The sequence below is a fragment of the Flavobacterium sp. GQ95 genome, assembly GCF_059758655.1.
Genome location: NZ_JCAXEB010000020.1, coordinates 1 through 48483, shown reverse-complemented (window position 1 = coordinate 48483; position 48483 = coordinate 1). Strand labels below are relative to the sequence as shown.

At 35.0% G+C, this 48483-nt stretch carries 32 protein-coding genes; 14 read left to right on the top strand and 18 right to left on the bottom strand.

Annotated elements, in window-relative coordinates; translation table 11 throughout:
- Positions 1 to 376: 376 nt before the first annotated feature.
- The 5 genes from AC6CH4_RS24510 to AC6CH4_RS24490 all read right to left on the bottom strand — a co-directional run bounded on the left by AC6CH4_RS24510 (position 377) and on the right by AC6CH4_RS24490 (position 11502).
- Positions 377 to 2770: a glycoside hydrolase family 31 protein gene (locus AC6CH4_RS24510; RefSeq protein WP_498107703.1), complete on the bottom strand. Its 2394-nt coding sequence runs from the start codon at positions 2768 to 2770 to the stop codon at positions 377 to 379.
- Between the two features lie 21 nt (positions 2771 to 2791).
- Positions 2792 to 5281 carry a glycoside hydrolase family 2 TIM barrel-domain containing protein gene (locus AC6CH4_RS24505; protein ID WP_498107701.1) on the bottom strand — a complete coding sequence of 830 codons (2490 nt, stop codon included), beginning with the start codon at positions 5279 to 5281 and terminating at the stop codon, positions 2792 to 2794.
- A gap of 128 nt (positions 5282 to 5409) precedes the next feature.
- A complete protein-coding gene (locus tag AC6CH4_RS24500) occupies positions 5410 to 6780 on the bottom strand; it encodes a hypothetical protein (RefSeq protein WP_498107699.1) in 1371 nt (456 codons plus the stop codon).
- A gap of 22 nt (positions 6781 to 6802) precedes the next feature.
- Entirely contained in the window at positions 6803 to 8377 is a 1575-nt protein-coding gene (locus AC6CH4_RS24495; protein ID WP_498107697.1) for a RagB/SusD family nutrient uptake outer membrane protein, read from the bottom strand.
- 11 nt (positions 8378 to 8388) lie between these two features.
- Complete coding sequence (locus AC6CH4_RS24490) at positions 8389 to 11502, bottom strand: SusC/RagA family TonB-linked outer membrane protein (RefSeq protein ID WP_498107695.1); 3114 nt, start codon at positions 11500 to 11502, stop codon at positions 8389 to 8391.
- 504 nt (positions 11503 to 12006) lie between these two features.
- Here AC6CH4_RS24490 and AC6CH4_RS24485 point away from each other — a divergent pair.
- From AC6CH4_RS24485 to lepA, 3 genes are all read left to right on the top strand, one after another.
- A complete protein-coding gene (locus AC6CH4_RS24485; RefSeq protein WP_498107693.1) occupies positions 12007 to 12723 on the top strand; it encodes an NUDIX hydrolase in 717 nt (238 codons plus the stop codon).
- Positions 12724 to 12743: 20 nt separating this feature from the next.
- Entirely contained in the window at positions 12744 to 13481 is a 738-nt protein-coding gene (locus tag AC6CH4_RS24480) for an NUDIX hydrolase (protein ID WP_498107691.1), read from the top strand.
- 163 nt (positions 13482 to 13644) lie between these two features.
- Positions 13645 to 15441, top strand: a complete 1797-nt coding sequence (gene lepA, locus AC6CH4_RS24475; RefSeq protein ID WP_310300617.1) for a translation elongation factor 4 — start codon at positions 13645 to 13647, stop codon at positions 15439 to 15441.
- A gap of 74 nt (positions 15442 to 15515) precedes the next feature.
- Here the strand turns inward: lepA and AC6CH4_RS24470 are convergent, their stop codons facing one another.
- Together AC6CH4_RS24470 and AC6CH4_RS24465 are read right to left on the bottom strand one after the other, a co-directional pair.
- Entirely contained in the window at positions 15516 to 16010 is a 495-nt protein-coding gene (locus AC6CH4_RS24470; protein WP_498107689.1) for a hypothetical protein, read from the bottom strand.
- Positions 16011 to 16036: 26 nt separating this feature from the next.
- Positions 16037 to 16558, bottom strand: coding sequence for a hypothetical protein (locus tag AC6CH4_RS24465; RefSeq protein ID WP_498107687.1), 522 nt, complete (start codon positions 16556 to 16558; stop codon positions 16037 to 16039).
- 279 nt (positions 16559 to 16837) lie between these two features.
- Between AC6CH4_RS24465 and AC6CH4_RS24460 the strand changes: the two genes are divergently transcribed.
- Together AC6CH4_RS24460 and AC6CH4_RS24455 are read left to right on the top strand one after the other, a co-directional pair.
- Positions 16838 to 17470 carry an outer membrane beta-barrel protein gene (locus AC6CH4_RS24460; RefSeq protein WP_498107685.1) on the top strand — a complete coding sequence of 211 codons (633 nt, stop codon included), beginning with the start codon at positions 16838 to 16840 and terminating at the stop codon, positions 17468 to 17470.
- Positions 17471 to 17641: 171 nt separating this feature from the next.
- A complete protein-coding gene (locus AC6CH4_RS24455; RefSeq protein ID WP_498107683.1) occupies positions 17642 to 18601 on the top strand; it encodes a helix-turn-helix transcriptional regulator in 960 nt (319 codons plus the stop codon).
- Between the two features lie 53 nt (positions 18602 to 18654).
- On the opposite strand, the gene AC6CH4_RS24450 is transcribed toward AC6CH4_RS24455, so the two are convergent.
- Together AC6CH4_RS24450 and AC6CH4_RS24445 are read right to left on the bottom strand one after the other, a co-directional pair.
- Positions 18655 to 19152 (bottom strand): DinB family protein, encoded by a 498-nt coding sequence (locus AC6CH4_RS24450; RefSeq protein ID WP_498107681.1) that lies wholly within the window; start codon positions 19150 to 19152, stop codon positions 18655 to 18657.
- Between the two features lie 64 nt (positions 19153 to 19216).
- Positions 19217 to 19696 (bottom strand): DinB family protein, encoded by a 480-nt coding sequence (locus tag AC6CH4_RS24445; protein ID WP_498107679.1) that lies wholly within the window; start codon positions 19694 to 19696, stop codon positions 19217 to 19219.
- 222 nt (positions 19697 to 19918) lie between these two features.
- On the opposite strand from AC6CH4_RS24445, the gene AC6CH4_RS24440 reads away from it, so the two are divergent.
- From AC6CH4_RS24440 to thiL, 4 genes are all read left to right on the top strand, one after another.
- Positions 19919 to 23980 carry a T9SS type B sorting domain-containing protein gene (locus AC6CH4_RS24440; protein ID WP_498107677.1) on the top strand — a complete coding sequence of 1354 codons (4062 nt, stop codon included), beginning with the start codon at positions 19919 to 19921 and terminating at the stop codon, positions 23978 to 23980.
- A gap of 223 nt (positions 23981 to 24203) precedes the next feature.
- Positions 24204 to 24578 carry a nucleotidyltransferase family protein gene (locus AC6CH4_RS24435; protein ID WP_498107675.1) on the top strand — a complete coding sequence of 125 codons (375 nt, stop codon included), beginning with the start codon at positions 24204 to 24206 and terminating at the stop codon, positions 24576 to 24578.
- Positions 24571 to 24933: a HepT-like ribonuclease domain-containing protein gene (locus AC6CH4_RS24430; RefSeq protein ID WP_498107673.1), complete on the top strand. Its 363-nt coding sequence runs from the start codon at positions 24571 to 24573 to the stop codon at positions 24931 to 24933. The genes AC6CH4_RS24435 and AC6CH4_RS24430 overlap by 8 nt, the downstream gene beginning before the upstream one ends.
- A 115-nt stretch (positions 24934 to 25048) precedes the next feature.
- Complete coding sequence (gene thiL / locus AC6CH4_RS24425) at positions 25049 to 26095, top strand: thiamine-phosphate kinase (protein WP_498107671.1); 1047 nt, start codon at positions 25049 to 25051, stop codon at positions 26093 to 26095.
- 105 nt (positions 26096 to 26200) lie between these two features.
- Here thiL and AC6CH4_RS24420 read toward each other — a convergent pair whose 3' ends face one another.
- The 5 genes from AC6CH4_RS24420 to AC6CH4_RS24400 form a co-directional block, all read right to left on the bottom strand.
- A complete protein-coding gene (locus AC6CH4_RS24420) occupies positions 26201 to 26896 on the bottom strand; it encodes a response regulator (RefSeq protein ID WP_498107669.1) in 696 nt (231 codons plus the stop codon).
- A complete protein-coding gene (locus AC6CH4_RS24415; RefSeq protein WP_498107667.1) occupies positions 26886 to 28949 on the bottom strand; it encodes an ATP-binding protein in 2064 nt (687 codons plus the stop codon). The genes AC6CH4_RS24420 and AC6CH4_RS24415 overlap by 11 nt, the downstream gene beginning before the upstream one ends.
- 94 nt (positions 28950 to 29043) lie before the next feature.
- Complete coding sequence (locus tag AC6CH4_RS24410) at positions 29044 to 29304, bottom strand: hypothetical protein (RefSeq protein ID WP_498107665.1); 261 nt, start codon at positions 29302 to 29304, stop codon at positions 29044 to 29046.
- 173 nt (positions 29305 to 29477) lie between these two features.
- The gene (locus tag AC6CH4_RS24405) at positions 29478 to 30287 is read right to left on the bottom strand and encodes a LytR/AlgR family response regulator transcription factor (RefSeq protein WP_498107663.1); all 810 of its coding nucleotides are present in this window, start codon (positions 30285 to 30287) and stop codon (positions 29478 to 29480) included.
- Between the two features lie 201 nt (positions 30288 to 30488).
- Complete coding sequence (locus AC6CH4_RS24400) at positions 30489 to 32027, bottom strand: glycine--tRNA ligase (RefSeq protein ID WP_498107661.1); 1539 nt, start codon at positions 32025 to 32027, stop codon at positions 30489 to 30491.
- 98 nt (positions 32028 to 32125) lie between these two features.
- Between AC6CH4_RS24400 and AC6CH4_RS24395 the strand changes: the two genes are divergently transcribed.
- Positions 32126 to 32809, top strand: a complete 684-nt coding sequence (locus AC6CH4_RS24395; protein ID WP_498107659.1) for a ComF family protein — start codon at positions 32126 to 32128, stop codon at positions 32807 to 32809.
- Between the two features lie 105 nt (positions 32810 to 32914).
- On the opposite strand, the gene AC6CH4_RS24390 is transcribed toward AC6CH4_RS24395, so the two are convergent.
- On the bottom strand, positions 32915 to 35590 hold the full coding sequence (locus tag AC6CH4_RS24390; protein WP_498107657.1) for a zinc-dependent metalloprotease: 2676 nt from the start codon (positions 35588 to 35590) through the stop codon (positions 32915 to 32917).
- A 195-nt stretch (positions 35591 to 35785) separates the two neighbouring features.
- Between AC6CH4_RS24390 and AC6CH4_RS24385 the strand changes: the two genes are divergently transcribed.
- From AC6CH4_RS24385 to AC6CH4_RS24370, 4 genes are all read left to right on the top strand, one after another.
- Positions 35786 to 36715, top strand: a complete 930-nt coding sequence (locus AC6CH4_RS24385) for a bifunctional riboflavin kinase/FAD synthetase (RefSeq protein WP_498107655.1) — start codon at positions 35786 to 35788, stop codon at positions 36713 to 36715.
- A 115-nt stretch (positions 36716 to 36830) separates the two neighbouring features.
- Positions 36831 to 37268 (top strand): hypothetical protein, encoded by a 438-nt coding sequence (locus AC6CH4_RS24380; protein WP_194657583.1) that lies wholly within the window; start codon positions 36831 to 36833, stop codon positions 37266 to 37268.
- A 171-nt stretch (positions 37269 to 37439) separates the two neighbouring features.
- Positions 37440 to 38528 (top strand): biotin synthase BioB, encoded by a 1089-nt coding sequence (gene bioB, locus AC6CH4_RS24375; RefSeq protein ID WP_498107653.1) that lies wholly within the window; start codon positions 37440 to 37442, stop codon positions 38526 to 38528.
- Positions 38529 to 38609: 81 nt separating this feature from the next.
- The gene (locus AC6CH4_RS24370) at positions 38610 to 39476 is read left to right on the top strand and encodes a cupin-like domain-containing protein (protein WP_498107651.1); all 867 of its coding nucleotides are present in this window, start codon (positions 38610 to 38612) and stop codon (positions 39474 to 39476) included.
- A gap of 61 nt (positions 39477 to 39537) precedes the next feature.
- Here the strand turns inward: AC6CH4_RS24370 and AC6CH4_RS24365 are convergent, their stop codons facing one another.
- The 3 genes from AC6CH4_RS24365 to AC6CH4_RS24355 all read right to left on the bottom strand — a co-directional run.
- A complete protein-coding gene (locus AC6CH4_RS24365; protein WP_498107649.1) occupies positions 39538 to 43062 on the bottom strand; it encodes a DUF8693 domain-containing protein in 3525 nt (1174 codons plus the stop codon).
- 1132 nt (positions 43063 to 44194) lie between these two features.
- Positions 44195 to 48046, bottom strand: coding sequence for a DUF8693 domain-containing protein (locus AC6CH4_RS24360; protein ID WP_498107647.1), 3852 nt, complete (start codon positions 48044 to 48046; stop codon positions 44195 to 44197).
- A gap of 184 nt (positions 48047 to 48230) precedes the next feature.
- The coding region (locus AC6CH4_RS24355) for a DUF8694 domain-containing protein (protein ID WP_498107645.1) at positions 48231 to 48483 on the bottom strand (253 nt) is incomplete at its 5' end.

Sequence of the window (48483 nt, the reverse complement as noted above, 5' to 3'; positions counted from 1 at the left end):
GTAAGCATTTTTATTTTTCTGACTGTATCCAATCGAAACGGAAAGGATTAAAGCGGGAAGAATCAGGTAATTTTTCATGATATTTTTTCTTAATTCATTTTTAATAAATCGGGCGTCGGCAAAGCTTTCACCCGATTTAAAAACTCAAACAAAACTTATTTTTTATCCTTTTGGGATGTTATTTTAAACACATAGAGACATAGATTTTGTAAACTTAAATAGGCGTTTCACTTGCATCAAAACACATAGCTATGTGTGAAAGCTTGCTTTTTTGTTTACTTTTTGAAGTCCACAAAAACTATGTTTCTATGTGTTTAATTTTTTTTTGCCACGAATTTAATTAGTGTAAATTCGTGCAATTCGTGGCAACCTTTTTTTATTTAACCCACTCTGTTTTAAAAGTGGTCTTTCCGTTTAATGGATTTGGTGCAACTTCAAAATTGTTTCCGTTTTTGCTTACTTTAATTTCTTGTACAGCATCGCCGTCCGGTAAAAAGACTTTGGCTGTCGCCGAAGTTGTTTTATCACTTGCATATACTTTCAGCGTTAATTTGCTCCAGTCCATATCTTTGGTTGATTGTGCCAAAGCGATATGAGGCAATGCCGTTCCGTCTTTTACTAAAACTACAATTGGCACTTCACCCGCTTTGATTTTATGCCAGCCTGATTGGTATACTTTTTTAGTTTGGTAATCAATCCAGGTTCCTTCCGGAAGATAAACATCTCTTTCTGTCACTTCTTCAAAAAGTGGGGCAACCAACATGCTTGATCCGAATAAATATTCATTGTCCACTAACCATGCTCCTGGATCATTTGGATATTCTACAAATAACGCACGCATCATTGGCAATCCTTTTTGAGAGCTCTCTTTGGCCTGAGCGTAGATATAAGGCATCAATTCGTAACGCATATTATCTGCTTTTCTAAATCCTTCCAGAAAATCTTTGCTGTACAACCAAGGTTCGCGTGGAGGTTCACCGTGGCTTCTTACATGTGAAGTAAACATTCCGAACGGTGCCCATCTTCTGTATAAATTCTCAGGAGATTTTGTTGCAAATCCACCCACATCATGACTCCAGAAACTGAATCCGCTTAATCCTAATGAAAGTCCGCCTCTTAATTCAGCTGACATTGCACCGTTTGAAGTTTCAGCATCTCCACCCCAATGTAAAGGATAACGCTGAGATCCTGCCCACGTACTTCTTGCCCAGATTAAAGTATAACCTTTCTCTTTCTGTGTAATTTCAGCAACTGCCTTATTGTATCGTAATGGGTATAAATTGTGTTCGTAGAAACCTGTTCTTCCCGAATGGTAAATTCCGTCAGGCGGAGCCGCTTCTCCAAAATCAACTTTGAAAACAGAAACACCCTGATCGAATAATTTCTTCAATTTTGCCTGATACCAGGTAACAGTTTCAGGATTTGAGAAATCTAAAACGGCATCTTCATAAGGAAGGTTTCCTTTACGATCTCTTACTGCTAAGTTTTTTTCCATGATTTCAGGAAACAAGGTATTCTTTGGCGTGAAATACGGCAATTGCCATAAACACACATGGAAACCATCATCTTTTAAATCCGACATCATTTTTTGAGCATCCGGGAAACGTGCTTTTGCAAATTCATAGTTGTTTCTCCAGTCTACATCAAACCAACCGGTATCAAAGTGAATTACATCAGTTGGAATTTTATATTTACGTAAATCTTTAGCAACTTCGCGTCCTTCTTTTTCAGTAAAGTAAGTGATTCGGCTCATCCAGAAACCAAATGACCAAAGTGGTGGCATAGCAGCTTTTCCGGTCAAATCTGTGTATTGGTCTAAAATGTCTTTTGGTTCTCCGATGAAGAAAAACAAATCAGCTTCGTCATCTCCAATGTACATTTCGTTGGCACTTCCAAAGTATTTTCCAAAATCAACCGTAATTGGTGTTGAATGGTGCATGAAAACACCGTAACCGCGGCTGCTCATGTAAAACGGAACCGGTTTGTACATGGTTTCGTTCTGGATTCCGTTAGCGTCATCCGTCCATAAAACTACTTTTTGTCCGCGTTTGTTGAATTGGGTGAAAGATTCTCCACAACCAAATATTTTTTCGTCCGGTTCTAAGCTGAAAGCCGCGCCCATACTTCTGGAGTAATCGCTGTTTCTTCGAACATATGAAAACGGAAGTGTTGGTGTATAGGTATTTTTGAAATCAGAATCATGAAGTGTACTGGTCAATAATTTTCCTGTTTCATCATAAATTTTTACGTGCCACGGTTTTGATAAAATCTCGACAACACCATGTTTGCTGGTGTATTTATGACCGCCTTCGATTTTAGAATATTTCCATAATTCCGGATGATTTGGCGCAACCCCATTAATCAACATTAGAGACTCTTTTTCAGGATGAAATTGTGGTCCCGAAGTCGTTTTGATTCGGATTGTTCTGTCTGAAACAAACTGAATCTGGAAAGGCAATTCAGGTGAAACGTCGTATTCTGTTGTTGGGAATTCGTTTGGTTTCTCGGTATCAGGTTTCATCATCATGTTGTTGAAAGCCTGACGCGTTTTGTAATTGTATCTTAAATATTTTATAGTTCCTTTTCCGGTTGCCGGATCAAAACCAGTTAATTCATCAGCAAAATAAAAAGTGTTCAGGTAATTCTGAAAATCTTTACTGATATCTATTGGAGCGTTCAAAACATCTGCGTTTTGAATTTGTGCCGATGCTTTTGGCGTCGCTAACAATCCCAGAAATAGAGATAAAGAAGCTATTTGGATTTTTTTCATCGTGTATCTTTTACTTATATTTTATTCTGCTGTAATTACAATTGTTGCGGGTTTTAATCCGTTTGCTTTAGCGGTTAATTCTAATCTCCCTGTTTTATCAGAAGATTGAACTATTACTAGACATTTTCCATTTAAGGCTGTGTGCTTAGATCCTTTGTACGGTTCATGACTTACCGGATCACCACTGCAAATACCCACTATTTTTCCATTTCCTTTTAAAGAGAAATTAATTTCATTGTTGGCATTTGGTGCCAAAACACCTTTTGCATCTAAAATATCTACGGTTACAAATGATAAATCATTTCCATCTGCCTTGATATTACTTTTGTCTGCCGTTAATTTTAAATTGGCTGGATTTCCTGCAGTTTTGATTTCGGTTTCTAAAACTGTTTTTCCGTTTTTACGGGAAATTGCTTTTAGAGTTCCTGGCTGATAAGGAATTCTCCACATTACGTGAAGATCATCTCCTTTTTTACTTCTGATTCCGACTGATTTTCCGTTTAAGAAAAGCTCAACCTCATCGGCTTTATTGTAATAGGCCCAAACATCAACAGTTTGTCCGGCTTTCCAATTCCAGTGTGGAAAAATATGAAGAACAGTTTTGTCCGTCCATTCACTTTGGTACATATAATAAACATCTTTTGGAAAACCGGCTAAATCTACAATTCCGAAGTACGAACTAATTGATGGCCATTCGTACGGAGTTGGTTCTCCTATATAATCGAAACCGGTCCAGATATACATTCCGGAAAGGAAATCGTATTTTTTAATGACTTTCCACGTTGCTTCGTGTGTAGAACCCCAAGGCGCCTGCACCTGATCATAAGCAGAAACGGTATTACCAGGATTTCCTCCTGTAAATTTAAGATCCCATCTTACCGGCCATTTTTTTATAGTGTCTGAAACGGCATCGTAATACCCTCTTGTTTGTAAACCTGAAGTAGTTTCGGTGGCAATGAAAGGGGTTTTTGGAAAGTTTTTTTGATGGTGTTCGTAAGTCTGATGCGCATAATTATATCCAATAAGATCTAAAACTCCTGATGCGGCAAGTGGATTAATTTGCACATTATTCTTTTCGAATTGTAACGTTACGTCATCGATATTCATATTCACCGGCGGATTCATTGCTGCCGTAAGTGGACGCGTTTTATCATATTGACGTGTAATGGCTGCTAGTTCTTTTGCGATTGTTACACCGCTTTCATTCCATTGTTCCGGAATTTCATTCCCGATACTCCAAACAAAAATACTTGGGTGGTTACGGTCACGAAGCAACTGATCGATTAAATCTTTCTTATGCCATTTGTCCCAGTCATTTCCGTAATCGTATTTGGTTTTGCTTTGTTTCCACATGTCAAAAGCTTCATCCATAACAATGAAACCCATTTTATCACAAAGGTCTAAAAGTTCCGGAGCGGGCGGATTATGCGAAGTTCTTATTCCGTTTACACCCATTTCTTTCAGGATTTCTAACTGGCGTTCGATTGCACGAGTATTGATTGCTGAACCCAATGCTCCTAAATCATGATGCATGCAAACTCCTTTGATTTTAACCTGTTTTCCATTTAAAAGGAAACCTTTGTCTAAATCAAATTTAAAATCTCTAATTCCGAAATTGGTTTTGTATTGATCTACAATTTGATCATCAACTGAGATTTCAGTAACGGCTGTGTATAATTCCGGTTTTTCAACCGACCATAAAATTGGCGTTTCAACCTCTGCAGATTGTTTGATAGTTTGATTGGCGTTTGCCCCAATCGTTATATTTTGAGTAACAGCTGTTACTTTAGTATCTTCTTTAAAAATAGTGGTTGTTACTGTTGCTTTTTTTGAAGCTGAGTTTTGATTCTGAATCGTTGTTTCAAAGTTTATTGAAGCTTTTTCAGCAGTAACTTTTGGAGTGGTAACATAAGTTCCCCATTGACCAACATGCAATTTATCAGTAGTTTCGATCCAGACATTTCTAAAAATTCCTGATCCGGAATACCAGCGTGAATTGGGTTGTTTTGAATTGTCAACCTTTACAATTATTTCGTTGTTTTTATCCCCATAGTTTAAGTAAGGAGAAATTTCATATTGAAAACCAATATATCCGTTTGGACGTTTTCCTAAATAATGACCGTTGACCCAGACTTCACTGTTTCTGTAAACACCATCAAAAATGACTGAAGTTACTTTACTAGTATCAGCTGTGACAACTTTAAATGTTTTTTTATACCAGCCTAAACCTCCGTTTAATGCTCCTCCGCCATAACCTGCCGGGCTTTTTTCATCAAATTTCCCTTCAATACTCCAATCATGAGGAACATTTAAAGTTCTCCATTTGGTAGAAGTTCCAATAGTATCTTTATCGACGATACTATCATTTAGATGAAAACTCCAATCAGAATTAAAAGAAATTTTTCGGTTACTGAAAATCTCTTCTTTTTTATTGCAGGAACTAAATAAGACAATTCCGGCCAATAGTAATACTGACAAGCCACTACTTAAATATTTTTTTTTATTCTTCATTTAGATGCTATTATAGTTTTGAAAAACAAATATAAACATACCGATAAGTGACTGTGTTAATCACCTACCGGTTGTTTTATATTTTTAAGTAATTATGGTTTCATTTTACAACATTAAACTATTGTAAATTAAGGAATTATGTAATGAAAAGCAAACCATTCATCCTTACCTGCATCATATGATGTTCCAAGCCAGATACCTTTTTGCAGATAACTGGTATTGTACGCTTTAACTACTTTAAGCACATTAGTTGTTGGACTCATCCAGCTGGTTGAATTTTGAATCAGTGTATTAGTGCCTAAATTAATTTCATTGGTTTCACTGTTTATAGTAAATAGCCCGGTTGTAACTACACCATTTTGGCTTCTTGTATAGTTTAATTTACCGCCCCATTGATCAAAACGAATCCATGAATTATCGGCTAATGCTGCCCAATCGTCATTCCAGCCCCAGTTGTATGAGCTTGAAGCGCCTGTTGTCCAACCTTTTCCTTTTGCAATCCAGTCTATAGGATTTCCTTTTCCATCTAGATTCCAAACTCTTCCTGCACCTACACCTCCAGTAACCATGGTTAATAATTCTCCCGGAGCAAATTTTGGATTAAAACCTTCATCAACAACAGGAACCGTAACCGGAGGAACATAGCTGTCTGCATAATCTTTAGCTACATAATTCCAGATATACCACCATGTACCTTCATTATTGGTTCTCAGTATAGCAATTCTCAACTGATTATCAGTAAGTTTTAATACTTTAATATTGTTATTCCAGTTACTTGCATTTGCAATATAATTGTCTGGTCTTAGGATTGTTGCTCCCGTAGTCGTTAACGTATGAGCGTTAATGTCTAAGAAATAAGTTCCACTTTCTTTAACAGTTCCGTCTTTTTCATGAACCGTCATAAAAGGTCCACCATCAAGGCTAAAGGTCATGTATCTTCCCCAATGCATATCAGCATCTGTACTTGAATTAGCATTTCCTTCCGGTTCCCAGTTTGGACTAAAGTTACCCCACTCGATTGTTCCACTAGGATCAGCAAAAGACATGGCACCTGGAGCTAAACCATATTTACCATTATCCATTACCCATGATTTTTTCTTGCCCACACCACCAGATAAGGCAGTCCAAAGAGGGTCATTTACATAATTTAAATTGTCTTTGGTAACCGTTATCGTTACAGGATCTAACTGAACAATACCTGCATCTGTGACAGCAGAAATTTTTATAGTATAATTACCTTTGAAGGCGTACTTTACAGTTTCTGTTGCTTTGTTTGATTTTCCTGTAACATAATCCCAGGTTAATATAACGCCCGGAGTTGTGTTTTTCAGGATTACCGTATTTCCACCCGGATCTACAACAAAATCCTGAGTAATTTCAAATTTAATATCTGATTTATCCGTAACAGCATCTAACGAGTAAGACTCTGGCGAACAAGATGATACTAGCATCGCTGCTAACATCAAAAATGAGGAGATTACTATTTTAATATTTTTCATTTTGTTACTTTTTAGTTTAAAATTACCAACCGGCATTTTGTTTTAAAACCCCATTTGACAATGTAATTTGGGTATTTGGAATTTGTTGCAAACCTTTTGTTGCCTGAATTTTAGCAGCCGAAATTGTTTTTGTTCCGGCAACTCCACCACTTAACAAAGTAGTAGTTTCAGCAATTGTTGAGGAAGCAGTTCCAATTCCCTGACGTAATAAATCCCAATATCTAACACCTTCAAGAGCAAACTCTAAATGTCTTTCTTTCAAAATATTATCAGCATTTACTGGTAAAGTTGTAAAATTATCTTTGTAAGCTCTTTTTCTTACCTCATCAAAATAAGCCTGAGCATTTCCACTTCCAAGTTCAGCTGCCATTAATAAAACATCTGCGTATCTCAATACTACATAATCCTGAAATTGGCTAATATCCCAAAACTGACTACCCATAGTTAACGGAAGATCTTTTCCGTCTTTATCTACCATTGGCGCGTATTTTTTGTTGTAGTAACCTGTATATTCTCTTTGATTGTTTTTCTTATCAAATGCAATTTTTTCTTCATCAATTCCAATCACTGTGGCTACTCGTCTTGTATCGTTAGCTGTATAAACATTCCACAATTTAGAATTTACCGTAACTCCCCAGCCACGGCCATAAGGATAAGAAGAGAATTCTCTCATACCAAACATTACCAACCAATGGTTACCATCAGTATTTCCGTTATAATCACTGGTGTAAGTATATTTTACAGAAAACACGATCTCTTTATTGCTTTCACCTGCATATTTATCAACTGAAGCCGCTGGCCATAAAGTTGAGAAATCAGCCACTAAACCATGTCCGCTATTCGCAATAACATTTTCCAGGTGTCCCAAAGCCTGAGCTTTAGTAACCACTCCAACTAAATCAGCTTTTCCGTAGTAACCAGTGTAATATAAATAAACACGGCCAAGTAAAGATTTCGCCGCCCATTTCGTAATACGTCCGCTAGTTGTGGCGTTGTATGCTGTTGCAGGTAAATTCTCTGAAGCAAAAACCAAATCTTCAGCTATCACTTTATAAACCTCATCCGGATTCGCCTGAGGAACATTTTCAGAAGAAGGAGCAGTTAGTAATGGAATATTTCCCCACAAACGCACCATTTCAAAATAAAGATAAGCTCTGATAAATTTAGTTTCAGATTCGTAAGTATTTCTCAAAGCAGTGTTTCCTTGCCAGTCAATCTGATCCATTTTAGACAAGAAAACATTACAACGGTAAAGTGCTTTATAATACCCAATCCAGTTGCCATTCAGTAAATCTACATCTGAAGGAGAGCGACTAATATCAAATTCATCAATAGCTGCATAACCGTAACCATCAGAATTACCGGTTCCTCCAAAACAGTCATCAGACATTACTTCGCTTATTACCGGAACACCCATGCCCGATGCCCCGGTAGCAACTTGTAAACCATCATAACAACCTACAAGCGCTGTATAAGCATCGTCTGTTGTTTTGTAAAAATTTGTATCTGTTAGTTGTGTCAATGGCTCTGTGTCTAAACTGCAAGAACCCAGAGACAATAAACTAAAACAGAAAATATATAGATATGTATTTTTCATTTTTTTATTTATTAAAGTTTAACATTTAATCCCAACATGAATGTTCTTGGTCTTGGGTAATACCCAACATCAACACCTGATGAAAATTTCTGGTCATCATTTGAGGAACCAAATCCGATTTCAGGATCCATTCCATCATACTTCGTAAAAGTGTAAAGATTTAGTATCGAGAAGTAAAGTCTGAACTGGCTTGCAAAAAATGGTTTTGATTGTTTCATTTTAGCAAGATCAAATCCTAAAGTAACCGTATTAATTCTCAGGAAATCACCTTTCTGAATGTATAAGTCTGAAAACTGAGTAAAATTTCTGTTATCTTCAGTTACCCTTGGTACAGTGTTTGAAGAACCTTCACCATGCCAACGATCTAATATTGCAGAAGTATAATTTCCGTAAGCACCTGATTGGTTTCTATAAGATTGTACAATTTCATTTCCTGCAACACCATTGGCATTAAGTGAAAAATCAAAAGCTTTGTAGCTTGCTGACACAGAGAAGCCATAAGTAAAATCCGGATTTGGTTTTCCGATATTCGTTTTATCAGAAGAATCTATTTTATCATCTCCGTTTACATTCGTATAAATAAGATCTCCCGGAGCTGCTGTTGGCTGTAATACTACACCATTTGCCGATTTGTAATTATCGATTTGCGCCTGATTTTGAAAAACACCTCCTGTTTTATATCCCCAAAAGTAACCTAAAGGGTATCCGTTTTGCGCTCTGTAGAATTCTCCGGCATTATCATAAAGTTCATTACTCAATCCGTGAATAATACCATCAGCGTTAGGAATTTGTCCTACTGTATTTTTATTATAAGCACCGTTTGCACTAACGCTATAATTAAAATCACCTATTTTATTTTGGTAGTTTAAGCTTAACTCAACTCCTTCGTTCACAACATCTCCTCCGTTAATAAATGGAGCATCAGCACCGGCAGTTGCCAATATTGGAGCCAGAATCAACCAGTCTTTACTTTTCTTGTTGTAATAATCAAAAGTTACACTTAAAGCATTATCTAAAAATCTGGCATCAAAACCAAAGTCAATCTGTTCTGAAGTTTCCCATTTTAAGTCCAGATTTGATAATCTGTTAGGATAAGCTCCAGGCGTAAGAACACCTTCAGTATCTCCAAAAATATAATTGGTATTATTTGATTTTATTGTTGAAAGATATTGGAAAGCTCTTGCGTTTTGATTTCCAACTTGTCCCCAGCTCGCTCTTAATTTAAGAAAATTGATCACTTTTGAATCTTTCAAAAATTCTTCATTTGATGCAATCCATCCCGCAGAAACTGATGGAAAATAACCCCATTGATTTTCGTCAGAAAAAATAGAAGATCCATCCATTCTAAAAGTTGCATTTAATAAATACGTTTCTTTAAAGTTATAATTTAACCTTCCGAAATAAGACATTCTTTTTGTTTGTTCTTTTTCTCCCTTTATTGTAGTTCTTGCACCGTCTTTGTTGGTTGTATTATCTATCCAGGCATGCTCAAGATCATTAAAAACTGAATCTGCATTTGTAGCATCAACTGAAGTTCCATCATAATTAATAGAGGAAGTTCCTAACATGGCTTCAAAATGGTGATTCTCGGCAGCATTAAATTTATATGTCAACAGGTTATCCCATGTGATGGTTTTCCCTTTGTTCATATTTTGATTCACTTTATCGAAAGCAGTGTTTGCATAAATCGATAATCGATAAATAGGCGTGTAAGAATGTCCCTCACCAGCATAATAATCAAGACCTATAGTAGTTCTGAAGGTTAGGTTTTTTATTGGCTCAATCTGCAAATAAACATTTCCTAATAATTTCTGGTTGTTCCCTTCATTTTGATTGTTGTAAACCATTAATGCATAAGGATTCGCTGCACCAGCCAACCAAGGCTCACTATTATTTGTAGTGTCATAATAATTACCATTAGCATCATACATTGGTAATAATGGTGTTGTCTGAAAAGCACTTCTTAAGGAATTATTGTATTGATTTCCAACACCAATTCCGTTTTTATTAATATAAGCAAAACTAAAATTTTCACCTAAAGTAACCACGTCTTTATACAGTTTATGTTCTGAGTTGAATCTGAAATTATAACGCTCATAGTTAGATAAATCCTTCCCTCCAACAACACCTTCCTGCCCTAAATAAGACAATGAGGTTGAATAAACAGAAGTATCAGAACCGCCTGAAGCACCAAAAGAGAAGTTTTTAGTAGCGGCATTGTCTGTAAGCATGTGGTCCATCCAGTTTGTTCCTGATCCTAATGCTGCAATTTGATCATTAGTAAAATAGGGAGCTTTACCTGAATTTACAGCGGCTTCGTTTAACATAACACCATATTCTGTTGCGTTAAGCAAATCTACTTTTCTGGCTACAGATTGCACGCCATAATATTGATCAAATGTGATTTGTCCGGCTGCACCGCGCTTTCCTTTTTTGGTTGTCACCAAAATAACTCCGTTTGAAGCCTGAGAACCATAGATTGCTGCTGATGCGGCATCTTTTAAAACAGAAATTGATTCAATATCTGAATTGTTCAAATAAGAAATATCCCCTGTCAATATCCCGTCGACTACATAAAGCGGACTTGTACCGCCTGTAGAACCAGCACCTCTAATCACGACATTCAAACCCTCTCCCGGTTGTCCTGAAGTTGAAGTAACCTGAAGTCCGGCCGCCTGTCCCTGAAGTGCCTGAAGTGCATTTGTAGTATTGGTTTTCGTAAGATTTTCACCGCTTACCTGCGAAACAGCAGTTGTTACCAGTGTTTTTCTTTGTGAACCGTACCCAATAACAACAACTTCTTTAAGTTCTGAAGTTTCTTCCGCAAGCGTAACATTAATAGTTTGTTGTGTTCCTACGGTTACCTTTTGGCTTTTGAATCCAATAAAAGAAAATACCAGGACATCTCCTGCTTTTGCTTCTATTTTGTAGTTTCCATCAAAATCGGTTGTGGCACCAATTTTAGTTCCCTGCACAGCGATGCTTGCTCCCGGAATTCCCATTCCGTCAACCGTCGATGTTACATTTCCACTTACAGATCGGGATTGTGCCTGCGCAAAACCCGACTGTATCATAAATAAGCTAAACAACAGTGCCGTACAAAACGAGGACAGTGTTGTTTTCATACAATATTTGCTTTTCATAATAAATAAAAGTTGGTTAAATTAAGTTAGTTATGTTATATATAAAGTGTAAGTTTCATTGAGATGACGCCAAAAAAGGCTAATTGGTACAGCCTGTTTTCAGCTAATTTTTTTACTTTAAAAATGGTTCTTTTAAAACTTATAGTCATTTTGAACTTATCTTATGGTAAATTTGACTACAAGTGTAAAACTTTTTTTCTATTTTAGCAAAATATTAAGGATATTTTTTTCTAATTCTGATTTATACAGATTCAATTTTATTGATCTGATAAGTTTAAAGGATAAAACGAAATAAAAAATATCAAAAAAATATCGAAGTAGCATTTTGACAATCAATCATTTAAAGAATTCTGATTTTCGAATCCATTTTTTTTTAAATTTCAAATAACTGATTATCACATTTTTACTTTGTTAAAAAAATATTAAGTAATTAACAGTGACACTTATGCATTTTATTTGTTTAATTTGTCAAAATTTCTATCGCACATGGATATAAAAGTAGATGCCGATTCAGTCCTAAAAAGTGAACAAAACGCAATGAATGCGATCACGATTGACTGTGTCATATTTGGTTTTGATGAAGGAAGTTTAGAAGTACTTTTAGTGCAACATGGCGAAGGAATCAGTAAAGGAAAATGGGGACTCCCCGGAGGATGGATTTATAAAAAAGAAAGTACAGACAACGCAGCACATCGGTTATTGAATGAGCTTACCGGTCTTGACAATATTTATCTGGAGCAGTTAAAAGCATTTGGAGATCCGGATCGTTTTCCGCTTCGACGTGTTATCACTATTGGATATTATGCTTTGGTAAAAAGAGAAGATTATAATATTAAAGCGGGTTTTACGGCAGCTGATGCCAAATGGTATAAGATAGATACGATTCCGGATTTAATATATGATCACAACGAAATTCTGTCTTACAGTTTAAAACATCTTCAAAACCGGGTGCGTCAGGCGCCGATTGGATTCAATCTTCTGCCTGAAAAATTTACTTTACTGCAATTAATGCATTTGTATGAAGAGGTTTTAGGAATCGAAATGGATAAATCGAACTTCAGACGAAAAATTCTGCATATGAAATTGTTGGTTGCTTTAGATGAAAAACAACAAGATGTCTCGCACAGAGCGGCGAAATTATATAAATTTGACGAAGCTATTTACAATAAACTGACCGAAAAAGGATTTAATTTTGAATTTTAACCCAAGCTTATAAGGCATCCATGACAATTTTACCTAATAAAAATAACACCGACGCGAATAGCAACGCAACGACAGAAATCATAAAACCAGCTATTGAAGGTATTACGGTTGACTGCGTTATATTTGGATTTAACAAGGCAAGCCTTGAAGTGCTTTTAGTGCAACATGCCGAAGGAGAAAGCGTTGGGAAATGGGGGCTTCTTGGGGGATGGATAAAAAAAGAAGAAAGTGCTGACGATGCCGCACAACGTGTTTTATACGAATTAACAAGCCTTGACAATATTTATCTGGAACAGCTAAAAGCTTTTACAGATCCAAAACGTGTTCTTGACAGAAGAGTTGTAACTATTGGCTATTATACTTTGGTCAATCGCGAAGACTATAATATTAAGGCCGGTTTTACGCTGCGAGAGGCCAAATGGTATAAGATCAACGACATTCCGGATTTGATTTTTGACCACAATGAAATCCTCGAATTTAGCTTAATGCAACTTCGTAACAGAGTTCGTCAGGCGCCAATTGGATTCAATCTTTTGCCTGAAAAATTCACTTTATTGCAATTAATGCATTTGTATGAAGAGATATTAGGAATTGAATTGGAAAAATCGAATTTCCGAAGAAAAATTCTGCATATGAAATTGTTGGTTGCCTTAGATGAAAAACAACAAGATGTCTCGCACAGAGCAGCAAAATTGTACAAATTTGATCCGGATATTTACAAGAAACTGACCGAAAAAGGATTTAATTTTGAGTTCTAAAGCCCTTTTTAAATTTCAGAATCCAACAATCGGACAACTACATTCCAGAATCCAAAACTTTCCGCTATCTTTGCGCCTTAATAACATGCTCAAAAGCAGTTGCTACAGGGCAAAATTATACCCGAAAATACTTAAACTCGCATAAGAGAATTGATATATTAAAATGAAGAAGATACGTAACTTTTGCATTATTGCACACATTGACCACGGTAAAAGTACATTGGCAGACCGATTATTGGGCGCTACACAAACCGTTACAGCTCGTGAAGAAAAAGCACAATTGCTTGACAACATGGACCTGGAGCGCGAGCGTGGAATCACCATTAAAAGTCACGCCATACAAATGGAATATACTTATAAAGGCGAGGAATATATTTTAAATTTAATTGACACTCCTGGTCACGTTGACTTTTCATACGAAGTTTCACGATCTATTGCGGCTTGTGAAGGTGCGCTTTTGATTGTTGATGCTGCCCAAAGTATTCAGGCACAAACGATTTCAAACTTATATTTAGCTTTAGAAAATGACCTGGAAATTATTCCGGTTTTGAATAAAGTTGATTTACCAAGTGCTAATCCTGAAGAAGTTAGTGATGATATTATCGATTTATTAGGTTGTAAATTAGAAGATATTATTCATGCCTCCGGAAAAACAGGTTTTGGTGTTGAGAATATCTTAGCGGCCATTATCGAAAAAATCCCTGCTCCAAAAGGAAATGTTGACGAACCATTACAGGCATTGATTTTCGATTCACATTATAATCCGTTTCGTGGAATTGAGGTAATCTTCAGAGTTATGAATGGAGAAATTCGTAAAGGGCAAAAAATTAAATTCATGGCTACAGGCAATGAATATTTTGCTGATGAAGTAGGTACTTTAAAGTTGAATCAGGTTCCAAAAAATGTGATTTCTACTGGAGATGTTGGTTATTTAATTTCAGGAATTAAAGAAGCCAAAGAGGTAAAAGTTGGAGATACTCTAACTGATGCCAAAACACCAACAACCAATATGATTACTGGTTTTGAGGATGTAAAACCAATGGTTTTCGCCGGAATTTATCCAGTTGACACTGAGGATTATGAAGATTTGCGTTCTTCTATGGAAAAACTGCAATTGAATGATGCATCGTTAGTATTTACTCCGGAAAGTTCTGCTGCTTTAGGATTTGGTTTCCGTTGCGGATTCTTAGGAATGTTGCACATGGAAATTATCCAGGAACGTCTAGAGCGTGAGTTTGATATGACTGTAATTACCACAGTTCCTAACGTTTCGTATTTGGCTTACACCAAAAAAGATCCTGAAACTCCTTTTGTAGTTAACAATCCTTCAGATTTACCTGAACCTTCTCGTTTAGACCGAGTTGAAGAACCTTATATTAAAGCAACCATCATTACAAAATCCGATTTCGTTGGAAACGTAATGAGTTTGTGTATCGAAAAACGTGGTCAAATTACCAATCAAACGTATTTGACTACAGAAAGAGTGGAACTAAATTTTGATATGCCTTTGGCCGAAATTGTATTTGACTTTTACGATCGTTTAAAAACAGTTTCTAAAGGTTATGCTTCTTTTGACTACTCTCCAATCGGAATGAGAACTTCGAAATTGGTAAAACTGGATGTACTTTTGAACGCACAAACTGTTGATGCCCTTTCAGCCTTGATTCACGAAGATAACGCTTATAACATCGGTAAAAAAATGACCGAGAAATTACGCGAATTGATTCCGAGACAGCAATTTGACATTCCGATTCAGGCGGCAATTGGAGCGAAAATTATCGCTCGTGAAACGATTAAAGCACTTCGTAAAGACGTTACCGCAAAATGTTACGGTGGAGATATTTCGCGTAAGCGTAAATTGCTTGAAAAACAGAAAAAAGGTAAAAAACGTATGAGACAAGTAGGAAACGTTGAAATTCCGCAAGAAGCTTTTATGGCTGTTTTAAAACTTAACGATTAAAGATTTTAGAGAATAGGTGCAAGAGCAAAGAATATAGATTTAACCCGATAACTTCGTTATCGGGTTTTTTGTTTTTATGCTGTTGGCATGGTGAACGACCAGCCTGCTATAACCAAATCCTGAACGACTTCGTTTGTTTCAGCTCCGTCTTGTAAGGTATAAATTCCTTTATTAGCAATATATCTTTCTGCCAGTTTTGCTGATCCGTAGATACCTCCGAAGATGGTAGCAAAAATCCCAAGAATAAATACAAATGCGTTTAAATTCATAAAATTATAAAGCAAAAGACCTAATAATATGATAACGGAAACAACCGAAATTGTAACGGCCTTATTCTTTGCATCGTAATGAATGTCTTTGCAGGACCGACATCTCGGAATTCCGATTAAAACTTTGGAATATTTTACGGATCTGTAAACGACAATATTGGTTCTGTCGCTCTCAACAAAAAGCGGTACAAAATAACAGTCATTCATGTTTTCCATTTCAGCTTCTCCACAGTAGGTGCATTTGTGATCATGAGGCTCAAATCTCTTATAAGCCTCGTCAAAGGTGTAATTTCTAATCATTTTATTTGGGGTTTAAAATTTAAAAATTAATCATTTGCCGGTATCAATTTGGACAAAATATACTTTATTAAAAAAGCGGGGGCAAAAGCCATTATCATCGGAATAAAAAGTTCCAGGTTCAAAAAAGTATCACGTCCTCTAAGATAAAAACCCACCGCAAAAGGCATAAGCAGAGCACCTACCGCAAAACCAACCACCGCTGGAATTGGATTTTTCGGAAAACCGTAGAATCCTGCTAAACAAGCCACCAATAAAGAAACTAAAATCATGATTCCGCTTTGTCCACCAAACATGGCAATCAATAAAGAAGAAAAGATAACAGCAAAAACGGCCATATTCCCTTTTTCCTCATTTTCTTTTGCTTCTTTAGCTTCATAAAAAAGATCTTCTTTGTAGCTTTTTATTACTTTCAACAATTCTTCCTTCGCTTTTTGCTCTTCAAATCCTGATTCGATTAAATTATTGATTTCAGTTTCTGCATCAAAACCACCTTTTCTGATCTTATTTTTCAATTCTTCTTGCTGAGAATATGACAATTCATTATCCATTTTCCAAATTTTTTATGGATTTAAAAATAACAAAATATTAAATTAACAATCTAAATAGTATGAATAATTTTTCATAAAAAGGGTTATTTAATGCTCTGTTTCAAAAAGTCCAGTATTTGCTTACTGTTTATAATTTTCATTTTTTAAACTATAAGTAAATACTTATAAAAAATAAAAAAATAAAATAATCATCTGGTTTTTAGTGCATTTAGTCGAGATTAAAATAAATTTTAACATAAAAAATATAACTTTAATCTTACAACTTTAAAACTAAATATTATGAAAACGAGATTTTTAATTATGGCAACCCTGTTAACTTTTTCATTTGCTAATGCGCAACAACAAGAAGCTGAAGAAGAAATGCACTCAGCAAAAGGTGTACGATTTCAAAAAGGAAATATGTTTCTTGAAGGTGGAATTTCGATTAGCACAAGTGACGATGCCAACGCTTATTCAATCAATCCAAAATTTGGATATCTAATTGCAGATAATTTTGCTGTTGGAGGAGATTTAGATTTTGGAGGGGGCAAAACTGATGTAAATGATGGTAAAACAAGCTTTTTTGGTATTGGAGCGTTTGCCAGATATTACTTTTTTGAAGCTGATGCAAGACGTTTCAAAGCTTTTGCTGACGTAGGTCTTGGGTATTCTCACGCAAGAGCGGAATACAATATTGTAGGTGATCCGGTTCGTTACGACAATACTACCAACGGAATCAAAGCTAATGTTACTGTAGGACTAAACTATTTCTTCAGCCAAAAATTTGCGGCAACCTTTGTTCTGGCTGACATTTTAACCTACAACAACGCAAATCCGGAAAATGGCGCCTCATCAAACAGTTTTGAATTAAATATTAATTTGTTCAATAACATTTTTGCACAACCTAAATTTGGATTGTTGTACAAGTTTTAATTGTTTCAAGTTTCAGGTTGCTTTACATTGAGAGTTTAACCGCAAAGTTCGCAAAGCAATTATAACCCGATAACTTTTGTTATCGGGTTTATTGTTTCTATCAACCTTTGTATCTTTGAATCTTAAAATCTTAGAACCTCAGCAACTCAGAACCTTAGTAACTTCAAAAACATGCTTGACGAATCTCCAAAACGTTTTGACCGAATTGTCGCTATCCTCATTCAATTACAGTCTAAAAAAATTGTAAAAGCGCAGGAATTGGCCAATCGCTTTGAAGTTAGTTTACGAACTATTTACAGGGATATTCGAACTCTGGAAGCATCCGGAGTTCCTATTTACAGTGAGGCCGGAGTAGGTTATGCTTTAATGGATGGTTACAGATTGCCTCCCGTAATGTTTACGCGGGAAGAAGTAAGCAGTTTTATTGCTGCAGAAAAACTGATGCAGAAATTTACAGATCCGTCATTGGGAAATCATTATGCATCGGCGATGTTCAAATTGAAATCGGTTTTGCGAAGTACCGACAAAGACTGGCTCTCCAATATTGAATCGAAAGTGGTTATGCAAACAGCAGAGCCCATGTTTAACGATAACTCTCCTAATACTTTGGCTGTTCTTTTTGAAAGTATTGCAGAGAAAAAGCAAATTTTACTTTCTTATAAAACAGTTGAAAAAGACGAAACGACAAAAAGAAATATCGAACCTGTTGGTGTTTTTCATGATCATAATAACTGGTACTTTTTAGGATATTGTCATTTGAGAAAAGATTACCGACAATTCAGAACCGACAGAATTCATGGAATTCAGAAAACCGAATGCGATTTTACAATCGAGCATGATTCTTTAGAAACCTATTTAACGAAAACAGAAACAATTCCAACTACAAAAGTTAGGCTTTTAATCGAAAAGAAAATAGCCCGATATTTGGAAACAGAGCGAAAATACCACGGTTATATCTCACAAAAAGAAGTTGATGGCCAAATAGAAATGACCTTTATGTGTCGTGACATCGAAAGTGGTTTTCCGCGTTGGTTTTTAATGTTTGGAGATTATGCCACAATTTTAGAACCAGAACGACTTAAAGTTAGAGCCTTAGAATTATTAGAAATTAATAGAAAAAGACTTTTATAAAAAAACTCCAAAAGATGAATTGTTATTTCAACTTTTGGAGTTTTTTCAGGTAGTTATTGTGCTTTTACAACATTGTAAAAATTGTAATCCGTATTGGAAGCATCGGTTATACCAATATTTCGACCCATAGTAACTATTTGTCCTCTGTGGTAAGTGCCATGATTCACCGCTTGTAATAAATAATCACTAACTGGTAATTCGCATTGAAACCAGGGATTTTCAATTTTAATAGCTTTGAATAATTGTTCCTCTGATAAAGATGCAATAAATGTTACCAATTTTGTAGAGGTATCTATCAAACCTTCAAATATTTCATTCTTATCTAAATCAATGCTTTCTTTTCTATCAGGCTGGGCAATTTCCGCAATTATTGAATACCAATATTGCTCTGTTTCCCAAATATGATTAAGCGTTTTCATAATGCTTGTATAGCTTGAAATCACTTCTTTATTCAGTAATTCATCTGATTTTGTCGAAAGCCAGTTTACAAAATGTTGATTAACCCATAAATTGTAAGCTGCATAATTGGTCATTATTTTTTTTAGACTCATAACTTGTGATTTTATATGATACTTCGAATGGAATAATTTAAGTTTGAAATAGTTTTGCCGGAATTTATCTTTCCCAGAAGAAAGGCGGCTCAATATTTAAAGCTCTTAAATACACATAACCTTGTCCGCGATGATGCACTTCATTATCAATAAAATATAAAATATTCTGTATAACCGGAAATTCGTACTGACCAAAAAGATTAAAAGATTCATTGAAATCTTCTATCGATAATTTTTCCCAATACTGATTAATTTCTGCCGTTGCTTCATCCCATTTTTCAAGGTATTGTGCTTTAAAAATTAATTTCTCTGAATCCTCTGCAAAAGGTTTGGTTTCTTTAGTTACGATTCCTTTAAGACCAGGAACTGCAATAGCCAAAAGTTCATCTGCTAATTTTGCGAAAGGACGCATTCCTGCGATTGAAAATTCAAAGAAATCTTTTTCAGGAAAAGCTTCGATTACACGTCTTGTAAGGGCGCGATGTCCTTGCCAGTGTTTCAATAAATCTTCAGGAGTAATTACTTGGGCTGCTAATGTTTTCATGATTTTAAAGTTTTAATTATTTAATACTTCAAAATTATTGAGGGTCGGTGACAACAGTTTGTCAGCAGGAAAAATTATTTTTTAATTTATAATAAAATTTACAATTATCCTTTCAAAATAATATATCCACAATGAATTAAAAATGCTAAAATACTGAAATTCATTGTATTAAAATAAAATAATTCGTACATTTAAACATATCAACTAATAAAAACCAGAATAATGAGAGCCCCTCTTCTTCTTCTACTTTTATTATTTTATTCGACCATATCTTTTTCACAGGGAATCATTGTCGACACCACAACCTTGACTATACCTGAACTAATTCGCGAAGAATTAATGCAAAATGCCTGTTCTAATGAAAGTAATTTCAAATTTTCATCGCATCAGGGTATTGGAAAATTCACCAATACTAATCCAAACTTCCCTATTTCAAACGGAATTATTATTCGAAACGGTATCGCAAAATATACCGAAGGAATATATACCGGAGCCAATGAAAGCAGCCAGTTGAACACGGCTAGTGACAGCGATTTGCAAACTATAAGCAATGAAAACGGGCAAATTGTTAACATTACCGATGTTAGTTTTATCCAGTTTGATTTTACTCCCCTCTCAAGTAATTTTAGTTTTGATTTTCTTTTTGCTTCTAATGAATATGGAGAGTTTCAATGTGGATTTAGTGATGTTTTTGCCTTTATATTAACCGATTTAACCACTGGAGTTATTACAAATCTTGCTGTACTCCCCGGAACAACAACACCGGTTTCAGTTAAAAATATTCGGGATCAACAATATAATTCTTCTTGTTTATCGGCCAATGCCAATTTGTTTGGCCGTTACAATGTAAGTAATCCGGGGGCATCTGCCATAAATATGCGAGGGGAAACCAAAGTTTTAACCGCTTCGTCGACCGTCATTCCCAATAGAACTTATAGCATTAAACTGGCCATTGGAGATTATCACGACAGCAATTATGATGCAGCGGTTTTTATAAAAGGCGGCAGTTTTATGACTACTATGGATTTAGGACCGGACAGAACTATTTGCGAAGGTGAAAGCATTACGCTTCAATCGGGACTTACAGGCAATTATACTTATGTCTGGACTCGTGATGGTGTTGTAATTCCAGGCGAATCAGGCAGTTCTTTAACCCTTACGAATTCCGGAACTTACAGCCTGACGGCAACACTTTCCGGTTGTGTTATTAAAGATGAAGTAGTCATTTCAGATTTAGTCATTACATCTCCCCAGAATTTAACCGCTTGTTATAACGGCACTCCAAATTATCAATACGACTTAACAAAAAATAATTTGGCTGTATTGAACCTTAATCCGGCCGAATATACACTTCAATATTTTGATTCTTTGGCTGCAGCCAATTCAAACGGACCAGCAATACCTGAAAATCAATTGACCACTTATTCAAGTACAGGAAACCAGACGATCTATATAAAAGCCGTACATACTTCTAACGGAAATACCTTTTGCAATAATTTACTTTCTTTCGATTTATTGGTAACAAACCCTATAACTGCTGTAAAACCTCCCGATTTAAATGTATGCGATACTAATTCGGGAAGAGTATTAGTTGACTTAACTGCTCAGGAAACTGCTATTCTAAACGGATCAAATCCTTCTGATTATAGAATTAGCTATTACACCAGCCAAACAGAAGCAGGCAGTGCTACTAATCGAATTCAAAACCCGGCAGAATTCATCACTGCTTTATCTCAATCACCACAAACGATCTGGGTGCGAATAGAAAATAGTTCAAGCTCGATTTGTTATACGACTGTCAATTTCATTATAACTATTAATGCACTTCCGCCGGTTGATGATATTCCGGATGTTATCGTGTGCAACAGCTATACATTGCCACCAATAACCTTTGGGAATTATTACACAGCTCCAGGCGGAACAGGGACTAAACTAAATGCCGGAGATGTCATTACCAAGGGAGGAGCCTACTACATTTATAGCGGTCCAACTGCTACAAACAAATGTACCAATGAAAGTTTCTTTAACGTAATCCTGATTTATGAATTGAGTTTTCGTAAAGAAGCCTGTGGTAAATACACAATTCCCAGAGTACCAACTGGTGGTTTCTTTACGGCTGCCGGAGGAGGCGGAAATGAAATTCCGTCAGGCACTACATTTACAACAGATCAAACTGTTTATTACTATGCCGTAATCAATGGGACGGTTTGTCGCGATGAAGCAGTACCATTTATCGTTCATCCTTTGCCTTTAGTAGACACACCGGCTAATGTAGTGACTTGCGATTCTTATATTCTGCCGCCTTTGGCAAATGGCAATTATTATACTTTGGCCGGTGGTTTGGGAACTCGTTTAAATGCCGGACATAACATCACTTCAAGCCAAACCGTTTTTGTCTTTGCAAACGATGGAAGATGTACCAATGAGCATTCCTTCAAAATTGACATTGTAGATTCTCAGGTTTTTGTCCCTATTTCTAAATGCGGAAGCTATACTTTGCCTGCAGTTGAAATAGGTGGTTATTTTGACAGTCCGAAAGGTCAGGGTACAAATATTCCTGCAGGAACCGTTTTTACAACTTCACAAACCGTGTATTATTATGCCACCACAACAACGGCTCCGAATTGTACTGATAACACCAAATACGAAATCACCATAAAACCATTACCATTGGTAGATACTCCTGCCAATAGACTCGAATGTCAAAGTTATGTATTGCCACCTCTGGTCAATGGTAATTATTTCACCAAAACCAATGGTGGCGGACTCTCATTAAAAGCCGGCGACGTCATTACTAAGACACAGACCATTTATGTTTATTCCGTTGGGACAGAGTGTACGAATGAACATAGTTTTATTGTTGAAATCAGGCCACTCCCTCCTGTCGATAGTTTTACCGATGTGGTCACCTGCTCCGATTTCAAACTGCCTAAATTAAAAAACGGAAAATATTACACCGCCACCGGAGGCCCTCATGGTTCGGGAAACATAATTCCTGAAGGCACTATTATAAACAGCAATCAAACTATTTATATCTATAATGAATGGGCAGATTTTACAGACTGCCGAAATGAAACTTTTTTCAGGATTAATTACAATGGAATAGATGTGGGCACCTTTAATAATGTAAATGTTTGCGATAGCTACACTTTACCGCCATTAAAATTAGGAAACTATTATTCACAGCCTCAGGGAAAAGGTCCAGTTATCTCCGTCGGAACAATTTTGAAAACCTCACAAACCATTTATGTCTATGCCATTGTTGGAAATAGACAGACTTGTTCAAGCGAAAAGAGTTTTTCGGTTACGATTTCCCCAACTCCTATAGTAGTCAGCACCCCGGATGTTGCCATTTGTCAAAGCTATACATTGCCTCCCTTATCAGTTGGAAATTATTACAGCGGGCCAAATGGCACCGGAACATCTTATTCAGCCGGGCAACAAATTAACGCAAGCCAAAAAATGTATGTCTATGCTGCAGCTCCAACAAATTCTGCCTGCACTTCGCAAGATGATTTTGATATTACCATTTATCCGCTGAAAGATCTAACCTTAAGAAATGAAATTATTTGTGTCGATTTCCAAACAGGAACCCTACTCCGTTCAGCACAATTGACATCAGGACTAAATCCGGATATTTACACGATTGACTGGTTTTTAAATGGAAACAAAATAAGCACAGGGCCTAATTATAACGCAACTCAGGAAGGCGCTTATACTATTGTCAGTACCAAAAAAACGCCCAATATTGGTAACGATTGCGGTTACAATCCGGCTACAGTTACCATCGAAAAATCAAGCCCGGCAATAGCAACCGTTACAGTAACTGATTCTTTTGAAGATACCATCGACATTATCGTAACACTTACTAATGGTTTTGGAACTTATGAATATCAATTGGACGGCGGAAATTTTCAATCCAACAATGTCTTTTCAAATGTTGATTCTGGAGAGCATGTTATTACCGTAAAAGACATCAAAGGAAACTGCGACGACCAGATTCTAATTGCCAAAGTACTCAAATATCCCAAATTTTTCACTCCAAACGCTGATGGATACAATGATACCTGGAATATTCCTGATCTTGCTTTTCAGCCCAATGCCGTTATAAATATCTTTGATCGTTATGGTAAACTCCTAAAACGAATAAGTCCTGCAGGTGCTGGTTGGGATGGCAATTACAATGGCGATCCGCTTCCTTCGACTGATTATTGGTTTCAGGTTTTCTATACCCAGGATGGAGTAGCGCAGGTTTTCAAATCACATTTTAGTATGAAAAGATAATTTGGGCGTGCCACCACAAAGAAAAGGCGCCAACTTACTCTGCTGGTTATTCGGCCCCTTTCCTTTATGCTGTCAGGCTATCCGGTCCGCCGCGGTGGATTACTCCTATCCTTCACGCGCTTACAAGAACTTTAGGATAACCTGGTGGAATGTTTCTGCTTTAAATTACTAATCAAAGTTAGAGATTAAAAGCATCATTGTTAAAGCTGCTAAACAACTTTATTTGTGGGATAAAACAATAAAAGCAATTATTTTTAAATCTGCACAAAAGAGTTTTTTTTTGCCTAAATTTGCAATAATGGGAATAGTTGATAAAAATAGTAAAGACTTAAAAAATCTTTGTACAATCTACAATGTGGAAAAGATGTATCTATTTGGTTCAGCTTTAAATTCCAACTTTAATAAAGAAAGCGATATTGACCTTCTGGTAAAATTTAAAAACATTGAGTTATCTAAGTATTTTGACAACTACATTGATTTCAAAGAAAAATTAGAGCTTTTATTTGGACGCGAAGTTGATTTAGTTGAAGAACAAACGCTGAAAAACCCAATCCTAATCAACTCAATCAATAAATCAAAAGAGCTTATTTATGGATGAAAGAATTCTTAAATGGCTTTTCGATATTAAAATATGTATTGACGAAATTGATATTTTTTTCAAAGATGAAGAAAAAGACTTTTTCAAATACAGAAGCAACCTAATGCTTAAAAGAGCAGTCGAAAGAAATCTTGAGATTGTTGGTGAAGCTGTAAACAGAATTATAACTCGCGACAATTCATTTACTGAAAAAATTACCAATGCAAAAGCAATCATTGGATTGAGAAATCAGGTTATTCATGCTTATGATAATATTTCTGATGAAAACATTTGGTCAATTCTTACAAATCATCTACCGAAATTAAAACTTGAAGTAGATAAATTAATTGAAGAAAACGTAGATAACTACTTGTAACATCCTATTTTTTCCTACTTCAAATTAATAATCAACTCCCGCTATAGTTATTAAATCATCAACTTCGTACCTTTGCAACCTTGGTAAAAAACCAAAAAAGCAATAAACAGACAAAATGATTGAAGATAAAAACCCACAACGTACCAGTATAGCGCAATTAGGCGAGTTTGGTTTAATAGAACATTTAACCAAAAATTTTGATGTTACACAGGAGTCGACTTTAAAAAGTATTGGCGATGATGCTGCTGTTCTTGATTTTAAGGATAAAAAAGTGGTCGTTTCGACAGATTTATTGATCGAAGGCGTACATTTTGATTTGGCTTATATGCCATTAAAACATCTAGGATACAAATCAGTAGTTGTAAATATATCTGACATTTGTGCTATGAATGCCAGACCAACTCAAATTACGGTTTCTGTAGCCGTTTCTAACCGTTTTCCACTAGAAGCCTTAGAAGAATTATTTGAAGGCATTACACACGCTGCAAAAGAATATAAAGTTGATGTTATCGGCGGAGATACAACCTCATCGCAAAAAGGATTAATTATTAGCATTACTGCGATTGGTGAAGCCAATGAAGAGGAGATCGTTTATAGAAACGGTGCCAAACAAACCGATTTACTTGTGGTAACCGGCGATATTGGTGCTGCCTATATGGGATTGCAGGTATTAGAACGTGAGAAACAGGTTTTTCAGGTTAACCCAAACAGTCAGCCTGATTTAGACATGTACAGTTATTTGATCGAGCGTCAGTTAAAACCGGAAGCACGAAAAGATGTTCGTACTTTATTGCACGCTCTTGAAATAAAACCAACTTCGATGATCGATATTTCTGACGGATTATCTTCAGAAATCATTCATTTGTGTAAGCAATCAAAAGTGGGTTGTAATTTATATGAAGATAAATTGCCACTGGATCCTCAGTTTATTTCAACTTGTGAAGAATTCAATATTGACAGCACAACAGTTGCCATTAACGGCGGAGAAGATTACGAACTGTTATTTACAATTGACATTAACGACTTCGACAAAATAAAAGGAAATCCAAACTTTTCGATTATAGGTCATATGGCCGATGAAAGTGAAGGAATAAATCTCGTTACGCGTGCGAATACTCAGATTCCTTTGAAAGCAAGAGGCTGGGATGCGCTAACAGAATAGTTAGCAGTTTTCAGTCACAGTTTACAATATCCTAACAGTTTTAAAACCTGTTAGGATTTTTTTATAATCAAAAGATTTCTTTTCTAATCTAAAATCTAAAATGTCTTAAAAAAGCCCTTTACTTTTGGCTTCTTTAAGTAGTTCTTCATCAGAACCCGATTTTATTTTCAGCAATTCTTTTAAATTCACTTTTCGTCTTTCAATCGCATTCAAAGAAATTGGAATGTATTGCGGCATTTGGTCCATTGGAGTTTGTTTTGAAAGATGAAAGAGAATCTGTTTATCGAATTCATCAATTTCAATTGAATTATGTGCTGACTGATTTACCATTTTTACAACAGACTGGCTGTAATATTTATCATTTTTCATGACTTTATCAAAGGCAAAAAGCAACTCGTCAAAAGTAAGGTCATTTTTAATGATCAAACCATTTGGATTTATGGTTCTGATAATTGTTTTTATTTTTAGCAATTCAGTATACATTGTCAGCAAGATGATCTTGCAATGAGGCATTTTTTTCAGGAGCAATTTAGCCAGATCTTCGCCTGAAAAAATTTCCTTCTCTTCATAGGCCGGCATACTTATATCTAAAAAAGCCACATCAAAATATGGAGTAACCTCGTCTTCAATTAAATCATAAGCCGATCTGCAATCATGGGCCTGCAAAATAGTAAAATCATATTCCTTAGGATTATAACGTGTAATCGCATTTTTATATCCCTCGATTATAAAAGGATGATCATCTACAATTAGGATATTTCGACTGATTAAAGGGGGAATCGGAGTTAGGTTAAGTGTCATTCTTTTGCAGGTTTATTTTTTGATCGATTGGGACTTTAATAATGAGAACGGTTCCTTCTCCTTTGGCAGATTTTATAGTAACTGTACCCTTACACTCTTTGGCGCGGTATTGAATATTATGTAATCCTATTCCGTTTTTCGTTCTTTTGGTATTAAAACCATTTCCGTCATCTGAAATCGATAAAACCAAATAATCAATTTCACTTTTAAATTCTACCGTAATAATATCAGCATCAGCATATTTATTACAGTTTTGAAGAGCCTCCTGAATAATTCTGTATAAATTGATCTTAACAATATTACTCACTAACTCCCATTTTATATGAGGATCGAAAGAGGTTATTAATTTAGAATTATATGTGTTTTGTTGATTTTCAAACAATTTGTTTAAAATCGCGATAAAATTATTAATTAATTCTGATTTTTCCCTATTTAAATCATGCGAAATTTCACGAATGTCTTCTTCTATATGTTTTAACTCAGTTAAGTATTTTTTTCTTTTTTCTGCTGCCTGCACCTCATCTATCTTGTCCAGACTGTCCAGACTAATTCGCACACCAAACATTCTCCCTAAAACACCATCGTGAAGTTCCTGGGCAACCTTCTTCTTTTCTTTAATTCGGGTCAGCTCAATATCATTTTGCTGAGAGATCATCAAATTATATATATCTTCATTTGCAATTTGCTGTTGCTGCTTAAAAAGTAGCTCTCTGTTCTTTGCTTGTTGGGTCTTGTAAACATAGAAAAACAGGCCTATTAGGGTACAAATACTAAAAACGTATACTAAAGCTCTGTTCTTTTCCTGTAAGTTCGAATTTTGGTCTTTTATTTCTTTGGTTTCATACTGGATACGGGAGAACTTTTCCCCCATGTTTCGTTCTGTTTTTACCATCTTCTCATTCAATCGAATATATTCTTTTGAATAAACCGAAGCATTTTTAGGATCTATAACTGCAATTTGTTTGAGTGCGTCTAATGTATTTCTCGATTTATTTGAACTTCTTGATAAAATTAATGCTTGTTTTGAAAATTGAATCGCTTTAAATGTATCTTTTTTAAATGCGTAATATTCAGATAAATGAATTTTATTTAAAATAATTCCCGATTCAAGTTTCAGACTGTCTCTAATTTTAAGCGCATCATAGAATTGTTGTGGCAAATCGGTAAAATTTTCTGATTTAAAGTTTGCATATGCAAGATTATCTAAAAGCATAGCATATAAACTAGTCTTACCATTAAATAAATCTTTTTCTTCAAGACCTTTTTGAAAATAGAGTTTTGCTTTATTATAATTTCGCGTGCTTAAATAAACAAATCCTATATTATTTAATGAAGTTGCTTTCAGGTGAAGTTGTGATGGAATTGATCTATCTTCTAGTGTACTTAATGCTTTATTATGATAATCCAGTGCTTTTTCATATTCTTCACGTTCATTGTACAAAATACCTAATAAATTATAACAATCATAAAGATCGCTACTCACATTTTTTTTGTCTTTTAAAATTTTAAGAGCTTTAAAAATCGTTATTTCACTTTCAAAAAAATCGCCTTCGCTTAATTGTAAATCTGCCTTTGCCAGAAAAGTTTTAACCAAATTGAAATCATCATTAATTCCAAGATAAATTTTTTCTGCTTTGAAATAATTCAAAAACGCACTATCTGCAATGGTTTGTGATCGATAATAATCTCCCAGATAGATGTATGCCTTACCCATATTGATAGAATCATTACTTTCAATAGAGGCTTCCAGAACCAGCTTTGCTATCTTTTGATATGATTTCCAGTCACTCATATTATAATAGCGATTGGCAATTTTAAAAAGGTTTACTTTTTTAAGGGAGTCGTTTTTTTGGTCTTTAACAATATCAAATGCTCTTTGATTATATTTTTGTTTGTATTGAAATGGGAGGTTTACATCATTAGCTAACGAAAAATAGATAGAAAGACTATCATCATAAGATTTTAAATTTACATCTTTATTTTCTTTCTTTTTGCTGTTACAGCCAAATAGCACAAGAAATAAAAACAATAATATCTGAGATTTTTTTTTCAATGTATTTTTTGATTTTTATCAAAAATACTAAAATATATACACAAAAAAAGGTTGCCAAAAAACTGGCAACCTTTTTTATCTCTATTTATGATTTTTAGTCCACTTTCACTGTAGATCTCGATGATTGGCTAGCAACCGAAAGACTATTAAATTCATTTCCAGCTGAATTTAATGATGAATTATAAACATCAAGTTTTTTAGTACCATCTCTACCCGATTGTCCACCTGTACCATCTGTATCAAAATTTATATTAATACTATTTGTATTCGATGAATTAGTTATTACTGGATTAGCAAATGAAGTTGCTACCATTACTAAAGAAAATAGTCCGAATGTTAAAGCTGTCTTTTTCATAATCTTTGAGGTATTTTATTGATTGTTTGTTTTTGGAGTCGATTCTTTTGGGTGGAATCGATGATGTAAAACTAGGTACGGAATCAAAAAAAAGTATATGAAAAATGTAGTTTATGGTAAAACATGCCCAAATGATAGTCAATGAGCGTTAATTCAGTGTAAATGTCTAGTTTTTAGACTTCTATATAATTTCCTGCAGCAAAATTGGCGATAATTATATCGACATTTGATTTATAAGTTTTAGAAAAAGGAATCTTTTTGGGAGAGTTTTTTATGTAACAAACTGAGTTTCCGTTATGAATTCTTGCTATGTAATTTTGGTTAATGATATAGCTGTTGTGAATTCGAATAAAAGGAAAGTCCAAAATACTCTCAAAATGCTTTAAAGTTTTAAAAGCAGTGATCATTTCGCCGGAATTAAGATAAATATCTGTCGAATTATTATCAGCCTGAAAATATGCGATGTCAGCCGCATTCAAATAACGATAATCGCCATAGGATTTAATACATATAATTAAAGGCTTTTCCAGTTTGTGTAATGATTTTGTTTGAGGAACAATAACTGAGACAACTTCATTTCTGTTTTCTTTGGTTACAGGCTCTAAAATACCTTTTTCGATTTTCAAAACCGTCTTGAGTAAATCAATAGCCATCAGAGGTTTTAATAAATAATCAAAAACACCATATTGAATGGCCTCAAAAGCTAGCTCCTTTTTTGTTGTGTTGACTATAATTTTAGGGATCACAGTTAAATACCTGTACAATTCGTTGATGAAGGCAAGTGATAAATTGCTGGACAAATCTTTTGGATCGATTTCTAAAAAAACGAAAGAAGGTTTATATTCTAAAACTAAGTGTAAACCATTTTGATAATTCGTTGCCGATGCCACAAAAGTTAATTCCGAAAAACCTTCTGCAATTGTTTTGGTTCTCAAAATACTTTCAGCATCATCATCTATAATAATATACGAATACCTTTTCAAGTTTAAATTTGTGTTTTTAAGGGTCAATTAAATTTACGCATTTCAATTATATAAACATTTCATTGTTAACACATTACAATGAAATGTTAATATATAACGATGAAATGCAAAAAAGTTCGATGAAATGCACTTTTCAAAAGTAAAAAAATCCCAAACTCCACCTAAGGAATTTGGGATTTATATAGTGTTAAATGAGGAAAATTACATTTTCATCAACCAGTTTTTCATTGAAACTTCGTCTTCAATAATAGCTTTTAATTCAGAGATTTTTACACGATCTTGTTTCATTGTATCTCTATGACGAATGGTTACTGTTTCGTCTTCGATCGTTTGGTGGTCTACTGTAACACAAAATGGAGTTCCAAGAGCATCTTGTCTTCTGTAACGACGTCCAACAGCATCTTTTTCATCATAAGCCACATTGAAATCCCATTTTAAATCATCAATGATTTTTTTAGCGATATCCGGCAATCCATCTTTCTTAACCAAAGGTAAAACAGCCACTTTTGTTGGTGCTAAAACTGATGGTAACTTTAAGACTGTTCTTGTTGAACCGTCTTCTAAAACTTCTTCTTGCAACGATGTTGCAAAAACAGCTAAAAACATACGATCCAATCCTACAGAGGTCTCTACAACATACGGAACGTAGTTTTCATTCAATTCCGGATCAAAATATTGTAGTTTTCTGCCAGAGTATTGTTCGTGTGCTTTTAAGTCAAAATCGGTACGAGAGTGAATTCCTTCTAATTCTTTGAAACCGAATGGGAAGTTGAATTCAATATCTGCAGCAGCGTTTGCATAATGTGCTAATTTTTCGTGATCATGAAAACGATAATTTTCTTTCCCTAATCCTAAAGATAAGTGCCATTTTAAACGTGTTTCTTTCCAGTGGTGGTACCATTGCATTTCTTCACCCGGACGCACAAAAAACTGCATTTCCATTTGTTCGAATTCACGCATACGGAAAATGAATTGTCTTGCAACAATTTCGTTTCTGAAAGCCTTACCCGTTTGAGCAATTCCAAAAGGAACTTTCATACGACCTGATTTCTGTACGTTCAGGAAATTCACAAAAATACCCTGAGCCGTTTCCGGACGTAAATATAAATCCATTGCAGAATCTGCAGAAGCTCCCAATTTAGTTCCGAACATCAAGTTGAATTGCTTTACGTCTGTCCAGTTTTTTGAACCTGTTTCAGGATCAGCAATTTCTAATTCTTCGATTAAAGCTTTTACATCGGGAAGATTATCAGTCATACCTTTTGCGAGCCTTGATAAAATTTCTTTGTATTTCGAAAGATACTCTACAACGCGGGCATTTGTGGTAACAAATTCTTCTTCATTAAAAGCATCACCAAAACGGGCTCTTGCTTTTTCAATTTCTTTTTGAGCTTTTTGATTGATCTTTTCAGCGAAATCTTCTACTAAAACATCTGCTCTATATCTTTTCTTCGAATCTTTATTATCAATTAACGGATCATTGAAAGCATCAACGTGGCCTGAAGCTTTCCAGGTTGTTGGATGCATTAATATTGCAGCATCTAAACCAACAATATTATCATTCATCTGAACCATTGATTTCCACCAATATTCACGGATATTCTTTTTTAACTCGACACCATTTTGTGCATAATCATACACTGCACTCAATCCATCGTATACTTCGCTTGACGGAAAAATAAATCCGTACTCTTTTGCGTGCGAAACCACATTCTTAAATATATCTTCTTGTTTTGCCATAGTGGTGCAAAAATATAAAAAGTACATTTAAAAAAAAGAAAAAATATAAAGATTGAGTATCTGATTTTTATATTTTTGTAACCAAATTCCTTCTATTTGTGATTAATTATCTTATTAACCTGTTTTTCCCTAAAGTTTGTGCCGCATGTCATACACTTTTAATGTCAAATGAAGCTGTGATTTGTACACATTGCCGTCACGAAATGCCTCTTACTCAATATTATTTGGACACCAAAAATGAAGCTGTAAAGAAATTTTATGGCAAAATTGAGATTCAACATGCTTCTGCATTTTTATATTTCAATAAAAAAGGAATGGTTCAGGAACTCATACATAACCTAAAATACAAGGGCCATCAAGAAATTGGTCTTATTTTGGGACACTGGTATGTAGAAGATTTAAAAGAATTGAATTTGGAAACTCCTTTTGATATTGTGATTCCGGTTCCGCTACATAAAAGAAAATTCAGGGAACGCGGTTATAATCAGGTAACCACTTTTGGGAAAGCTTTAGCTGAAGGTCTGAATATTGCTTTTGATGATACCGTTTTATATCGAAAGAAATATTCTAAAACACAGTCTAAAAAGAATCTTTTAGGAAGATCTGAAAATATCGAAAATATATTTGATGTCCATTTTTCTGAAAAAAATCAAAATAAACATTTTCTTATTGTCGATGATGTGCTGACAACTGGAGCCACACTTGAAGCCTGTTCACGCGCTTTGCTAAAAATTCCGGGAGCGAAAATTAGTATTGTTTGTATGGCAATGGCAAACTCTTAAAATTAAAATTTCAAAAAAAGAAATTCCAAATTCCAATCTTTGTCTGAAAACAAATTAGTCTCAAAAGATATAACTTGGAATTTGGAATTTTAAAAGATTGGAATTTTAATTCACTACAATTTTCTTAACTGTTCTTCTATCTCCGTCAATAACCGTTACCAAATAGATTCCGGCAGAAACATTTTGCAATTGAATGTTCTGATTGAAATTTGATGTGCTTTCAAAAATATTTTCATACACTTTCTTTCCTAAAATATCGTGCACAAAAATTTTAACTCCATCATTAGATTTACTTTCAAATTGAATGGTGAAACTTCCTTTGTTTGGATTTGGATACAATACAAAATCGATATTTTCAAAATCAGGTGCTTCTAAAGTATAGCTTTGATCGCAAATATTTATGGAAGCTGAATTTAATGTCCCGAAATTCCCGGCAACAGCATCCCGAACTCTTAAAGTCCAGGGTCCTTCAGTATTTTGTCCATTAAAAACACTTAACAAATCAACCGGAATAACAATTTGTTCGGTTGTCCTGTCGCAATCTAAAGCAGCACCGGAATCATTAAATTGCATTGCTAAAGTTGAATTTGTAGACCCACAATCTCTATTAAACAATCGCACAACAGTTCCTTGTGGATTTACTATCTGAATTTCAAGATCTGAAAACCTTGTATGTGTCACATTAACCACAACATCTACATCTGAAACAGTTGCTCCAGATGCTGGAACTGTCACAGTTCGTGTAACAAAAGTTGTGGTGTTTGGAATTGAAAAAGAGCTTCCAAAACTATAAGAGTTACAACTTATAGTTGATGTAAATCCTACCGAAAACGGTTTGCTATTTATCGCATAATAAATATTACCTGTTGGCTCAATTAAAATTCTGCAATTTTTAGACGAAGGTACACTCGTTGGAAGCGTGATGGTCTCAGAACCGTCATTTGGCGTATTAGCCGCCAGAGTTATTGGAAAAGTCAAGCCACCATCTGTAGATAGTTTGATATTAACCGCTGTTGAACCTTCTAAAGTATTGGTATTATTGACACTCCATGTTACTGTTTCGCTTAGCCCCTGCCACCAACTAACACCATCACTTGCGTGTGACGTTATTGCAAATGGTCCCGCAAAAGAAGCAACCGTTACAATCATAAAGTCTGTATTGGTCTGAGCTGTTCCTAAAGCTGCATTATCTCTTGCTGTTAAAGTAAAATGCAATGTTCTTGCAATAGAGGATACAGATTCCCAGGTTGTAGTCAATTTATTTTGAAGTACAGAATTAAAACTTGGCATGTAACGCATAGCCGAACTATTAGGAACAACTGATCGAAACAAAGGTCCGTCAGGTTTTGTTGGATAGGCAATACTATTTCCGCCTGAAGTTGTGGTAGCATTGTCGTATTCCTCCCAGTTATAGGTTATTGCATCTCCTTCAGGATCAGATCCTGTACCTTTTAAAACAAATGCAGTACTGATCGGAATAGTATAATCAGGACCGGCATCGATCGTTGGCGGATTATTGATAATGGTAGTGTTAACCGGGCAGCTTTTGCCAGCAAGGGTATTCTGAATTTGCAAAATACTAGCATAAGCAAAATAATCATCAGAAACATTTTGAATATCATAATCTCCCGTTACACCGGCATAAGCCATAATAGTAGAACCACTTCCTGGTTCAACATTTACATTGGTTCTTTCGGCAGCATCATAAGAAAAAGTATGGTTTGCCCCTAATTGATGTCCCATTTCGTGTGCAACAAAATCAATATCAAAAGTGTCTCCTTGAGGCTGTCCGTCTGAAGGTGAGGTGTAGGCACTTCCTTTTGCCAATGGATTATTTGTTGTTGGATTTGTACAAATACAACCAATGCAACCAGCGTTTCCTCCACCACCCGAAGCGCCAAATAAATGCCCTATATCATAATTTGCATTTCCAATTACGTTGGTCAATGTAGTCTGCACTTCCTGATTCCACGCGCCATCTGCTCCTTTATCAGCCTCAGAATACGGATCTGCATTTGCATCTGTGTAGATAATGGCATCATTATTTGCAATCAAAACCACTTTTACAGCTAAATCTTTATTAAAAACACCATTTACACGGGTTAAAGTTGCATTCATTCCTGCCAGTGCACCTGCTTTTGTTCCTCCAAAAAAGATGGTATATTCTGCCGTACAGGACAAAGCCAAACGCATTGTCTTAAAAACTTGTGCGTTTGATGCTGTTTTTGCTGTCTTTCCAGTATTGCTTTTATCAGAAATTAAATCAGTTGTTTTACAAATTAGTCTTTTAGAATCGTTTGTATTATCAGAAGTAAACAAAACATACTGCGTTTTATCCTCTGGGTTTTCTTCTATATATTCAGTTGCTTTATCTGCACGAAGAATCATAGTTTGCACTCCAATTGGAGAAACACTAAAGTGTATTTTTGCTGATTTATCGTCTAAACCACTTCCTTCATAAGCTCTGATTTCAGGATATTTTGCCTGTAATTCAGGTTCAAAATTAGACGATTCCCAAACAATAAAACGTTCCAGAACACCTTTTGAATTTGGAAATGTAATTTCTGAGGTGCTGGTTTTTGAACCTTTAGCCGTTGAACTGGCAAGTTTGTTTTTTAAGAAATCTGAATTCAGTTTATAGTATATTCTTTCTGAATCAGATGAATTTATCCTCTTATTTAAAGTAGCATTTGAGGTTGTTCTTTGCCATAAATCATCATTTTGAGCGTGAATTTTAACACAACAAAAAATAACAAATAAAAAAAGTAGTAGTTTTTTCATACTCAATGGTATTTGAAAAATCAAAATTAAGAGAATTAAATCAAATTCTTACATATAAACGACATTTAATCTTTTTTAGTCGACCAGTAAACCATTTTTAACTAAAAAGAGCCAAAATGGCATCAAAAATCAATTGTGGGTAGTATAAAATTTCAAATAGATAGTATAAATTTGCACCATCTTAAATTATTTGTTTTGAAGCTCTTTCATTCTATAAACGATTTCCATTCGACCAAGAAAACTATTTTAACTCTTGGCACCTTTGATGGTGTTCATATTGGTCATAAAAAAATTCTGGAACGAATTACTCAAAACACGGAAAACGGCAAATACGAAAGTTTAGTTCTTACATTTTTTCCGCATCCACGAATGGTTTTACAAGAGAAATCAGAAATTAAACTCTTAAATACAATTTCTGAAAAAACAAAACTTTTAGAAGCAACCGGAATTGAGAATCTTGTTATTCATCCTTTTAACGAAAGTTTTTCAAGATTAACTGCTGAGGAATTTGTGCATTCTATTTTAGTCGATCAATTTCATATTCAGAAAATAATTATTGGACATGATCATCGTTTTGGAAGAAACAGAACGGCTAACATTGACGATTTAATTGCTTTTGGTGAAGAATATGGTTTTGAAGTCGAACAAATTTCTGCTCAGGAAATTCAGGATGTTTCAGTAAGTTCAACCAAAATCAGAAAGGCCTTAAATGAAGGAAACATGTCTTTGGCCAATGATTATTTGGGATACAATTATTTTTTAACCGGTGAAGTTGTAAAAGGAAAACAATTAGGACGAACTATTGGTTTTCCGACAGCTAACATCCAAATTGAAGAAGATTATAAATTAATTCCGAAGAATGGTGTTTATGCTGTAAAAGTCTTAATCGGTCAAAATGAAGTTTTTGGAATGATGAATATTGGTTTTAATCCGACAGTAAATGGTGAAAAACAAACCATCGAGGTAAATCTTTTTGATTTTGATGCTGATATTTATGGCGAAAAAATCGAAGTCTCCTTATTACATTATCTTCGCGAAGAACAAAAATTTGGTTCCGTTGATTTACTTAAAGCGCACCTAAATCAGGATAAGATTGACGCTTTGGCTTTCATTCAAAATCTTTAGAAAGCTTTCAAACATACTTTTCCGCAATTTTAAATCATCGTAGTTATTTTTTTAGTAAATTTGATATGCAACTGTTTGTCAGTCATTTGCTATTAACTTCCTTAAAATAACCACTATGAATTTACCTAAAGAAATTACCAACGGTTTTTTGATTTTCCTCGGAATAGGCATTTATTTTTTATTGATGAACCTATTAGGACTTGCAGATTTGTTTTATCTGCGTACACTAAATGTCTTTTTCATATTTTATGGTGTAAACAGGACCATGCAAATGAATCTTCGCGAAGGAGAAACTAACTTTGTATCTAATGCCGTATCAGCAATGACTACCTCTGTAGTTGGTGTATGCATGAGTGTATTCGGATTATTAGTTTATAGTTATGCAAGAGGTGGAGACGCTTATGTACAAGGTTTATCAGAAACTTTTATGTTTGGAGGAAATCCTTCTGTACCAACTTATTGCATTTGTTTGCTTTTTGAAGGAGTTGCATCATCGGTTATTGTGACATTAATGATGATGTTATATTGGAATAATAAATATGCAGCCGATTAATTTTTTTAAATAAATCTACAATTTAAACACTCTAAAATCATAGAATTATACTTTTTTATGATTTTAGAGTGTTTCTTTTTTGAAAATACCTGTCAAATATTCATTTACAGAAATACACATTGGTTGATTAGAACAATTTAACTACTTTTGAAGCATCAAAAAATTGCATCGATGAGCATTACAAAACACAATTGGACAAAAGACGAAATAATCGCCATATATAACAAACCTATGATGGACCTGCTTTATGAAGCAGCCACAATTCATAGAACAAAACATGATCCGAACGTTGTTCAGGTATCGACTTTACTATCTATCAAAACCGGGGGTTGCCCTGAAGATTGTGGCTATTGCCCGCAAGCTGCACGTTACAACACAGGTGTCGAAGGAAACGACTTAATGAGCGTTAGTCAGGTAAAAGCTCAGGCTTTGCGTGCAAAATCAAGCGGATCATCTCGTGTTTGTATGGGAGCTGCCTGGAGAAACGTAAAAGATGGTGAAGAATTCGATCAGGTTTTAGAAATGGTTCGCACCATTAATAAACTTGATATGGAAGTTTGTTGTACACTGGGTATGATTACTGAAAACCAGGCACAACGTTTGGCAGAAGCAGGATTATATGCTTATAATCACAATTTAGATACTTCTGAAGAATATTATAAAGATGTAATTTCTACACGTGGTTTTGAAGACCGTTTACAAACTATTGAGAATGTTCGTAAAACGAATGTTACGGTTTGTAGTGGAGGAATTATCGGAATGGGAGAAAGTATTGAAGACAGAGCAGGAATGCTTGTTGCGCTTTCTACTTTGAACCCACAACCAGAATCAGTACCAATCAATGCGTTGGTGGCTGTTGAAGGAACTCCAATGGAAGAAGAAAAACCGGTAGAAATCTGGGAAATGATTCGTATGGTGGCAACAACCAGAATTGTTATGCCAGATACTCAGGTTCGTTTATCTGCAGGAAGAACCAATATGAGCCGTGAAGGACAAGCAATGTGCTTTTTCGCTGGTGCAAATTCTATTTTTGCCGGAGATAAATTACTTACAACTCCAAACCCGGATGTGCATGAAGACATGAAAATGTTTGAAATGTTAGGATTGATTCCGCAAAAACCATTTGTTAAGGTTTCGCAACCTCAAACAGTTGAAGCAGCAGATTCTCAGTTTGCTCCATTAGGGGAAAAACCAAAATGGTCAAGACCTGGACATACTATTGATAGAAACCTTGAGGCTTCGATCAAATCAAAAATTTAATTAAATGAGTTAATAAATCTCGAAAAATATTTTTAAATTGCTTATAACGTGCGTTATAAGCAATTTTTTTATTTAATAGAGATGAATTTAAAACAAATCGATAGGGTAAAAAAGATCTCAAAAGCTGATTTTATTTCCCAATACGTCAAAAAACAAATTCCAGTTGTAGTTGAAGAACTGACCGAAGATTGGCCAGCGTATCACAAATGGAGATTATCCTATATCAATGAAATCGCCGGGGACACTGTCGTTCCTTTATACGACAATAGACCCGTTAATCATGAAGATGGCTTTAATGAAGCACATACTAAAATGAAAATGAGCGATTATATCAATCTTTTAGAATCAAAGCCTACCAACTATCGTATTTTCCTTTATAATTTAATGAAGGAAGTCCCAACGTTAAAAGATGACTTTTTGTGGCCTGATATGGGATTAAAACTGGTCAAGCAAATGCCAATGTTATTTTTTGGCGGAGAAAATTCGAAAGTATTTATGCATTTCGACATTGATTACTCTAATATTTTGCACTTTCATTTTCATGGAGAAAAACAATGTATGATCTTTCCTCCTGATCAGTCAAAATATATGTACAAAGTACCTCATGCCTTAATTTCCAGAGAAGACATTGATTTTGATGATCCTGATTATGAAAAATTTCCCGCCCTAAAAAATGCAGAGGGTTATATCACCAATCTCAAACATGGTGAGATGTTGTATATGCCCGAAGGATACTGGCATTATATGAAATATTTGACTCCGGGATTTTCTATGAGTTTACGTGCTTTCCCAAAAAATATTACTAATTTATCAAAAGCGGCTTATAATGTTTTTATTATGCGCCATTTTGATATTATGATGCGAAAATTTAAAGGCCAGAAATGGATTGATTATAAAAATCAAAAAGCGATTGAGAATACGCATGAGAATTTAGCAAAATCTGCTTAACAGCAATAAAAAAGCACTTGAAGCCTAAGTTTCAAGTGCTTTTTTATTAGCACCTTAAATACTAAAAAACAATTTTGGTTGTACTTGTATATTGATTCTCGAAAGTTGTTTTCACCAGCAAAACCTGGTTTTGTGATTGCAAACTGGAGATTTGCAACTTTGTTGCATCAATTTTCTTTTTATTATATAACAATTTTCCGGTAACATCAAAAACAGATACTTCGCTCATATTTTCTTTAGTTGATGTAATTTTGATTATTTTCTCTTTTACAGAAACAAAAAGCGTCTGTTCCACATCTTCAGCATCGGTTATACCCAAAGATTTATTTGTATAACGCAAAACAAAACGGTCATCAAAAGTACCGATTCCAGTTGAAAAAGTGTAACCGCTACTTCTTAAATCATGAATCGAACTGGTTAATTTATCTTCCAAATAAATAGCCTGATTAAGCAAATTACCATCAGCCTGATCTATCGAAATAGTAAAATCGCCTTCAATGGCACTCTTATATCCTAGTGGCACAGTATCAGTATCTACAAAAGGGACAGCACGACCCTGAATTACCAATTTTTTTCCATTGTTTACACTGTAAAAATCCAAATATTTATTAGAATCAAAGGTAGCGCCATCATATCCTCTCTCTGTATCGTTTGTTGCTCCTCCTATGTATCCGATAAGAGTTTGCTTAAAAGCTCCTTCAGTATTGGAAAGGTTAAGCCATAAACGATTTTTTTCTACAATCGCTGGTTTTGAGGTTTTAGCTGGTTTAAAAAACTGATTGTTTGAACCAAAACGCATTGAATTGGTAAAAGTTATCGTACCAGGTAAGCTAATCCCGGCAAAAAAACCTTGTCCAGCCGCTATTTTACCATCTGGTGCCTGATTATTATATCCTGGAGCTGTTGCCGCTTTTTTGGTTACAACACCTCCAGTTAAATTATAACTTGCATAATCATTAACATTATATCGATAATAACCTCCTAAAATGACCGGTGTATTGTGTGTCCAAAAATACAAGGTTCCTTGTAAAATTGGATTATCTGTTATAAATTGATCCGCATCCAATGCTGATGGATAAGGGTTTCCGAGCAGGTAGTATTTTCCACTATCAAGAGCTTCTGTGGTCACGTTCCCATTGTTAGGCACTCCAATAAAGGAAGCTGTATAATCGGCCCTGATGGTATTAGAATAAGTTTCAGGCCCACGAATTATATACCCTTTGCCAACAGTCATATTCGTATTTCTGTCCGTAGGTACCCAGGCTGTTCCATTAAATCTAAAATATTTATCACTTTCAGTAAATTGCGAAACATCAATCAGTTTTTGTGGATTAACCGGAGTTGACCAATACACAAAATCAGCCTGAAGAATTTGCTTACTTGTTCTCTTGTAATTAATATTTCCGGAATTAACAGAATTATTAATCTGTATCAAACTTGCATTATTTTCAAAAGTGAATATACCTCCTACATTATTGACAAAATTTGTAATTGTCAAGGTGTGATTCGAATTCACAGTAACATTTGCACCTATCTTCACAACACATGAACAACCTGCTAAATCTCCTATTGTCTGATAAATTCCAGAAAACTCAATAGCATCTGTACTTATTGGCGGGCTTCCTTTTGACCATGTTGCACCGTCCCACACATTTGTAATAGGTGCATTTATCTGAACGTTTACAGTTGGCAATGAAAGACAACTAGCATTTTCATGTATTGTAAAAGTGTAATTTCCCGGAGCTAAATTAGGAACGGTAAAAGTAGTTCCTGAACCAGAATAAGTCTGATTAACAGTACCGTTGTTTTGCGTAATTGTCCAATTCGCTGCTGCGATTAATCCATTTAATACAGCGCTCCCTGTTGACGTAACGCAAGTTGGCTGGACGATTGTTCCTAAAATTGGCGTAGACGGTTTAGTAATAACAGTTACAGATGCAGACCCTCCTGTAAATCCATTTGGTCTTAAACATGTATTTGCACCTGTCACAGAAACTAATGTATAGGTTGTTGAACTGTTTATCGAATTTGTAAAAGGCGTAAAAGGCGTGCCACTTACCACTCCTGTTGCCGTGCGATCTGCTCCTCCATTTTCTTTGTAAATTATGGTATATGGCCCCGTACCTTGTGTGGCTGTAAAAGTCAATTGTGGAGAACCAGTTCCGCAAAATGGTCCATTAGCACTTAAACTTCCTTGAGGCAAAGGATTAATAGCTACTGATATTTCCGCAGAATTTAGTACAGCACATCCTCCACTTTGAACTACGGCTCTAAACTTGGTTGTTTCTGTTAATGCCCCTGAAACATAGCTTGTTGTTGTATTTACTATAGGAGTCCATGTAGAGAAAGGGCTCACTGTGGATTCCCAATTCAAAACCGAGCCAACATTTCCGGTCAATGAAAGTGTTCCACTTGTAGAACCATAGCAAACTGCGGTGCTGCCACCAATAACTCCACCAACTGTAACTGCAGAAGTAACTATATTGGCATTATTATTTAATGTTATATCACTAAAACAAGCTCCTGATGTTAATTTGGTAATTGTTATATTTCTTGTACCAACAGCGGTTAAACCTGTCAATGCAAAAGTGCCCTGGCCTGCCGTTGTAACAGTCATTGCAATACTTAAGTTATTCTGAACCGGATTAGTAAGATTATAAGTTACGCTATAAACTCCAACTGGCAAAGAACCTGCACTTCCTGCTAAGGTTATTGTTGAGGTTCCAGATGTAGTACAAACACTTGATGTTGAAACTCCTGAAATACTATAAATTGGACAAGTATAACTAATAATAACCTGACCAGCCGCTCCAGTTCCCCCAACCTGTGGCCCGCCCAATAAAGAATTCATAGCGCCACTCCCCCCTCCTCCAGGAGCAGCACCTTGATTTCCCGGAGCATTCCCTAATAGAAAACTTTCAACACGTAGACCACCAACACCGCCGCCAGTCCCACCAGCATTTCCACCAGCTCCTGAATTAAGTAATAGACCAACGGCTCCAGTGTCTCCATTACCTCCATTTGCTCCAGGGGCCTTTTCAGTAAGGCCAATAGAAGCTACATCTGATCCACCAGCTCCACCTAAAGGATTTCCTCCAGAATTATTTCGAGATCCTCCAGCTCCTCCAACAGCTAAGATGAAAGCTTCATACCCTTGAATAGTCGAATTTCCAGCTCCAGCTCCATTAGTTACCGCGCCACCTACAAGAACATTCGCGGTTATTCCTGCAACCAAAACATTTAATGTTACTCCGGGGGTAACAGCAATATTACTTCTTGCATATGCACCACCACCACCACCTGCTGCACCTCTTCCATTAAGGACAGCACCGCTGGCTCCTCCACCTGCTGCTCCACCACCCCATGCCTTAACATCCATAAGGGTAACTCCGGCAGGAACAAACAAAGTTCCCGTTGAATTAAACGTATGTGGAGGTTGTGCCCATAAAGAGAGTGATATGAGCGACAATAATGCGCTCAATTTAAGTTTAGTAGACCAAATTCTATTTCTAAATAGTTTTGGTAAAATAAAAGATGAAATTAAAAACGGAAAAAAAAACAACGACTTAAGTAAATATTTTTTCATACTCCGACATTTTTAATAGTTAAAAACTCAAATGAAAATTATTTTTAAAATTTAAATACCGCATAATTGAAAAAACAGGAATATAGAAGAAGTATCCTGAAATGGGCATTTAAATCTTAAGGCAGATAAAAACTATGCGTTTAGTTTTTTTGGCGAGAAAAGGAAAAATATGTAATACACCGTGCTTTTATGTTTGTTTATCGAATCACACTAACAAGGTACGATTTTTTTTACAACAATATAAAAATGTAGTTATAATTCTACATTTTTCACATTTAGTATTTTACCAATAAAGATTGCAACCTGAGTTGAACATCCTGCTCCTGTATCATCAATTTTTCCCTAGGGATTGATAGCTACAATTGTCCCGGCCGGAAAACTAATAGAACTTTGATTCGTATTAAAAATCCAATAATCTATTAATCATCACAATTAGTACATTCCCTGAAGGAGATGATACTATAAGGTCTCCAGAAGCGAATAAGGGGTCATTTATTGTTAAAGATTTTAGAGAAACATTTGTATTAAGCGTTATAGATGAGCCTTATCTATAATTAGATCATCACTTGCTGTAGGCAAAACACCGCCAATCCATGAGGTTGGAGAAGTCCAATTCCCCGTTCCTGTACTTGTTATCGTCGCTCCGTTTAAAAATCAAAAGTAGTTTTTTGTCCATCTCATGTAAAATTTAAATTTGACAATACATTTTTGAAATAAATTATTTTAAAAAAGCGCTAAGAAAACTTGCTTTTTTGAGCATTCTACCTTAGAGGATTTTAAACTGTTTTTTAACCTCATTTTTCCCAAAAAACACACTAAACAATTTACAATTTTAAACTAACTAAATCTAAATCATAGACTTATATTTTCACTGCAAAATAATAATTTTATTACACTAAGTTATTTCTTATAAATATTCTTTTTTTATGCAATTCAACATTTAAAAAATGTAACTCACCTGATAAATGAAATACACATTTTTTAGTTTTTCATTAAAAAATATAATGATTTGAAAAAAAAATATGTTAAAATTAATTTTAACATAAAAAAAAGCGTCAGAAAAGAGTAATTGGAGTAAAAGTTATTTCAAAAAAAGTTATTTCTTTTAGATAGAAATGACTTGTAAATAAGATTAAAATATAATTTTAGTGGTTGAATCAAATCCGTTTTCTAATCTAACTTTTATCAATAAAATTTGATTCTTAGAAGATAGATCTTCAATGACAAATTTGGTGTTTTCTACCCTCTGTTTTCTATAAATTTGTTTCCCTGAAACGTCAAAAATTATAACATCCTTAATATTATTTTGATTGGCATTTATGAGTATGTTCTTCTTGTTTGCAGAAACTATAATTTTATTGGTTTTTTCTGTCCAGGAATCTGTTTTTAAACTTCCATCCACAAAATTCAAATTAAAACGATCATTAAAAGTTCCTTTTTTTGTAGAAAATATATAAGCCCCGATTGAGAGGTCATATTTAATTTTCAAATCCTTATCGTCTATAAAAACAGACGTGTTTTCAAATATCCCATCTTTATGATCAATACTAATGCTGAATTCACCTTCTATTGTACTGGAATAACCTAACGGAATGGAATCTGTTTCTACAAATGGCAAACCCCTACCCTGAATCACTAATTTTTTATTTTCAACTTTACTATAAAAATCTACAAACTGGTTAGCATTAAATGATTCTGCATCATAATTACTATCATATAAATTCGTTGCCCCCTCAATATATCCGATTAAAATCTGTTTAAAAATACCTCCTGTACTTTTTAGATTCAACCATATACGATGTCTTTCGAACCTATTTTTACTACTTACATCATTTATCTTTTCCGGCTTAAAAAAAATGGAATTTTTTTCGGTAGTCCTCATGCTATTATTAAATTCAATAGTTCCTTCACTTAAGCTGCCTACAAAAAAAGCCTGTCCTGAAGCAATCTTTCCATCCGGAACAGTCTCGTTAATTCCTGATGTCAACGCTGCCCTGGTGCCAACACCACCAAGCCTGTTATAAACCGCATAATCATTCTGTGTGTATTTATTATTAGCATAAGGAGTATTATGTGTCCAGAAATAAAGGGTTCCCTTAATATTTTTTTTGTTTACATTTAAAAAGGCATCAGCGTCTAACGTAGACGGATAAGGATTACCAACTAAATTATAGATGTTTGCAGTACCAATATTTACATTAATTATTCCATTATTAGGAATGCCTTTAAAAACAGCTTCATATTTTTCAGGAATAGTTGGAGAAAAGTTTTTAGGTCCCTGAATAATATACCCCTTACCCACAATCATATTATCAGAAGGGCTTTCTCTTTGCCAGGCATAATTTAAAAAAGAATAATAATTATCAGATGCTGTATTAGGAGAAACATCAAGTAATTTTTGGTTATTTATGGGAGATGACCAATAAGTATAATCAGATTTAAGAATTGGCGAGCTCTTCCTTTTAAGATGCAGTATTCCCGTATTAATCATTTCATCATCTGACTGATATAAATTTGCTGTATCTTCTAAAACTAATGTTCCAAAACCTAAATAGGAAAACTCTATACCTAAAGTATTACCACTTAAAAGCGTAACTGTTTTTCCATAATCAATGCTACAACTGCATACATTTGCCGAGATCAAAGAAGGATAATCTTCCTTAAAAAACACTTCTTTTCCACCAGATGGAAAACCATTTGACCAATTGCTGCCATCCCAGACTGTAGCTTCCAGACAAAGTTTCAATCTTGCAATTCGATGTTTGGATATGCCTGAAGCCGAATTAAAATCTCCGCCAATCATCAGCCGCTGATTTGCTGTAAAACTCATCGTGTAAAGTTTGTTGTTAAGACGAACATCAAAAGAAGTATCAAAATCACCCGATTTCAATAAACGCAAAAGCCGCATAGACGTATAATTTTTGTATGTTCCGGAAAAAGTACCTCCAACTAAAATTCGATCATCGGGCTGCACCAAAATACTCCTTACATCTCCTTTACTAAAACCCGGACCCGATTCGAAAGAGGTATCCAGACTTCCATTACTATTTAATCGAACTATACGCTTTTGTGAAGATCCATTATAATTGATGAAACTTCCTCCTATGATAATTTTTCCATCAGATTGCAATGCCATTGCATATATGTATTTATCAAACCCGTTTCCGACATTAAAGCCTGAATCGATACTTCCGTCAGCATTTAATCGAACTAAACGTGAAATTGACTGACCATTAAAATTAGAAAAACGACCCCCAACCAAAATTTTCTTGTCGGGCTGAATCAAGATAGCTTCGATAATTGCATCGGCTCCAAGACCAACATTAAAACTTGTATCCCGTGAACCATTAGGTAATAATCGAATTAATCTGTTTACAGGAGTATCATTATAACGTGTAAAATTTCCTCCAACAAGGATTCCTTGATCAGATTGAATAGCCATTGCATACACCTGACTATTAAAACCTGTGCCTATGCTAAAAGTATCGTCAACTGCCCCATCAGGCAAAACTCGAATTATCCTATTGGTAAGTGTTTCATTGTATTTTGTAAAATTCCCTCCGCAAATGATTTTTCCATCTGATTGTAATACTCCTGTTTTAATTAAATTATTGGCTCCTAATTGTCCTGTATTAAAATCAGGATCTATTATTCCTTCTTCTAAAAGACGGGTAATTCTGGAAACAAAAACACCATTAAATTTTTTAAAATTACCAAACACCATTGTTTTTTTATTCTCCAGTGATAAAACCTTTAAAACCGAATTATCAAAACCAATTCCTGCTGCCAAATATCCGGTATCGTATTCTCCTTCCGGATTAATCTTGGCTAGTCTTCCCTGATTCAACCCGTCAAAAATCGAAAATGAACCTCCAATATACCAGGAACCTTCCAGATCATTTGCCAATGCCAAAACCGATGCTGAAGCAGGTCCGGAACCAAAATCAACATCTGTTTTTAGTACCCCATTAGAATTCAAAAAACAAACTCTGTTGACGTCACTACCATTATAAGAACCTGTAAAAGAACCACCAATCATAATATTCCCAAAAGTGTCAATTTTAATTTCCTGAACAGTACCTGCACTTAGACCAGAACCAGATAAAAAACTGTCGTCAATGCTTCCGTCATTATTTAACCGAATAATTCTATTGGCAAGCACTCCATTATAATTGGTGAATTTTCCACCTAAAACAATTTTACCATCAGACTGAACTGCCATAGCACTTACATCATCGTCAAAACCGGCACCGCTATTAAAACTCGTATCGACACGTCCATCACTATATAAACGGACAATTTTATTCCTTTGAATCCCATTAAAAGAAGTAAAGTTCCCAGTCAGCAAAATTTTCCCATCTGATAAAGCAATGACATTTGTAATATTTGATGAAGTACCCGAACCTGTTATAAAAGAAGTATCTAAAGAACCATTTGAAAGAATACGGGCGACCCGATTGACTGTTACGTTATTATATCTTGTAAAACTTCCCACAATTATAATTTTCCCGTCGGGTTGCGCAGAAATTTCATAAAGAATTCCTGTAGTTGCAGCAACTGAAGTATCAAACGACATATCATATGAACCATTTGAATTTAAACGAACCAATCTTCCGCAGCTAATTCCATTAAAAGAGGTAAAACTACCTCCAACTATAATTTTACCGTCAGGCTGAACATAAGTAGTATAGACTTTACCATTGAAACCGCTTCCTGTATTAAAAGTTTCATCTATAGATCCGTCAGGTTTTAAACGGGTTAGATAAGAGGATGGAATTCCATTAAGATTTAAATAATCTCCGCCGACAATTAAATTTTGATCGGCCTGTAAGCTTAAGCTCCGAACTGTATTATCGAAACCATCACCTATTAAACCATCATCAAGAGTATTAAAAGTTGCGTCTACCTTTCCTTGTTGTGCGTAAACTTCTGTTTTACTAATGCAATTAAGTAAAACCAATGAAACAAATAAATGTTTAATCAAAATCGAAAATATCAGGTTACTATTAAATCATAAGAATTAACCGTAATTTAAGTGGCTTTTAAAAAAAGCACAATACCCACTTTTAGTGATATTTAGATTTAGTTTAAGGATATCGATTTTTCGAAATAGCACAAAAAAAAGAGACGCATTATGCATCTCTTTTCGGTATTGTAAACATTTTTATTTATTGAAATATAATTTTTTTGGTAGCTGTAAAATCGTTTTCCAAAGTCACTTTTACCAATAAAACCTGATTGGCTGCCTGCAGGTTTGAAATTTGTAACTCTGTAGATCCAACTTTCTTTTTGTTATAAAGTAGTTTTCCGTTGATATCAAAAATCGTAACTTCTTTAATGTTTTCTTTTGCAGAAGTAACTTTTATCGTTTTATCTTTTACAGAAACTAAAAGTCCATTTTCGATATTTTCAAAATCACCA

Coding starts and splice junctions, on each gene's coding strand:
- AC6CH4_RS24510 (WP_498107703.1), bottom strand. CDS start 2,770: ATGAAAAAAATCCAAATAGCTTCTTTATCTCTATTTCTGGGATTGTTA.
- AC6CH4_RS24505 (WP_498107701.1), bottom strand. CDS start 5,281: ATGAAGAATAAAAAAAAATATTTAAGTAGTGGCTTGTCAGTATTACTA.
- AC6CH4_RS24500 (WP_498107699.1), bottom strand. CDS start 6,780: ATGAAAAATATTAAAATAGTAATCTCCTCATTTTTGATGTTAGCAGCG.
- AC6CH4_RS24495 (WP_498107697.1), bottom strand. CDS start 8,377: ATGAAAAATACATATCTATATATTTTCTGTTTTAGTTTATTGTCTCTG.
- AC6CH4_RS24490 (WP_498107695.1), bottom strand. CDS start 11,502: ATGAAAACAACACTGTCCTCGTTTTGTACGGCACTGTTGTTTAGCTTA.
- AC6CH4_RS24485 (WP_498107693.1), top strand. CDS start 12,007: ATGGATATAAAAGTAGATGCCGATTCAGTCCTAAAAAGTGAACAAAAC.
- AC6CH4_RS24480 (WP_498107691.1), top strand. CDS start 12,744: ATGACAATTTTACCTAATAAAAATAACACCGACGCGAATAGCAACGCA.
- lepA (WP_310300617.1), top strand. CDS start 13,645: ATGAAGAAGATACGTAACTTTTGCATTATTGCACACATTGACCACGGT.
- AC6CH4_RS24470 (WP_498107689.1), bottom strand. CDS start 16,010: ATGATTAGAAATTACACCTTTGACGAGGCTTATAAGAGATTTGAGCCT.
- AC6CH4_RS24465 (WP_498107687.1), bottom strand. CDS start 16,558: ATGGATAATGAATTGTCATATTCTCAGCAAGAAGAATTGAAAAATAAG.
- AC6CH4_RS24460 (WP_498107685.1), top strand. CDS start 16,838: ATGAAAACGAGATTTTTAATTATGGCAACCCTGTTAACTTTTTCATTT.
- AC6CH4_RS24455 (WP_498107683.1), top strand. CDS start 17,642: ATGCTTGACGAATCTCCAAAACGTTTTGACCGAATTGTCGCTATCCTC.
- AC6CH4_RS24450 (WP_498107681.1), bottom strand. CDS start 19,152: ATGAGTCTAAAAAAAATAATGACCAATTATGCAGCTTACAATTTATGG.
- AC6CH4_RS24445 (WP_498107679.1), bottom strand. CDS start 19,696: ATGAAAACATTAGCAGCCCAAGTAATTACTCCTGAAGATTTATTGAAA.
- AC6CH4_RS24440 (WP_498107677.1), top strand. CDS start 19,919: ATGAGAGCCCCTCTTCTTCTTCTACTTTTATTATTTTATTCGACCATA.
- AC6CH4_RS24430 (WP_498107673.1), top strand. CDS start 24,571: ATGGATGAAAGAATTCTTAAATGGCTTTTCGATATTAAAATATGTATT.
- thiL (WP_498107671.1), top strand. CDS start 25,049: ATGATTGAAGATAAAAACCCACAACGTACCAGTATAGCGCAATTAGGC.
- AC6CH4_RS24420 (WP_498107669.1), bottom strand. CDS start 26,896: ATGACACTTAACCTAACTCCGATTCCCCCTTTAATCAGTCGAAATATC.
- AC6CH4_RS24410 (WP_498107665.1), bottom strand. CDS start 29,304: ATGAAAAAGACAGCTTTAACATTCGGACTATTTTCTTTAGTAATGGTA.
- AC6CH4_RS24400 (WP_498107661.1), bottom strand. CDS start 32,027: ATGGCAAAACAAGAAGATATATTTAAGAATGTGGTTTCGCACGCAAAA.
- AC6CH4_RS24390 (WP_498107657.1), bottom strand. CDS start 35,590: ATGAAAAAACTACTACTTTTTTTATTTGTTATTTTTTGTTGTGTTAAA.
- AC6CH4_RS24380 (WP_194657583.1), top strand. CDS start 36,831: ATGAATTTACCTAAAGAAATTACCAACGGTTTTTTGATTTTCCTCGGA.
- bioB (WP_498107653.1), top strand. CDS start 37,440: ATGAGCATTACAAAACACAATTGGACAAAAGACGAAATAATCGCCATA.
- AC6CH4_RS24370 (WP_498107651.1), top strand. CDS start 38,610: ATGAATTTAAAACAAATCGATAGGGTAAAAAAGATCTCAAAAGCTGAT.
- AC6CH4_RS24365 (WP_498107649.1), bottom strand. CDS start 43,062: ATGAAAAAATATTTACTTAAGTCGTTGTTTTTTTTTCCGTTTTTAATT.